General features: G+C 56.8%; 52 protein-coding genes, 7 tRNA genes, 1 other RNA gene and 1 pseudogene (2 of these 61 running past the window's edge). 41 read left to right on the forward strand and 20 right to left on the reverse strand.

The genetic code is table 11. The features are described from left to right. From sucA to SPE70_RS07370, 23 genes are all read left to right on the forward strand, one after another. A protein-coding gene (sucA, locus tag SPE70_RS07260; protein ID WP_008805687.1) for a 2-oxoglutarate dehydrogenase E1 component crosses the window boundary here: on the forward strand, nt 1-2,012 show its 3' portion. Its footprint begins 796 nt before the window's first position; the window shows 2,012 of its 2,808 coding nt (coding positions 797-2,808); its start codon lies off the left edge, out of view; its stop codon occupies nt 2,010-2,012. 14 nt (nt 2,013-2,026) lie between these two features. Continuing rightward, complete coding sequence (gene odhB, locus SPE70_RS07265) at nt 2,027-3,253, forward strand: 2-oxoglutarate dehydrogenase complex dihydrolipoyllysine-residue succinyltransferase (RefSeq protein ID WP_012542428.1); 1,227 nt, start codon at nt 2,027-2,029, stop codon at nt 3,251-3,253. Nucleotides 3,254-3,398: 145 nt separating this feature from the next. After that, nucleotides 3,399-4,565: an ADP-forming succinate--CoA ligase subunit beta gene (sucC, locus tag SPE70_RS07270; protein ID WP_002895039.1), complete on the forward strand. Its 1,167-nt coding sequence runs from the start codon at nt 3,399-3,401 to the stop codon at nt 4,563-4,565. After that, nucleotides 4,565-5,434, forward strand: coding sequence for a succinate--CoA ligase subunit alpha (sucD, locus tag SPE70_RS07275; RefSeq protein ID WP_004885990.1), 870 nt, complete (start codon nt 4,565-4,567; stop codon nt 5,432-5,434). The genes sucC and sucD overlap by 1 nt, the downstream gene beginning before the upstream one ends. A gap of 827 nt (nt 5,435-6,261) precedes the next feature. Next, nucleotides 6,262-7,830, forward strand: coding sequence for a cytochrome ubiquinol oxidase subunit I (gene cydA, locus SPE70_RS07280; protein WP_012542427.1), 1,569 nt, complete (start codon nt 6,262-6,264; stop codon nt 7,828-7,830). A 15-nt stretch (nt 7,831-7,845) separates the two neighbouring features. Further along, nucleotides 7,846-8,985 (forward strand): cytochrome d ubiquinol oxidase subunit II, encoded by a 1,140-nt coding sequence (cydB, locus tag SPE70_RS07285; RefSeq protein WP_008805690.1) that lies wholly within the window; start codon nt 7,846-7,848, stop codon nt 8,983-8,985. 15 nt (nt 8,986-9,000) lie between these two features. Then, nucleotides 9,001-9,114, forward strand: coding sequence for a cytochrome bd-I oxidase subunit CydX (gene cydX, locus SPE70_RS07290; protein ID WP_004100325.1), 114 nt, complete (start codon nt 9,001-9,003; stop codon nt 9,112-9,114). Nucleotides 9,115-9,244: 130 nt separating this feature from the next. Beyond that, the gene (gene ybgE / locus SPE70_RS07295) at nt 9,245-9,529 is read left to right on the forward strand and encodes a cyd operon protein YbgE (protein ID WP_008805691.1); all 285 of its coding nucleotides are present in this window, start codon (nt 9,245-9,247) and stop codon (nt 9,527-9,529) included. Nucleotides 9,530-9,678: 149 nt separating this feature from the next. Then, nucleotides 9,679-10,083, forward strand: a complete 405-nt coding sequence (ybgC, locus tag SPE70_RS07300; protein WP_002895056.1) for a tol-pal system-associated acyl-CoA thioesterase — start codon at nt 9,679-9,681, stop codon at nt 10,081-10,083. After that, nucleotides 10,080-10,772, forward strand: a complete 693-nt coding sequence (gene tolQ, locus SPE70_RS07305) for a Tol-Pal system protein TolQ (protein ID WP_004152221.1) — start codon at nt 10,080-10,082, stop codon at nt 10,770-10,772. Before ybgC ends, tolQ begins: the two co-directional genes overlap by 4 nt. A gap of 3 nt (nt 10,773-10,775) precedes the next feature. Beyond that, nucleotides 10,776-11,204, forward strand: coding sequence for a colicin uptake protein TolR (gene tolR, locus SPE70_RS07310; protein WP_002895061.1), 429 nt, complete (start codon nt 10,776-10,778; stop codon nt 11,202-11,204). A 99-nt stretch (nt 11,205-11,303) separates the two neighbouring features. Beyond that, nucleotides 11,304-12,641 carry a cell envelope integrity protein TolA gene (gene tolA / locus SPE70_RS07315; protein ID WP_023322242.1) on the forward strand — a complete coding sequence of 446 codons (1,338 nt, stop codon included), beginning with the start codon at nt 11,304-11,306 and terminating at the stop codon, nt 12,639-12,641. A gap of 129 nt (nt 12,642-12,770) precedes the next feature. Next, complete coding sequence (gene tolB, locus SPE70_RS07320; RefSeq protein ID WP_324726695.1) at nt 12,771-14,063, forward strand: Tol-Pal system beta propeller repeat protein TolB; 1,293 nt, start codon at nt 12,771-12,773, stop codon at nt 14,061-14,063. Nucleotides 14,064-14,097: 34 nt separating this feature from the next. After that, nucleotides 14,098-14,622 carry a peptidoglycan-associated lipoprotein Pal gene (gene pal / locus SPE70_RS07325; protein WP_002895068.1) on the forward strand — a complete coding sequence of 175 codons (525 nt, stop codon included), beginning with the start codon at nt 14,098-14,100 and terminating at the stop codon, nt 14,620-14,622. Between the two features lie 9 nt (nt 14,623-14,631). After that, nucleotides 14,632-15,432 (forward strand): cell division protein CpoB, encoded by an 801-nt coding sequence (gene cpoB, locus SPE70_RS07330; protein WP_032739343.1) that lies wholly within the window; start codon nt 14,632-14,634, stop codon nt 15,430-15,432. 161 nt (nt 15,433-15,593) lie between these two features. Next, nucleotides 15,594-15,669, forward strand: a tRNA-Lys gene (locus SPE70_RS07335). Between the two features lie 24 nt (nt 15,670-15,693). Beyond that, nucleotides 15,694-15,769, forward strand: a tRNA-Val gene (locus tag SPE70_RS07340). Between the two features lie 2 nt (nt 15,770-15,771). Beyond that, nucleotides 15,772-15,847, forward strand: a tRNA-Lys gene (locus SPE70_RS07345). 153 nt (nt 15,848-16,000) lie between these two features. Next, nucleotides 16,001-16,076 (forward strand) — tRNA-Val (locus tag SPE70_RS07350). Nucleotides 16,077-16,079: 3 nt separating this feature from the next. Further along, nucleotides 16,080-16,155: transfer RNA gene (locus SPE70_RS07355), tRNA-Lys, on the forward strand. Between the two features lie 146 nt (nt 16,156-16,301). Then, nucleotides 16,302-16,377 (forward strand) — tRNA-Lys (locus tag SPE70_RS07360). Between the two features lie 33 nt (nt 16,378-16,410). Next, nucleotides 16,411-16,486, forward strand: a tRNA-Lys gene (locus SPE70_RS07365). A gap of 95 nt (nt 16,487-16,581) precedes the next feature. Next, nucleotides 16,582-16,719: non-coding RNA, RtT sRNA (locus tag SPE70_RS07370), on the forward strand. A 76-nt stretch (nt 16,720-16,795) separates the two neighbouring features. On the opposite strand, the pseudogene SPE70_RS07375 reads toward SPE70_RS07370, so the two are convergent. Then, nucleotides 16,796-16,944 (reverse strand): annotated as a pseudogene (locus tag SPE70_RS07375) (hypothetical protein). A 69-nt stretch (nt 16,945-17,013) separates the two neighbouring features. Here SPE70_RS07375 and nadA point away from each other — a divergent pair. Together nadA and pnuC are read left to right on the forward strand one after the other, a co-directional pair. Next, nucleotides 17,014-18,057: a quinolinate synthase NadA gene (gene nadA / locus SPE70_RS07380; RefSeq protein WP_063106234.1), complete on the forward strand. Its 1,044-nt coding sequence runs from the start codon at nt 17,014-17,016 to the stop codon at nt 18,055-18,057. Between the two features lie 35 nt (nt 18,058-18,092). After that, the gene (gene pnuC / locus SPE70_RS07385) at nt 18,093-18,812 is read left to right on the forward strand and encodes a nicotinamide riboside transporter PnuC (protein ID WP_008805696.1); all 720 of its coding nucleotides are present in this window, start codon (nt 18,093-18,095) and stop codon (nt 18,810-18,812) included. Here pnuC and zitB read toward each other — a convergent pair. Together zitB and SPE70_RS07395 are read right to left on the reverse strand one after the other, a co-directional pair. Next, the gene (gene zitB / locus SPE70_RS07390) at nt 18,809-19,753 is read right to left on the reverse strand and encodes a CDF family zinc transporter ZitB (RefSeq protein WP_012968681.1); all 945 of its coding nucleotides are present in this window, start codon (nt 19,751-19,753) and stop codon (nt 18,809-18,811) included. The genes pnuC and zitB overlap by 4 nt on opposite strands. Before the next feature lie 118 nt (nt 19,754-19,871). Beyond that, entirely contained in the window at nt 19,872-20,249 is a 378-nt protein-coding gene (locus SPE70_RS07395) for a YbgS-like family protein (RefSeq protein WP_012542423.1), read from the reverse strand. A 314-nt stretch (nt 20,250-20,563) separates the two neighbouring features. On the opposite strand from SPE70_RS07395, the gene aroG reads away from it, so the two are divergent. Beyond that, entirely contained in the window at nt 20,564-21,616 is a 1,053-nt protein-coding gene (gene aroG / locus SPE70_RS07400) for a 3-deoxy-7-phosphoheptulonate synthase AroG (protein WP_012542422.1), read from the forward strand. Nucleotides 21,617-21,689: 73 nt separating this feature from the next. Here aroG and gpmA read toward each other — a convergent pair whose 3' ends face one another. From gpmA to modE, 7 genes are all read right to left on the reverse strand, one after another. Further along, nucleotides 21,690-22,442, reverse strand: coding sequence for a 2,3-diphosphoglycerate-dependent phosphoglycerate mutase (gene gpmA / locus SPE70_RS07405; protein WP_002895089.1), 753 nt, complete (start codon nt 22,440-22,442; stop codon nt 21,690-21,692). A gap of 290 nt (nt 22,443-22,732) precedes the next feature. Next, complete coding sequence (gene galM / locus SPE70_RS07410; protein WP_038422274.1) at nt 22,733-23,776, reverse strand: galactose-1-epimerase; 1,044 nt, start codon at nt 23,774-23,776, stop codon at nt 22,733-22,735. Continuing rightward, nucleotides 23,770-24,918 carry a galactokinase gene (gene galK, locus SPE70_RS07415; protein WP_032701039.1) on the reverse strand — a complete coding sequence of 383 codons (1,149 nt, stop codon included), beginning with the start codon at nt 24,916-24,918 and terminating at the stop codon, nt 23,770-23,772. The genes galM and galK overlap by 7 nt, the downstream gene beginning before the upstream one ends. A 2-nt stretch (nt 24,919-24,920) precedes the next feature. Beyond that, a complete protein-coding gene (galT, locus tag SPE70_RS07420) occupies nt 24,921-25,967 on the reverse strand; it encodes a galactose-1-phosphate uridylyltransferase (RefSeq protein ID WP_023339805.1) in 1,047 nt (348 codons plus the stop codon). Nucleotides 25,968-25,976: 9 nt separating this feature from the next. Further along, nucleotides 25,977-26,993 carry a UDP-glucose 4-epimerase GalE gene (gene galE / locus SPE70_RS07425; RefSeq protein ID WP_012542419.1) on the reverse strand — a complete coding sequence of 339 codons (1,017 nt, stop codon included), beginning with the start codon at nt 26,991-26,993 and terminating at the stop codon, nt 25,977-25,979. A gap of 209 nt (nt 26,994-27,202) precedes the next feature. Next, nucleotides 27,203-28,675 carry a molybdate ABC transporter ATP-binding protein ModF gene (modF, locus tag SPE70_RS07430; protein WP_012542418.1) on the reverse strand — a complete coding sequence of 491 codons (1,473 nt, stop codon included), beginning with the start codon at nt 28,673-28,675 and terminating at the stop codon, nt 27,203-27,205. A gap of 67 nt (nt 28,676-28,742) precedes the next feature. Then, nucleotides 28,743-29,531 carry a molybdenum-dependent transcriptional regulator gene (gene modE / locus SPE70_RS07435; protein WP_008805705.1) on the reverse strand — a complete coding sequence of 263 codons (789 nt, stop codon included), beginning with the start codon at nt 29,529-29,531 and terminating at the stop codon, nt 28,743-28,745. Nucleotides 29,532-29,684: 153 nt separating this feature from the next. Here modE and SPE70_RS07440 point away from each other — a divergent pair, with 153 nt between their 5' ends. From SPE70_RS07440 to modC, 4 genes are all read left to right on the forward strand, one after another. After that, a complete protein-coding gene (locus SPE70_RS07440; RefSeq protein ID WP_002895156.1) occupies nt 29,685-29,834 on the forward strand; it encodes an AcrZ family multidrug efflux pump-associated protein in 150 nt (49 codons plus the stop codon). Nucleotides 29,835-29,976: 142 nt separating this feature from the next. Then, nucleotides 29,977-30,750 (forward strand): molybdate ABC transporter substrate-binding protein, encoded by a 774-nt coding sequence (gene modA, locus SPE70_RS07445; protein WP_012542417.1) that lies wholly within the window; start codon nt 29,977-29,979, stop codon nt 30,748-30,750. Continuing rightward, nucleotides 30,750-31,439, forward strand: a complete 690-nt coding sequence (gene modB / locus SPE70_RS07450; protein ID WP_008805707.1) for a molybdate ABC transporter permease subunit — start codon at nt 30,750-30,752, stop codon at nt 31,437-31,439. The genes modA and modB overlap by 1 nt, the downstream gene beginning before the upstream one ends. A gap of 2 nt (nt 31,440-31,441) precedes the next feature. Next, nucleotides 31,442-32,500, forward strand: coding sequence for a molybdenum ABC transporter ATP-binding protein ModC (gene modC, locus SPE70_RS07455; RefSeq protein ID WP_048963722.1), 1,059 nt, complete (start codon nt 31,442-31,444; stop codon nt 32,498-32,500). Here the strand turns inward: modC and SPE70_RS07460 are convergent, their stop codons facing one another. Further along, nucleotides 32,501-33,319, reverse strand: coding sequence for a pyridoxal phosphatase (locus tag SPE70_RS07460; RefSeq protein ID WP_032753892.1), 819 nt, complete (start codon nt 33,317-33,319; stop codon nt 32,501-32,503). A gap of 228 nt (nt 33,320-33,547) precedes the next feature. Here SPE70_RS07460 and pgl point away from each other — a divergent pair, with 228 nt between their 5' ends. Then, nucleotides 33,548-34,543 (forward strand): 6-phosphogluconolactonase, encoded by a 996-nt coding sequence (gene pgl, locus SPE70_RS07465; protein ID WP_012968676.1) that lies wholly within the window; start codon nt 33,548-33,550, stop codon nt 34,541-34,543. Nucleotides 34,544-34,651: 108 nt separating this feature from the next. On the opposite strand, the gene SPE70_RS07470 is transcribed toward pgl, so the two are convergent. The 3 genes from SPE70_RS07470 to ycgZ form a co-directional block, all read right to left on the reverse strand. Further along, nucleotides 34,652-34,918: a biofilm development regulator YmgB/AriR family protein gene (locus SPE70_RS07470; RefSeq protein WP_004886050.1), complete on the reverse strand. Its 267-nt coding sequence runs from the start codon at nt 34,916-34,918 to the stop codon at nt 34,652-34,654. 51 nt (nt 34,919-34,969) lie between these two features. Then, entirely contained in the window at nt 34,970-35,275 is a 306-nt protein-coding gene (locus tag SPE70_RS07475; protein ID WP_044650074.1) for a hypothetical protein, read from the reverse strand. Nucleotides 35,276-35,400: 125 nt separating this feature from the next. Next, the gene (gene ycgZ / locus SPE70_RS07480) at nt 35,401-35,646 is read right to left on the reverse strand and encodes a regulatory protein YcgZ (RefSeq protein ID WP_012542413.1); all 246 of its coding nucleotides are present in this window, start codon (nt 35,644-35,646) and stop codon (nt 35,401-35,403) included. 329 nt (nt 35,647-35,975) lie between these two features. Here ycgZ and SPE70_RS07485 point away from each other — a divergent pair, with 329 nt between their 5' ends. Both SPE70_RS07485 and SPE70_RS07490 read left to right on the forward strand, forming a co-directional pair. Next, nucleotides 35,976-37,187 carry a diguanylate phosphodiesterase gene (locus SPE70_RS07485; RefSeq protein ID WP_012542412.1) on the forward strand — a complete coding sequence of 404 codons (1,212 nt, stop codon included), beginning with the start codon at nt 35,976-35,978 and terminating at the stop codon, nt 37,185-37,187. 154 nt (nt 37,188-37,341) lie between these two features. Further along, complete coding sequence (locus SPE70_RS07490) at nt 37,342-38,076, forward strand: MerR family transcriptional regulator (protein ID WP_008805715.1); 735 nt, start codon at nt 37,342-37,344, stop codon at nt 38,074-38,076. A 37-nt stretch (nt 38,077-38,113) separates the two neighbouring features. Here the strand turns inward: SPE70_RS07490 and SPE70_RS07495 are convergent, their stop codons facing one another. Together SPE70_RS07495 and SPE70_RS07500 are read right to left on the reverse strand one after the other, a co-directional pair. Further along, nucleotides 38,114-38,668 (reverse strand): helix-turn-helix transcriptional regulator, encoded by a 555-nt coding sequence (locus SPE70_RS07495; RefSeq protein WP_008805716.1) that lies wholly within the window; start codon nt 38,666-38,668, stop codon nt 38,114-38,116. Between the two features lie 82 nt (nt 38,669-38,750). Further along, nucleotides 38,751-38,966, reverse strand: coding sequence for a biofilm development regulator YmgB/AriR family protein (locus tag SPE70_RS07500; protein ID WP_012968674.1), 216 nt, complete (start codon nt 38,964-38,966; stop codon nt 38,751-38,753). A gap of 734 nt (nt 38,967-39,700) precedes the next feature. Between SPE70_RS07500 and SPE70_RS07505 the strand changes: the two genes are divergently transcribed. Then, nucleotides 39,701-40,207, forward strand: coding sequence for a hypothetical protein (locus tag SPE70_RS07505; RefSeq protein ID WP_012542408.1), 507 nt, complete (start codon nt 39,701-39,703; stop codon nt 40,205-40,207). A 16-nt stretch (nt 40,208-40,223) separates the two neighbouring features. Here the strand turns inward: SPE70_RS07505 and SPE70_RS07510 are convergent, their stop codons facing one another. From SPE70_RS07510 to SPE70_RS07520, 3 genes are read right to left on the reverse strand one after another with little or no spacing between them, the layout of a single operon-like run. After that, nucleotides 40,224-41,147 (reverse strand): acyltransferase, encoded by a 924-nt coding sequence (locus SPE70_RS07510; RefSeq protein ID WP_162493330.1) that lies wholly within the window; start codon nt 41,145-41,147, stop codon nt 40,224-40,226. Nucleotides 41,148-41,185: 38 nt separating this feature from the next. Beyond that, nucleotides 41,186-44,251, reverse strand: a complete 3,066-nt coding sequence (locus SPE70_RS07515) for an efflux RND transporter permease subunit (RefSeq protein WP_012542407.1) — start codon at nt 44,249-44,251, stop codon at nt 41,186-41,188. Further along, nucleotides 44,252-45,337: an efflux RND transporter periplasmic adaptor subunit gene (locus SPE70_RS07520; protein ID WP_012542406.1), complete on the reverse strand. Its 1,086-nt coding sequence runs from the start codon at nt 45,335-45,337 to the stop codon at nt 44,252-44,254. Between the two features lie 533 nt (nt 45,338-45,870). Between SPE70_RS07520 and SPE70_RS07525 the strand changes: the two genes are divergently transcribed. Then, entirely contained in the window at nt 45,871-46,302 is a 432-nt protein-coding gene (locus tag SPE70_RS07525) for a universal stress protein (protein WP_008805723.1), read from the forward strand. A 51-nt stretch (nt 46,303-46,353) separates the two neighbouring features. Next, complete coding sequence (locus SPE70_RS07530; protein ID WP_008805724.1) at nt 46,354-49,041, forward strand: cation-transporting P-type ATPase; 2,688 nt, start codon at nt 46,354-46,356, stop codon at nt 49,039-49,041. 287 nt (nt 49,042-49,328) lie between these two features. Here SPE70_RS07530 and SPE70_RS07535 read toward each other — a convergent pair whose 3' ends face one another. Further along, complete coding sequence (locus SPE70_RS07535) at nt 49,329-50,612, reverse strand: putative acyl-CoA thioester hydrolase (RefSeq protein ID WP_008805725.1); 1,284 nt, start codon at nt 50,610-50,612, stop codon at nt 49,329-49,331. A gap of 154 nt (nt 50,613-50,766) precedes the next feature. On the opposite strand from SPE70_RS07535, the gene hutI reads away from it, so the two are divergent. The 5 genes from hutI to hutH form a co-directional block, all read left to right on the forward strand. Continuing rightward, nucleotides 50,767-52,086 carry an imidazolonepropionase gene (gene hutI / locus SPE70_RS07540; protein ID WP_168443361.1) on the forward strand — a complete coding sequence of 440 codons (1,320 nt, stop codon included), beginning with the start codon at nt 50,767-50,769 and terminating at the stop codon, nt 52,084-52,086. Continuing rightward, the gene (gene hutG / locus SPE70_RS07545; protein WP_023297244.1) at nt 52,083-53,039 is read left to right on the forward strand and encodes a formimidoylglutamase; all 957 of its coding nucleotides are present in this window, start codon (nt 52,083-52,085) and stop codon (nt 53,037-53,039) included. Before hutI ends, hutG begins: the two co-directional genes overlap by 4 nt. A gap of 61 nt (nt 53,040-53,100) precedes the next feature. After that, nucleotides 53,101-53,826, forward strand: coding sequence for a histidine utilization repressor (locus SPE70_RS07550; RefSeq protein WP_008805728.1), 726 nt, complete (start codon nt 53,101-53,103; stop codon nt 53,824-53,826). A gap of 142 nt (nt 53,827-53,968) precedes the next feature. Then, on the forward strand, nt 53,969-55,657 hold the full coding sequence (gene hutU, locus SPE70_RS07555) for a urocanate hydratase (RefSeq protein WP_008805729.1): 1,689 nt from the start codon (nt 53,969-53,971) through the stop codon (nt 55,655-55,657). Continuing rightward, nucleotides 55,654-56,698, forward strand: partial view of a histidine ammonia-lyase gene (hutH, locus tag SPE70_RS07560; RefSeq protein ID WP_008805730.1) — the 5' portion only. 482 nt of this gene lie beyond the right edge of the window; the window shows 1,045 of its 1,527 coding nt (coding positions 1-1,045); it begins with the start codon at nt 55,654-55,656; its stop codon lies off the right edge, out of view. Before hutU ends, hutH begins: the two co-directional genes overlap by 4 nt.

Here is a 56,698-nt window from a genome sequence, read left to right on the forward strand (position 1 = left end):
TGAACGTGCTGGTCAACGTGCTGGGTAAAAAACCGCAGGACCTGTTCGACGAGTTCGCGGGCAAACATAAAGAACACCTCGGCACCGGCGACGTGAAGTACCACATGGGCTTCTCTTCCGATATGGAAACCGAAGGCGGTCTGGTCCACCTGGCGCTGGCGTTTAACCCGTCGCACCTGGAGATCGTCAGCCCGGTGGTTATCGGTTCCGTACGCGCCCGTCTGGATCGTCTGGACGAGCCAAGCAGCAACAAAGTTCTGCCTATTACCATCCACGGCGACGCCGCCGTTACCGGCCAGGGCGTGGTTCAGGAAACCCTGAACATGTCGAAAGCCCGCGGTTACGAAGTCGGCGGTACCGTGCGTATCGTTATCAACAACCAGGTTGGCTTTACCACCTCCAACCCGCTGGATGCGCGTTCTACGCCATACTGTACCGATATCGGTAAGATGGTTCAGGCGCCGATTTTCCACGTTAACGCGGATGACCCGGAAGCCGTTGCTTTCGTTACCCGTCTGGCGCTGGATTTCCGTAATACCTTCAAACGCGATGTCTTCATCGACCTGGTGTGCTACCGCCGTCACGGCCATAACGAAGCCGACGAGCCGAGCGCAACCCAGCCGCTGATGTACCAGAAAATCAAAAAGCATCCGACCCCGCGCAAAATCTATGCTGACAAGCTGGAGCAGGAGAAAGTTGCGACGCTGGAAGACGCGACTGAGCAGGTTAACCTTTACCGCGATGCGCTGGATGCCGGCGAATGCGTGGTAGAGGAGTGGCGTCCGATGAATATGCACTCCTTTACCTGGTCTCCCTACCTCAACCACGAGTGGGACGAGAGCTATCCGGATAAAGTGGATCCGAAACGTCTGCAAGAGCTGGCTAAACGCATCAGTACGGTGCCGGAAGGTATCGAAATGCAGTCCCGTGTAGCGAAAATCTACGGCGATCGCCAACTGATGGCCGCCGGCGAGAAGCTGTTCGATTGGGGCGGCGCTGAAAACCTGGCTTATGCCACCCTGGTTGACGAAGGCATTCCGGTGCGCCTGTCCGGTGAAGACTCCGGTCGCGGCACCTTCTTCCACCGTCACGCGGTTATCCATAACCAGAGCAACGGTTCTACCTATACCCCGCTGCAGCATGTGCACAACGGCCAGGGCCAGTTCCGCGTCTGGGACTCGGTGCTGTCTGAAGAAGCCGTGCTGGCGTTCGAATACGGTTACGCCACCGCAGAGCCGCGTACGCTGACCATCTGGGAAGCGCAGTTCGGCGACTTCGCCAACGGCGCGCAGGTGGTGATTGATCAGTTCATCTCCTCTGGCGAACAGAAATGGGGCCGGATGTGCGGTCTGGTGATGTTGCTGCCGCACGGCTACGAAGGGCAGGGCCCGGAGCACTCCTCCGCGCGTCTGGAACGCTATCTGCAGCTGTGCGCTGAGCAGAACATGCAGGTTTGCGTACCGTCCACCCCGGCACAGGTTTACCATATGCTGCGTCGTCAGGCGCTGCGCGGTATGCGCCGTCCGCTGGTGGTGATGTCGCCGAAGTCTCTGCTGCGCCACCCGCTGGCGGTCTCCAGCATGGACGAACTGGCGAACGGCACCTTTATGCCGGCCATCGGCGAAATCGACGAACTCGATCCGCAAGCCGTGAAGCGCGTCGTACTGTGCTCTGGTAAGGTTTACTACGACCTGCTGGAACAGCGCCGCAAAAACGAGCAAAAAGATGTCGCCATCGTGCGTATCGAACAGCTCTACCCGTTCCCGCATCAGGCGGTGCAGGAAGCGCTGAAAGCTTACTCGCACGTACATGATTTTGTCTGGTGCCAGGAAGAGCCGCTCAACCAGGGCGCATGGTACTGCAGCCAGCACCACCTTCGTGAAGTAGTTCCATTTGGGGCCTCTCTGCGTTATGCAGGCCGCCCGGCCTCCGCCTCTCCGGCGGTAGGGTACATGTCCGTTCACCAGAAACAGCAACAAGATCTGGTCAATGACGCGCTGAACGTCGATTAATTAAAGGATACACAATGAGTAGCGTAGATATTCTGGTTCCCGACCTGCCTGAGTCCGTAGCTGACGCAACCGTCGCCACCTGGCATAAAAAACCGGGCGACGCGGTCGTCCGTGACGAAGTTCTGGTCGAAATCGAAACTGACAAAGTGGTACTGGAAGTACCGGCATCAGCGGACGGCATTCTGGATGCAGTGCTGGAAGACGAGGGCGCTACCGTCCTGTCTCGCCAGATCCTTGGCCGCCTGCGTGAAGGCAACAGCGCAGGTAAAGAAACCAGCGAAAAAGCGGATGCGAAAGCGTCCACCCCGGCGCAGCGCCAGCAGGCTTCTCTGGAAGAGCAGAACAACGATGCGCTCAGCCCGGCGATCCGTCGTCTGCTGGCGGAGCACAACCTCGACGCCGCTGCCATCAAAGGTACCGGCGTGGGTGGCCGCCTGACTCGTGAAGACGTCGAGAAACATCTGGCGAAAGCCCCGGCGGCGGCTGAAGCCAAAGCGCCAGCGGCTACCGCGGCAGCGACACCAGCGCCGCAGCTGGGTCACCGTTCAGAAAAACGCGTCCCGATGACCCGTCTGCGTAAACGCGTGGCCGAGCGTCTGCTGGAAGCGAAAAATTCCACCGCCATGCTGACGACCTTTAACGAAGTCAACATGAAGCCGATTATGGATCTGCGTAAGCAGTACGGCGATGCCTTCGAAAAACGTCACGGTATCCGTCTGGGCTTCATGTCCTTCTACGTGAAAGCGGTGGTTGAAGCGCTGAAACGCTACCCGGAAGTGAACGCTTCCATCGATGGCGACGACGTGGTTTACCACAACTACTTTGACGTCAGCATGGCAGTGTCCACTCCGCGCGGCCTGGTAACCCCGGTTCTGCGTGACGTTGACCTGCTGGGCATGGCGGACATCGAAAAGAATATCAAAGAGCTGGCGGTGAAAGGCCGTGACGGCAAGCTGACCGTAGATGACCTGACCGGCGGTAACTTCACCATTACCAACGGCGGCGTCTTCGGTTCCCTGATGTCCACGCCGATCATCAACCCACCGCAGAGCGCCATCCTGGGTATGCATGCCATTAAAGACCGTCCGATGGCGGTGAATGGCAAGGTAGAGATCCTGCCGATGATGTACCTGGCGCTCTCCTATGACCACCGTCTGATCGATGGGCGTGAATCGGTTGGCTTCCTGGTGGCGATTAAAGAGCTGCTGGAAGATCCGACTCGTCTGCTGCTGGACGTGTAGTCAGTAAGAGTATGACTTACCGTAGGCCGGATAAGGCATTTTTGCCGCCATCCGGCGTTGATGAGATGCCTGATGGCGACGCTAGTGCGTCTTATCAGGCCTACAGGTTTAAAGATAATTACACCCTGAAGGATGGACTGAACACATGAACTTACATGAATATCAGGCAAAACAACTTTTTGCCCGCTATGGCTTACCGGCGCCGGTGGGTTATGCCTGTACTACTCCGCGTGAAGCAGAAGAAGCCGCTTCAAAAATCGGCGCGGGTCCGTGGGTAGTGAAATGTCAGGTTCACGCTGGTGGCCGCGGTAAAGCGGGCGGTGTGAAAGTAGTTAAGAGCAAAGAAGAGATCCGCGCTTTTGCTGAGCATTGGCTGGGCAAACGCCTGGTGACTTACCAAACCGATGCTAACGGCCAGCCGGTCAACCAGATTCTGGTGGAAGCAGCGACCGATATCGATAAAGAGCTGTATCTGGGCGCGGTCGTTGATCGTAGCTCCCGTCGCGTGGTGTTCATGGCGTCGACTGAAGGCGGCGTGGAAATCGAAAAAGTCGCGGAAGAAACCCCGCACCTGATCCACAAGATTGCCATCGATCCGCTGGCGGGCCCGATGCCTTATCAGGGGCGTGAACTGGCGTTCAAACTGGGTCTGGAAGGTAAGCAGGTTCAGCAGTTCACCAAGATTTTCATGGGTCTGGCGACCATTTTCCTTGAGCGCGATCTGGCGCTGATCGAAATCAACCCGTTGGTTATCACTAAGCAGGGCGACCTGATCTGCCTCGACGGCAAACTGGGCGCTGACGGCAACGCGCTGTTCCGCCAGCCGGATCTGCGCGAAATGCGCGACCAGTCTCAGGAAGATCCGCGCGAAGCGCAGGCGGCGCAGTGGGAACTGAACTACGTTGCGCTCGACGGCAACATCGGTTGCATGGTTAACGGCGCAGGCCTGGCGATGGGCACCATGGACATCGTTAAGCTGCACGGCGGCGAACCGGCTAACTTCCTCGACGTTGGCGGCGGCGCCACCAAAGAGCGCGTGACCGAAGCGTTCAAAATCATCCTTTCTGATGACAATGTTAAAGCAGTGCTGGTTAACATCTTCGGCGGCATCGTGCGTTGCGACCTGATCGCTGACGGCATCATCGGTGCGGTAGCGGAAGTTGGGGTTAACGTTCCGGTCGTGGTTCGTCTGGAAGGTAACAACGCCGAACTGGGCGCGAAAAAACTGGCTGACAGCGGCCTGAATATTATTGCAGCGAAAAGTCTGACGGACGCAGCACAGCAGGTTGTTGCCGCAGTGGAGGGGAAATAATGTCAGTTTTAATTAATAAAGATACCAAGGTTATCTGCCAGGGCTTCACCGGTAGCCAGGGGACCTTCCACTCTGAACAAGCGATCGCTTACGGTACGCAAATGGTTGGCGGCGTGACGCCAGGCAAAGGCGGCACCACCCATCTGGGTCTGCCGGTGTTCAACACCGTGCGCGAAGCCGTTGAAGCGACCGGCGCGACCGCGACCGTTATCTACGTTCCGGCGCCGTTCTGCAAAGACTCCATTCTGGAAGCAATCGACGCGGGCATTAAGCTGATTATCACCATCACCGAAGGTATCCCGACGCTGGATATGCTGACTGTGAAAGTGAAGCTGGACGAAGCGGGCGTGCGCATGATTGGCCCGAACTGCCCAGGCGTTATCACCCCGGGTGAATGCAAAATCGGCATCATGCCGGGTCACATTCACAAGCCGGGTAAAGTGGGCATCGTTTCCCGTTCCGGTACCCTGACCTATGAAGCGGTTAAGCAGACCACCGACTACGGCTTCGGCCAGTCTACCTGCGTCGGTATCGGCGGCGACCCGATCCCGGGCTCCAACTTCATCGATATCCTGAAGCTGTTCCAGGAAGATCCGCAGACCGAAGCGATCGTGATGATCGGTGAGATCGGCGGCAGCGCGGAAGAAGAAGCGGCAGCCTACATCAAAGAGCACGTGACCAAGCCGGTTGTCGGCTACATCGCGGGCGTGACCGCGCCGAAAGGCAAGCGTATGGGCCACGCGGGCGCCATCATCGCTGGCGGTAAAGGTACTGCTGATGAGAAATTCGCCGCCCTGGAAGCCGCTGGTGTGAAAACCGTTCGCAGCCTGGCCGATATCGGCGAAGCGCTGAAAGCTATCATCAAGTAAACCCTCTCTGCTTCTCCGAAGCAGAAATCTGTCCGATTTCGACATGGTTGGCCACCGTCAGGTGGCCTTTTTTATGGGCGTTATCCATCTCGCCAGAACATCCGCTGAACCGGCGGAATGCCTGCTCCGTGAAAAACCTTATCTATCATATTGATTTTATGAATTATTTCATGAATATAATCCCGGCAGCGTGGTTGCTGAAGGAAATATTTCCGCAATTCGCGACAGGCAAGGGTTTTAGATAGTGAAAAAACAGAAGAGAAGGGCATAAGAAAACAGGAAAAATACTGTGAGCAGTCTAGCATTATTAGGATCGGCGCATTTTTTTTCATTTTTCCCCGCGGCGTTAAATAATATTACCTATGATTCTCATATCTCTCTTTTCAGTAACCAAGCAAGCCATACTTTAAACACAATATTAACATTAAGTTCACCAATATTCTTTATTGAGCTACATAATTAACACGTAGAGTAAAAATTGATTTATATCAATGCTTAATGCTTGGAAAAATTCTTCAAAAAACGTTAAATTGTCGCAAGTCAAATTGGCCTAAACAGGCTATCTTCGCTATATATTGATCACCGTCGAAAAATGTAAAACTGGAACAATAAAAACATATTTATTGTAAGGTTATTGCGGCGTAATATATTGGGGAATCAATTGGGTTTTCGTTAACGTATTTGTAACCTTGACGTGGCGTGGCTTCACTTTCAGGTGAAACGCGCTGCGGAAGGGCCAACAAATAACTTTTGTATTGGGGCATGCGTATGAGCCAGAGCTTCTCGGTTCATTTTCGGAGTCTTCATGCGATGAGCAAGGAGTCATGATGTTAGATATAGTCGAACTGTCGCGCTTACAGTTTGCCTTGACCGCGATGTACCACTTCCTTTTTGTGCCGCTAACGCTCGGTATGGCGTTCCTGCTGGCCATCATGGAAACGGTTTACGTCCTTTCCGGCAAACAGATTTATAAAGATATGACCAAATTCTGGGGCAAGTTGTTTGGTATCAACTTCGCGCTGGGTGTGGCGACCGGTCTGACCATGGAGTTCCAGTTCGGGACTAACTGGTCGTATTACTCACACTATGTGGGCGATATCTTCGGTGCGCCGCTGGCCATTGAAGGTCTGATGGCCTTCTTCCTCGAATCCACCTTTGTAGGTCTGTTCTTCTTCGGTTGGGATCGTCTGGGTAAAGTTCAGCACATGGCGGTCACCTGGCTGGTTGCGCTGGGCTCCAACCTCTCCGCGCTGTGGATCCTCGTCGCCAACGGCTGGATGCAGAACCCTATCGCATCGGACTTCAACTTCGAAACCATGCGTATGGAGATGGTCAGCTTCTCTGAACTGGTGCTCAACCCGGTCGCCCAGGTGAAGTTCGTTCACACCGTGGCGTCTGGCTATGTCACCGGCGCGATGTTCATCCTGGCTATCAGCTCCTGGTATATGCTGAAAGGCCGCGACTTTGCCTTTGCTAAGCGCTCCTTTGCCATCGCAGCCAGCTTCGGTATGGCGGCGATCCTCTCCGTTATTGTGCTGGGTGACGAATCCGGTTACGAAATGGGTGACGTGCAGAAAACCAAACTGGCGGCTATCGAAGCTGAGTGGGAAACCCAGCCGGCGCCGGCTGCCTTTACTCTGTTTGGTATTCCCGATCAGAATGCGCAGACCAACCACTTCGCGATCCAGATCCCTTACGCGCTGGGCATCATCGCCACCCGCTCGGTGGATAAGCCGGTTATCGGCCTGAAAGATCTGATGGTTCAGCACGAAGAGCGTATCCGTAACGGGATGAAAGCGTACGCGCTACTGGAGCAGCTGCGCGCCGGTTCGACCGACCAGGCCGTGCGTGACCAGTTCAATAGCGTGAAGAAAGACCTCGGCTATGGCCTGTTGCTGAAGCGCTATACGCCGAACGTCGCTGACGCCACGGAAGAGCAGATCGCCAAAGCGACCAAAGACTCTATTCCAAGCGTCGCCCCGCTGTACTTCGCCTTCCGTATCATGGTGGCGTGCGGCATCCTGATGCTGTTGATTATCGGCGCCTCCTTCTGGAGCGTGATTCGTAACCGCATTGGCGAGAAAAAATGGCTGCTGCGCGCCGCGTTCTTTGGCCTGCCGCTGCCGTGGATTGCCGTGGAGTCAGGCTGGTTTGTTGCCGAGTATGGCCGTCAGCCGTGGGCGATTGGTGAGGTCCTGCCGACCGCGGTGGCCAACTCGTCGCTGACCGCAGGCGATCTGATCTTCTCAATGTTGCTGATCTGCGGTCTGTACACGCTGTTCCTGGTGGCTGAACTGTTCCTGATGTTCAAGTTTGCCCGCAAAGGACCTAGCAGCCTGAAAACCGGCCGCTATCACTTTGAACAGTCCTCTGCGGCTATTCAGTCGGCACGCTAAGACAGGAGTCGTCAAATGATCGATTATGAAGTATTGCGTTTTATCTGGTGGCTGCTGATTGGCATTCTGCTGATTGGCTTCGCTGTCGCCGACGGGTTCGACATGGGGGTGGGCATGCTCACCCGTTTCCTCGGCCGTAACGACACCGAGCGTCGGATTATGATCAACGCCATCGCTCCGCACTGGGACGGTAACCAGGTGTGGCTGATCACCGCCGGCGGCGCGCTGTTCGCGGCCTGGCCGATGGTTTACGCCGCAGCGTTCTCTGGCTTCTATGTGGCGATGATTCTGGTGCTGGCTTCGCTGTTCTTCCGTCCGGTCGGTTTTGACTACCGTTCCAAGATCGAGGACACCCGCTGGCGCAACATGTGGGACTGGGGCATCTTCATCGGTAGCTTCGTACCGCCGCTGGTGATTGGTGTGGCCTTCGGCAACCTGTTGCAGGGCGTGCCGTTCCACGTCGATGAATACCTGCGTCTGTTCTATACCGGAAACTTCTTCCAGCTGCTGAACCCGTTTGGTCTGCTGGCCGGTATCGTCAGCGTGGCGATGATCCTGACTCAGGGTGCCACCTACCTGCAGATGCGTACCGTAGGCGAACTGCACCTGCGTACCCGCACCGTTTCCACGGTGGCGGCGCTGGTGACGCTGGTCTGCTTCGCGCTGGCGGGTGTGTGGGTCTACTACGGCATCGACGGCTATGTGGTGAAATCAGTAATGGATCATAGCGGCCCGTCTAACCCGCTGACTAAAGAAGTCGTGCGTGAGGCCGGTGCATGGATGGTGAACTTTAATAACATGCCAGCGCTGTGGGCCGTTCCTGCCCTGGGCGTGGTGCTGCCGCTGCTGACCGTCGTCTCGACTAAAGCGGATAAAGGCGCGTGGGCATTCCTGTTCTCCTCGCTGACCCTGGCCTGCATCATTCTGACCGCCGGTATTGCGATGTTCCCGTTCATCATGCCGTCCAGCACCATGCTGAACGCCAGCCTGACGATGTGGGACGCGACCTCCAGTCAGCGGACGCTGAACCTGATGACCTACGTGGCGATTGTCTTCGTGCCGATCATTCTGGCCTACACCAGCTGGTGTTACTGGAAGATGTTCGGCCGCATTACGCGCGAAGACATCGAAAAGAACACCCACTCGCTGTACTAAGGTAAGGAGCTATATATGTGGTACTTCGCATGGATTTTGGGAACGCTTCTTGCCTGTGCCTTTGGGGTGATTACCGCGCTGGCGCTTGAGCACGTGGAAGCCACCAAAGCAGGTAAAGAAGAACACTGATGAGTATTATCGTGATGCGATATACGAAATCATTCGGATTGCATCGAGGCGGCAAGTCTGTGAATCCCCAGGAGCTTACACCAGTAAGTGACTGGGGTAAGCAGACGTAGCCAACAAAGAGGCGACGTGAATGATAAAGTATATGTATGCGATAATGGACAAGCGCCCGTTAAGGGCGCTTTCCTTATTGATGGCGCTGCTGCTGGCAGGCTGCATCTTCTGGGATCCGTCGCGCTTTGCGGCGAAGACCAGCGAGCTGGAAATCTGGCATGGTTTCTTGCTGATGTGGGCGGTTTGCAGCGGCGTTATTCACGGCGTGGGCTTCCGTCCGCGTGCCGTTCACTGGCAGGGGATTTTTTGTCCGCTTATCGCTGATATCGTGCTCGCTTTGGGTCTCTTCTTTTTCTTCTTTTGAATAAGAGATCTCTGTTAATGGTATGGGCTTGCATAAGCCCATAAAAATTTACGCCCCGTTTACTTTCCCCCATTCCAAACCACCTTTCCCGCGCGTATAGTAGCGAAGTTTGAAAGCTCTAACCTTTTTTTGCATTACCGGGATGTAAAGTGAATACAACGCTGTTTCGATGGCCGGTTCGGGTCTACTACGAAGATACCGACGCCGGTGGTGTGGTTTACCACGCCAGTTACGTCGCTTTTTATGAAAGAGCACGCACAGAGATGCTGCGCCACCATCACTTTAGTCAACAGGTGCTGTTGGCTGAACGCGTTGCCTTCGTGGTTCGCAAAATGACGCTGGAGTATTTTGCCCCCGCCAGACTCGACGACATGCTCGAAGTCCAGACGGAAATTACCTCGATGCGCGGCACCTCTTTGGTTTTCACGCAGCGAATCGTCAACGCCGAGAATACAGTGTTAAACGAAGCTGAGGTTCTCATTGTGTGCGTTGATCCACTCTTAATGAAGCCACGTGCGCTTCCCAAGTCTATTGTCGCGGAGTTTAAGCAGTGACTGACATGAATATCCTTGATTTGTTCCTGAAGGCGAGCCTTCTGGTTAAACTTATCATGTTGATTTTGATTGGTTTTTCTATCGCTTCCTGGGCTATCATTATTCAGAGAACGCGTATCCTTAACTCGGCCGCGCGTGAAGCTGAAGCGTTCGAGGACAAATTCTGGTCCGGGATCGAGCTGTCCCGTTTGTACCAGGAGAGCCAGGGGCGTCGCGATAACCTGACCGGTTCAGAACAAATCTTCTACAGCGGTTTCAAAGAATTTGCACGCCTGCATCGGGCCAACAGCCATGCGCCGGAAGCGATTGTCGAAGGGGCATCGCGCGCGATGCGTATTTCGATGAACCGCGAGCTGGAAACGCTGGAAACCCATATCCCGTTCCTCGGCACCGTAGGCTCTATCAGCCCGTATATCGGTCTGTTCGGTACTGTCTGGGGGATTATGCATGCCTTTATCGCCCTTGGCGCGGTGAAGCAGGCCACCCTGCAGATGGTGGCGCCAGGTATCGCCGAAGCGCTGATCGCCACCGCGATCGGTCTGTTCGCCGCGATCCCGGCGGTCATGGCGTACAACCGCCTGAACCAGCGCGTGAACAAGCTTGAACTGAACTACGACAACTTTATGGAAGAGTTCACCGCTATTCTGCACCGTCAGGCCTTTACCACCAGCGAAAGCAATAAGGGGTAAGCCATGGCCAGAGCACGTGGACGCGGACGTCGCGAACTGAAGTCCGAGATCAACATCGTTCCGCTGCTGGATGTCCTGCTGGTACTGCTGCTGATCTTTATGGCAACGGCGCCCATCATTACGCAGAGCGTGGAAGTCGATCTGCCGGACGCCACGGAATCGCAAGCGGTGAAAAGCAATGACGATCCGCCGGTGATTGTGGAAGTCTCCGGGGTAGGGCAGTACAGCGTGAAAGTGGGGCAGGAGACGCTGTCCCAGCTGCCGCCGGAGCAGGTGATTGCCGAAGCGAAGCGTCGTCTTGAAGCCAATGAGAAAACGGTATTCCTGATCGGCGGTGCGAAAGACGTCCCTTACGATGAAATTATTAAAGCGCTGAACCTGTTGCATAGTGCAGGGGTTAAATCGGTCGGCTTGATGACCAAACCTATTTAATCGCTTCAGGTATGTGCGTCCGCGTGGCGTCCGATGGTGAGTATCGCTCGCCGTCGGCGTGCATCGCGGGTACAGGCGAACAGTTTTTGGGAACCGATAGTGTCAAAGGCAACCGAACAAAACGACAAGCTTAAACGAGCGATCATCATTTCAGTCGCGCTGCACATCATTCTGATCGCGCTGCTGATCTGGAGTTCGTTTGACGAGCATCTGGATGCCTCTGCCGGCGGCGGCGGGGGATCGTCCATTGATGCCGTCATGGTCGATCCGGGGGCGGTGGTAAATAACTATAACCGTCAGCAACAGCAGCAGGCCAGCGCACGTCGCGCCGCTGAGCAGCGTGAAAAACAGGCGCAGCAGCAGGCGGAAGAGTTACGTGAGAAACAGGCAGCGGAACAGGAACGGCTGAAACAGCTCGAACAGGAACGGCTGCAGGCGCAGGAAGCGGCGAAAGAAGCGAAGGAACAGCAGAAGCAGGCTGAGGAAGCGGCTGCCAAGGCTGCCGCGGCGGCGAAAGCCAAAGCGGATGCGCAGGCTAAAGAAGCGCAGGAAGCGGCTGCCAAAGCGGCTGCCGACGCAAAAGCGAAGGCGGATGCCCAGGCAAAAGCGGCTGAGCTGGCAGCGGCTAAAGCCGCCGCTGACGCGAAGAAACAGGCCGATGCCGCCGCCGCGAAAGCGGCAGCCGATGCGAAGAAACAGGCGGAAGCCGAAGCGGCGAAAGCCGCAGCAGAAGCGCAGAAGAAAGCGGAAGCGGCAGCGGCGAAGAAAGCGCAGCAGGAAGCAGAGAAGAAGGCCCAGCAGGAGGCGGCTAAGCAAGCTGCGGCTGAAAAAGCGGCAGCAGAAAAAGCCGCCGAAAAAGCCGCTGAGAAAGCTGCCGCCCAAAAAGCGGCCGCAGAGAAGGCCGCCGCCGAAAAAGCCGCCGCAGCTGAAAAAGCGGCGGCAGCCAAAGCGGCTGCGGCTGAGAAGGCAGCGGCCGATAAAGCGGCCAAAGCGGCAGCAGCAAAAGCGGCGGCAGCGAAGAAAGCGGCTGCCGCGAAAGAAGCGGACGGCGTTGACGACCTGCTTGGCGATCTGAGTTCGGGTAAGAATGCGCCTAAAACAGGCGGAGGAGCCAAAGGAAACAATGCCTCTGCTGCCGGGAGTGGTAATACTAAAAACAGTGCCTCGGGGGCTGATATCAATAACTATGCTGGGCAGATAAAGTCGGCGATTGAAAGTAAGTTTTATGACGCATCGTCCTATGCAGGCAAAACATGTACCTTGCGTATCAAACTTGCTCCTGACGGCCTGTTGTTAAATATACAGTCCGAAGGTGGTGATCCTGCTCTGTGCCAGGCCGCTCTTGCCGCAGCCCGGCAGGCTAAGTTCCCGAAACCACCTAGCCAGGCAGTATATGAAGTCTTCAAAAATGCGCCACTGGACTTCAAACCTCAGTGACATTTTTCCCCGTGCAAACGGGGAAAAACAATCTATGGTAGTCACAGGGTTTTGGTAGTTTTGTATATTTGAGTTTGTTAACATTCTGCTAAATTATCGTGGGCTTTCCGCCCGGATAAGGGAGATATGATGAAGCAGGCATTACGAGTAGCATTTGGTTTTTTAATGCTGTGGGCGGCGGTGCTGCACGCAGAAGTACGTATCGAGATCACCCAGGGGGTGGACTCGGCACGCCCTATCGGCGTGGTACCGTTCCAGTGGGCCGGCCAGGGCGCTGCGCCTGAAGATGTTGGCGGTATCGTGGCAGCTGACCTGCGCAACAGTGGTAAATTCAACCCGCTGGATCGCTCGCGTCTGCCGCAGCAGCCGACCAGTGCCCAGGAAGTGCAGCCTGCTGCCTGGTCTGCGCTGGGTATCGACGCCGTGGTCGTCGGTCAGGTCACGTCAAACCCGGATGGTTCTTATCAGGTAGCATATCAGCTGGTGGATACCGGCGGTGCGCCGGGTACAACGCTGGCGCAAGGCTCTTTTAAAGTCACTAAACAGTACCTGCGCTACGCAGCGCACGCTGCCAGCGACGTGGTATTTGAGAAGCTGACCGGCATCAAGGGCGCCTTCCGTACCCGTATCGCCTACGTGGTGCAGAAAAACGGCGGCCAGTTCCCTTACGAACTGCGCGTGTCCGACTACGATGGTTACAACCAGTTCCTTGTTCACCGTTCCTCCCAGCCGCTGATGTCCCCGGCCTGGTCTCCGGACGGTTCTAAACTGGCTTACGTGACCTTTGAAAGTGGTCGTTCTGCGCTGGTGGTTCAGACCCTAGCGAACGGCGCTGTGCGTCAGATCGCCTCCTTCCCGCAGCACAACGGCGCGCCGGCGTTCTCTCCGGATGGCTCTAAGTTGGCCTTCGCGCTGTCGAAAACCGGTAGCCTGAACCTGTACGTGATGGATCTGGGCTCCGGTCAGATTCGTCAGGTGACTAACGGTCGCAGCAACAACACCGAACCAAGCTGGTTCCCGGACAGCCAGAACCTGGCCTTCACCTCTGACCAGGCCGGTCGTCCGCAGGTGTATAAAGTCAACATCAATGGCGGCACGCCGCAGCGTATCACCTGGGAAGGTTCACAGAACCAGGACGCCGACGTGAGCGCAGATGGTAAAACCATGGTAATGGTCAGCTCGGCCGGCGGTCAGCAGCACATTGCCAAACAAGATCTGGAAGCGGGTGGTGTACAGGTTCTGTCATCAACGTTTTTAGACGAAACGCCAAGTCTGGCACCTAACGGCACTATGGTAATCTACAGCTCTTCTCAGGGGATGGGATCCGTGCTGAATCTGGTTTCTACAGATGGGCGTTTCAAAGCGCGTCTTCCGGCAACTGATGGACAGGTAAAATCGCCTGCCTGGTCGCCGTATCTGTGATAATAAATAATTGATTATTAAAGGAATCAAAGAAATGCAACTGAACAAAGTGCTGAAAGGGCTGATGATCGCTCTGCCGGTTATGGCAATCGCGGCATGTTCTTCTAACAAGAACGCCAGCAACGACCAGAGCGGTGAAGGCATGCTGGGTGCCGGCACTGGTATGGACGCTAACGGTAACGGCGGCAACATGTCTTCTGAAGAGCAAGCTCGTCTGCAGATGCAGCAGCTGCAACAGAACAACATCGTTTACTTCGATCTGGACAAGTACGATATCCGTTCTGACTTCGCTGCCATGCTGGACGCGCATGCGAACTTCCTGCGCAGCAACCCGTCCTACAAAGTGACTGTAGAAGGTCACGCGGATGAGCGCGGTACGCCGGAATACAACATCGCTCTGGGTGAGCGTCGTGCTAACGCCGTTAAGATGTATCTGCAGGGCAAAGGTGTTTCTGCCGATCAGATCTCCATCGTTTCTTACGGTAAAGAAAAACCAGCAGTACTGGGTCATGACGAAGCGGCATATGCCAAAAACCGTCGCGCCGTACTGGTTTACTAAGAGAATTGCATGAGCAGTAACTTCAGACATCATTTATTGAGTCTGTCGTTACTGGTTGGCATAGCGGCCCCCTGGGCCGCTTTTGCTCAGGCGCCAATCAGTAGTGTCGGCTCAGGCTCGGTCGAAGACCGCGTCACTCAACTCGAGCGTATTTCCAATGCTCACAGCCAGCTTTTAACCCAACTCCAGCAACAACTCTCTGATAACCAGACTGACATTGATTCTCTCCGTGGCCAGATCCAGGAGAACCAATATCAGCTGAATCAGATCGTTGAGCGCCAGAAGCAGATTCTGCTGCAGATAGATAGTCTGAGCAGCGGTGGCGGCGCAGCGGCAGCATCAGGTACGCAGGCTCCATCGTCTTCCGGCGATCAGAGCGCGGCTGCCACCAGCACAGCGCCAGCGGCCTCGTCAGGCGCCCCGGCGATGACCGGCGATGCGAACACCGATTACAATGCGGCCATTGCCCTGGTGAAGGATGCTTCACGCCAGGATGACGCAATGGTGGCGTTTCAGAACTTCGTTAAAAAGTACCCGGATTCAACTTATCAGCCGAACGCCAACTATTGGCTCGGACAGTTGAATTACAATAAGGGGAAAAAAGACGATGCGGCGTTTTACTTCGCCTCGGTGGTGAAGAACTACCCGAAATCGCCAAAAGCGCCTGACGCCATGTTTAAGGTCGGCGTGATCATGCAGGACAAGGGTGATACCGCGAAAGCGAAAGCGGTTTACCAGCAGGTGATCAGTAAATTCCCCGGCACCGACGGTGCGAAACAAGCGCAAAAACGTCTTAATGCTCTTGGTTGATTACGGCATGACCAGAAATCGCGTTATTTCTGGTCTTGTCGCCTGAATCACCAGCAGTTAAGTGATCTTTATCGAAATTTTAGTTGCGCTGAATTCTGAAATCAGTAATATATGCCGCCGTTGCCAAGGGATATCAAACAAGCCCAAAGCGATGCCAGAGTGGGTCGTTAGCTCAGTTGGTAGAGCAGTTGACTTTTAATCAATTGGTCGCAGGTTCGAATCCTGCACGACCCACCACTTAGCAGTATCCAGCGCAGTATCGGGTGATTAGCTCAGCTGGGAGAGCACCTCCCTTACAAGGAGGGGGTCGGCGGTTCGATCCCGTCATCACCCACCACCGGGTCGTTAGCTCAGTTGGTAGAGCAGTTGACTTTTAATCAATTGGTCGCAGGTTCGAATCCTGCACGACCCACCATCTTTAACATCGAACGTCGGTGTTAAACGTGAAGGATAACGTTGCTTCAGCAACGGCGCCCCAGGGCGAGCGAAGCGAGTCATCCTGCACGACCCACCACATTTTAATGATGGGGCCGGTGGACGCAGTATCGGTAGTATCCAGCGCAGTTTCGGGTGATTAGCTCAGCTGGGAGAGCACCTCCCTTACAAGGAGGGGGTCGGCGGTTCGATCCCGTCATCACCCACCACTCGGGTCGTTAGCTCAGTTGGTAGAGCAGTTGACTTTTAATCAATTGGTCGCAGGTTCGAATCCTGCACGACCCACCAATTTCAGCATTTAACTCAAATGTTGAACGTGAAGGATAACGTTGCGTCAGCAATGGCCCGAAGGGCGAGGCGAAGCCGAGTCATCCTGCACGACCCACCAATTTCAATATTGGTGCCGAGTGAAATTATTCAGGTAGTACCAGAGCGGGTCGTTAGCTCAGTTGGTAGAGCAGTTGACTTTTAATCAATTGGTCGCAGGTTCGAATCCTGCACGACCCACCATCCTGAATGATTACAGTAGCAAAATCCCGCAAGGGGTCGTTAGCTCAGTTGGTAGAGCAGTTGACTTTTAATCAATTGGTCGCAGGTTCGAATCCTGCACGACCCACCAATGTAAAAAGGCGCCCTAAAGGCGCCTTTTTGCTATGCGCAGAACTCAATGATTCGACAAAATTGTCGGGAACAATTTTGAACAACGCGGCAGCGTTGGCCCGCAGGGCGAGTCTCAGGATGAGACGAGTTTCTCTGCCGCAGGTTCGGGTCGAACGCAGTGAGACAACGGAGCCGCTTGCGGCGACGGCCCAAAGGGCGAGGCGAAGCCGAGTCATCCTGCACGACCCACCAATGTAAAAAGGCGCCCTAAAGGCGCCTTTTTGCTATCCGCCATACTCCAAAATTCGACTTCAGCATGACTCCACGGTCACGCTGCGCTTACCGTGGCTACACAGGGTACGAACCGGTCGCTCGGGCAGATGCGCACCATCGTCCGCGGCATACGGGCTGATGTACAAAATTCATCACGACTTTTTGCTCGTAATCCGCTATCTTGTTTAGCATATAAAACACCATGACCGTGTTAAGGCGCAGACAGGCCATAGTGACGGTCTTAGAGTTAAGCCAGTAAAACGAGATTGCATGATGAGCGTAATGTTTGATCCTGAAACGGCGATTTATCCTTTCCCAGCGAAACCACAACCGCTGACCGTCGACGAAAAGCAGTTTTATCGCGAAAAAATCAAGCGCCTGTTGCGCGAGCGCGACGCCGTGATGGTGGCGCATTACTACACCGATCCTGAAATTCAACAACTGGCGGAAGAAACCGGCGGCTGTATCGCCGACTCGCTGGAGATGGCGCGTTTTGGCGCCCGTCATTCGGCCTCCACGCTGCTGGTCGCCGGGGTGCGTTTTATGGGGGAAACCGCCAAAATCCTCAGCCCGGAAAAGACCATTCTGATGCCGACCCTGAACGCGGAGTGTTCGCTGGATCTGGGCTGTCCGATTGAGGAATTCAACGCCTTCTGCGATGCCCATCCCGATCGCACCGTGGTGGTTTATGCCAATACGTCCGCCGCGGTGAAGGCCCGCGCTGACTGGGTGGTTACCTCCAGTATCGCCGTGGAACTCATTGATCATCTGGACAGCCTGGGCCAAAAGATCCTCTGGGCACCGGACCGCCACCTTGGCCGCTATGTCCAGCGTCAGACCGGCGCAGACGTGCTGTGCTGGCAGGGGGCATGCATCGTGCACGATGAGTTTAAAACCCAGGCACTGATGCGTATGAAGGCCCTCTATCCTGAAGCTGCTGTACTGGTCCATCCTGAATCGCCGCAGGCGATCGTCGAGATGGCGGATGCCGTGGGATCCACCAGCCAGCTGATTGCGGCGGCGAAAAGCTTGCCCCAGCGCCAGCTGATCGTGGCCACCGATCGCGGTATCTTCTATAAAATGCAGCAGGCGGTACCGGAGAAAATGCTGCTGGAAGCGCCCACTGCCGGCGAAGGGGCGACCTGCCGCAGCTGCGCGCACTGCCCGTGGATGGCGATGAACGGCCTGAAAGCCATTGCCGAGGGACTCGAACAGGGCGGCGCTGAACACGAAATCCACGTCGACGAAGCGCTGCGCACCGGGGCATTGATTCCGCTTAACCGGATGCTGGATTTTGCGGCTACACTACGGGGATAACGTATTGTCGCGTCGCAAGACGCTGAGGGGATGAAATGGATTTTTTTAGCACGCAGAATATCTTAGTACATATACCCATCGGCGCCGGGGGGTATGATCTCTCCTGGATAGAGGCCGTGGGGACCATCGCCGGGCTGCTGTGCATCTGGCTGGCGAGCCTGGAGAAGATCAGTAACTATGCTTTCGGGCTGGTCAACGTCACGCTGTTCGCCATCATCTTCTTTCAGATCCAGCTGTATGCCAGCCTGCTGCTGCAGCTGTTCTTCTTTGCCGCTAACGTTTACGGCTGGTATGCCTGGTCGCGACAAAGCAGCAACCATGAGGCTGAGCTGCAGATCCGCTGGCTGCCGCGCAGCAAAGCGCTGGGCTGGCTGGCGGCCTGCGTGGTGGCGATCGGCTTGCTGACCCTGTTTATCAACCCGTTTTTTGCTTTCCTGACGCGGATCGCGGTCAGCCTGATGCAAGCGCTGGGTCTGCAGGTCTCCATGCCGGTGCTGCAGCCGGATGCCTTCCCGTTCTGGGACTCCTGCATGACGGTGCTGTCGGTGGTGGCGATGATCTTAATGACCCGCAAGTATGTTGAAAACTGGCTGCTGTGGGTGATTGTCAACGTGATAAGCGTGGTGATTTTTGCCCGCCAGGGCGTCTATGCCATGTCGCTGGAATACCTCTTGCTGACGTTCATTGCGCTGAACGGCAGCCGGATGTGGATAAACAGCGCGCGTGAGCGAGGTTCTCACGCGTTTTCTGGCTAATGGTGGTGGTGATGATCGTGCCCGGCGTGCATCGTGTTGAGATGGCACTCCGGGCCGCTGCAGGGCTGGTACTCCATCTGCACCGTGGCATGCTCAATTTCATATTTATGTTCCAGGAAATGCAGGATGCGGTTGAGTAACGCATCATGATCGTGCGGCGGGACCACCTGAACATGGAGCGTCATCACCGGTTTTTCCCCCACCAGCCAGACGTGGACGTGGTGAACATCGCGTACCTCCGGGATAGAGCGGCGAATATCCCGCTGCAGGGCCGCCACATCCAGCGAACGCGGCGCGCCTTCCAGCAGTTCATTCAGACTCTCCTTCAGTAATCGCCAGGCGCTACGTAATACCAGGCAGGAAACCAGCACGGAAAGGATTGGGTCGACAGGCGTCCAGCCGGTGGTGAGGATCACCACGGCCGCCACGATTGCGCCGACCGAGCCCAGCAGGTCGCCCAGCACGTGTAGCGCCGCAGCGCGCACGTTGAGATTCTGCTCTTCACTCCCCCGATGCAGGATCCAGAAGGCCAGCACGTTGGCCAGCAGGCCGGCGACCGCAATCACCATCATCGTCACGCCGGCCACCGGCTGCGGATGCTGGAAGCGCTGAATCGCCTCCCAGACAATCAAAATGGTAATCACCACCAGGGCAATGGCATTGAGAAACGCCGCCAGGGTGGTCAAACGCAACCAGCCAAAGGTATGGCGGGTATTCGGTGGGCGACTGGCGAAGCGAACCGCCAGCAGCGCAAACAGCAGGGCGGCAGAGTCGGTGAGCATATGGCCGGCATCTGCCAGCAGGGCCAGTGAGCCGGAGATTGCGCCGCCGACGGCTTCAACCAGCATAAAACCGGCGGTGACGATAAACGCCCATCGCAGCCGGCGAGCGTTACTGCTGTCCGGAGCCTGGGCAGGGGAGTGCGAATGCGGGTGGGCCATCGTGTCGTCCCTTGATAGTTATCATTATTACGCTATGACATCATAAACAGAGAGCGATAACAAACGAAGAAAAGGCGAGCCTGGCTCGCCTTTTCTTCGTTTGTTCCCAGCGTATCACTTACTGGGTGGTACCGTCGGTTTTGCTGTTGTCGTGGTTCATGCTGCCGCCATTGTCCAGTTTCTTACCGGTGTCCGGACAGCGGCCGTCTTTACACATCGAGTTTTTATGCACTTCATCGCTCGACATATTATCCTGGCTCATCGTCGAGCCGTCAGGATGGAGCATGGTGCCGCCAGAGCCGGAATTGATCTGGTTATTGTCCACATTGTTTGGTGCCACGTTCTCACGGGCATCCGGCGCCACCTGACCGGCATCCGCGGAAGAGTTGGCCTGGCCATTATTGGACTGGGCGCCGGTGTCTGCCGCCAGGGCCGCGCCGCTGGCAAGACCTAAGGTGGCGGTGAGTAAAAGGGTCGTCAGTTTTTTCATATTCATCGGATACTCCTGTTAAACCGGGAAGGGGAAATGCGCTTCCCGCGGTGAGTGTGCCAGGGATCTGACTCGCTATGGTTAAAGACTCCGCAGACGATCGCAGTGTCACTATATAATCCTGAAACGTAAGACTTAATTAGCTTTAACAGTTAATTATTGTAGTGCATGAGCCTGGTTTCGCTACTTTATGGCGTATTTTTGCCTATTTCCAGGATTATTCCATCACTACTGTAAAATCACGTTTACACTTTTTCGGCGAAGAGATAGATTGGAGGGATTGCATTTCATTGAATAAGTATGGCAACGCTGGAAAGAAGATGAATTATCAGAACGACGATTTACGCATTAAAGAGATCAACGAATTATTACCTCCCGTTGCGCTCCTGGAAAAATTCCCTGCTACCGAAAATGCTGCAAATACCGTTGCGCATGCTCGCAAAGCGATCCATCAGATCCTCAAGGGCGACGATGATCGTCTGCTGGTAGTGATTGGGCCCTGTTCGATTCACGATCCGGCAGCGGCGAAAGAGTACGCTTCCCGTCTGCTGCCCCTGCGCGAGGCATTGAAGGGTGAGCTCGAGATCGTCATGCGGGTCTATTTTGAAAAACCGCGCACCACCGTCGGCTGGAAAGGGCTTATCAACGATCCCCATATGGATAACAGCTTCCGCATCAACGACGGGTTGCGCATCGCGCGCAAACTGCTGCTGGACATTAACGACAGCGGCCTGCCGGCGGCGGGGGAATTCCTCGATATGATCACCCCGCAGTATGTCGCCGATCTGATGAGCTGGGGCGCCATTGGGGCGCGTACCACCGAATCCCAGGTTCACCGTGAACTTGCCTCCGGACTCTCCTGCCCGGTGGGCTTTAAGAATGGTACCGATGGCACCATCAAGGTGGCTATCGACGCGATTAACGCCGCTGGCGCACCGCACTGTTTCCTGTCGGTCACTAAGTGGGGCCACTCCGCTATCGTGAATACCAGCGGTAACGGCGACTGCCATATTATTCTGCGCGGCGGCAAAGAGCCGAACTACAGCGCGAAGCACGTGGCGGATGTGAAGATCGGCCTGGCGAAAGCGGGCCTGCCGGCTCAGGTGATGATCGACTTCAGCCATGCCAACTCCAGCAAGCAGTTCAAGAAGCAGATGGAAGTGGGCGCGGACGTATGCCAGCAGATTGCCGGCGGTGAGCGGGCGATCATGGGCGTGATGATTGAAAGCCATCTGGTGGAAGGCAACCAGAGCCTCGAGAGCGGTGAACCGCTGACCTACGGCAAGAGCGTCACCGACGCCTGCATCGGCTGGGAGGATACCGAAACGATCCTGCGTCAGCTGGCGGAAGCGGTGAAAACCCGCCGCGGCTAAGCGAATCTGCGCTGGCGAAGGCAATAAAAAAAGCGTGGAGATTTCCACGCTTTTTTGTTTTTACCGGGAGGAATTACTTCGCTTTACCCTGGTTGGCGACGGCAGCCGCTTTCGCCGCGATCTCTTCCGCATTGCCCAGATAGTAATGTTTGATCGGCTTGAAGTTTTCATCGAACTCATACACCAGCGGTACGCCGGTCGGGATGTTCAGTTCGAGGATCTCGTCTTCGCCCATGTTGTCGAGGTATTTCACCAGCGCGCGCAGGGAGTTACCGTGAGCGGCGATGATCACGCGCTCACCGCTTTTCAGGCGCGGCAGAATGGTTTCGTTCCAGTAAGGCACGACGCGGTCGATGGTCAGCGCCAGGCTTTCAGTGGTCGGCAGTTCGGCGTCGGTCAGTTTTGCATAGCGCGGATCGTGGCCCGGGTAGCGCTCGTCGTCTTTGGTCAGCTCCGGCGGAGTGACAGCGAAGCCGCGACGCCACTGTTTAACCTGCTCGTCACCGTATTTCTCAGCGGTTTCCGCTTTGTTCAGGCCCTGCAGCGCGCCGTAATGACGCTCGTTCAGCTTCCAGGATTTCTCAACCGGCAGCCAGGCCTGATCCAGTTCGTCCAGCACGTTCCACAGGGTGTGGATGGCACGTTTCAGCACGGAGGTATAAGCAAAATCAAAGCTGAAGCCTTCAGCCTTCAGCAGTTTACCTGCCGCTTTCGCTTCGCTAACGCCTTTCTCGGACAGATCAACGTCGTACCAACCGGTGAAGCGGTTTTCGTTGTTCCACTGGCTTTCGCCATGACGAACCAGTACCAGCTTAGTTACAGCCATTCTCTTACTCCTCTCTACACGCCATCCCTCGCGCCGCGAACGGTGCGCTGAATATGTTGGTGTATGTGTTATTGATTGATAACTATTCTCATTATATTGCCGTGATTTGGCTCACGGCAATGCTTATCCCTAACCATAGCGAAAATAGTGGCTCAGTGTAAGGTGCTTGTAAAACACAGGTTATTTTTTTGTCCTTTGGTGACGGAAAATAGAGCAGGTTGCTGAAAAAAGAGGCGGCAGAGAGGAGGGCGGGGACGAAAAACAGCGCCCCCGGCGGAGGGCGCTGGCGATTAACAGGCGATAAACTGATATTCCGTCAGGCTGACGTACTCCTGGCCCGGACGTAACACACAGTCCGGCTGCGGCCATTCCGGATGATTCGGCGAATCCGGCAGGAATTCGCTCTCCAGCGCCAGCCCCTGCCAGTCGGCGTAGGGCTCCGTCGTCTGCGACGGGGTGCCGCCGAGATAGTTGCCGGAGTAAAACTGCAGCGCCGGAGCGGAGGTATAGACCGTCATCTGCAGCTTGCCGTCCTGCGACCAGACCTGCGCCGCAGGCTGGCTGGCGTCGCCTTTGGCATCCAGCAGGAAGGCATGATCGTATCCCTTCACCTTTTGCTGATCGGCGTCGGCGAGGAAGTCGGCGGCGATGGTTTTCGGCTGGCGGAAATCAAAGCTGGTGTTAGCAACATCTTTGAGTTCACCACCCGGGATACCGTCGCTTTCCACCGGCAGATACCTCTGGGCGAGGATCTGCAACTGGTGCTGGCGCACGTCGCCCTGGTCACCGTCGAGGTTGAAATAGACGTGATTGGTCATGTTCACCGGGCAGGGTTGGTCCACGGTGGCGCGATAGGTAATCGCGATGCGGTTATCGTCGGTCAGACGATAGTGCGCGGTGGCCTGCAGAGTGCCGGGGAAGCCTTGATCGCCATCGGGCGAGGTCAGAGCGAACAGCACTTCCTGCTCGTCGGCGCGGACAATGCGCCAGCGGCGCTTATCAAACCCTTCCGGGCCGCCGTGGAGCTGGTGGCCCGCGTCGTTTGACGGCGTGACGTTGACGAGCTGGCCGTCAAGCGGGAAGCGGCTATTGCCGATACGGTTGGCGTAGCGGCCTACCGAGGCGCCAAGAAACGCGGCCTGGTGGGCATAGTCCTCCAGCTTCGCACAGCCCAGCAGCGGATGACGCAGGCTGCCATCAGCCAGCGGCACCTCGGCGCTGAGCAGCGTCGCGCCCCAATCCGCCACGGTAACGGTCATGCCCGCCTTATTGCGCAGGGTCACCTGCTGCCAGGGCTGGCCGTCCGGCGCCAGCGCGGTGGTTTGCGTTACCATTGGCCTGCCCCCTGTGACGGTTTGCAGACATAGAATGTCTCTTTAATACCGGTTTTCGCTTCATACGTTTTAGCAACGGCCTGCTGAACGGTATCGACCAGATCTTCCGGGACCAGCGCTACCACGCAGCCGCCAAAGCCGCCGCCGGTCATGCGTACGCCGCCTTTATCACCGATCGCGGCCTTAACGATCTCCACCAGAGTGTCGATCTGCGGGACGGTGATCTCGAAATCATCGCGCATCGAGGCATGGGATTCGGCCATCAGCTCACCCATCCGCTTCAGGTCGCCTTTTTCGAGGGCGCTGGCGGCTTCCACGGTGCGGGCATTCTCCGTCAGCACATGGCGTACGCGCTTCGCGACGACCGGATCCAGCTCATGGGCGACGGCGTTAAATTGCTCGAGGGTAACATCGCGCAGGGCGGGCTGCTGGAAGAAGCGCGCGCCGGTTTCGCACTGTTCACGACGGGTGTTGTACTCGCTGCCGACGAGGGTGCGCTTAAAGTTGCTGTTGATGATCACCACCGCCACGCCTTTCGGCATCGAGACGGCTTTGGTGCCCAGCGAACGGCAGTCGATCAGCAGCGCGTGGTCTTTTTTGCCCAGCGCCGAAATCAGCTGATCCATGATGCCGCAGTTGCAGCCGACGAACTGGTTTTCCGCCTCCTGGCCGTTGAGGGCGATTTGCGCGCCATCCAGCGGCAGATGATAGAGCTGCTGGAACACGGTGCCGACGGCGACTTCCAGCGAGGCTGAGGAGCTTAACCCCGCACCCTGCGGTACATTGCCGCTGATCACCAGATCCGCGCCGCCAAAGTGGTTGTTCCGCTGCTGCAGATGCTTTACCACGCCGCGGACATAGTTCGACCACTGCTGGGTGTCGTGACTGATAATCGGCGCGTCGAGAGAGAATTCATCGGTCTGATTGTCGTAATCGGCGGCAATCACCCGCACCGTACGATCGTCGCGCGGCGCGCAGCTGATCACCGTCTGGTAGTCGATGGCGCAGGGCAGCACAAAACCGTCGTTGTAATCGGTATGCTCGCCGATCAGGTTGACGCGGCCTGGCGCCTGAATGACATGGCTGGCCGGATAACCGAAGGCGTCAGCAAACAGGGTTTGGGTTTTCTCTTTCAGACTCATCATTACACTCCGGATTCACGAAAATGGACGTCGCTGACGGCGCGCAGTCGTTCGGCAGCTTGCTCGGCGGTCAGATCGCGCTGGGTTTCGGCCAGCATTTCATAGCCAACCATAAACTTGCGGACCGTCGCGGAGCGCAGCAGCGGCGGATAAAAGTGGGCATGAAGCTGCCAGTGGTGATGGTCTTCGTCGTTAAACGGCGCGCCGTGCCAGCCCATGGAGTAGGGGAATGAGCACTGGAACAGGTTGTCGTAACGGCTGGTCAGCTTTTTCAACGCCAGCGCCAGATCGCTGCGCTGGGCGTCGGTGAGATCGGTAATACGCTGCACGTGCGCTTTCGGCAACAGCAGCGTTTCGAATGGCCAGGCGGCCCAGTAGGGCACGACCGCCAGCCAGTGCTCGGTGTCCACCACCGTGCGGCTGCCGTCGGCCAGTTCGCGCTGAACATAGTCCAGCAGCATCGGCTGACCTTGTCCGGCGTAATACTCTTTCTGCAGACGGTCTTCCCGTTCCGCTTCATTGGGCAGGAAGCTATTGGCCCACACCTGACCATGCGGGTGAGGGTTGGAGCAGCCCATCGCTGCCCCTTTGTTTTCAAAGACCTGGACCCACGGGTAGCTTTTCCCGAGGTCCGCGGTCTGTTCCTGCCACGCTTTAACCACGCCTTCCAGCGCTTCAGGGCTCAGTTCCGGCAGCGTTTTGCTGTGGTCTGGCGAGAAGCAGATCACCCGACTGGTGCCGCGCGCGCTCTGACAGCGCATCAGCGGATCGTCACTCTCCGGTGCGTCCGGAGTGTCGGTCATCAGGGCCGCAAAGTCGTTGGTAAACACGTAGGTACCGGTGTAATTCGGGTTGGTGTCGCCGGTGACACGGGTATTACCTGGGCACAGGAAACAGTCCGGATCGTGGGCTGGCAAGGTCTGTTTTGCCGGCGTTTCCTGCGCCCCCTGCCAGGGGCGCTTGGCGCGATGCGGAGAAACCAGAATCCACTGCCCGGTTAACGGGTTATAACGACGATGTGGATGGTCAACGGGGTTAAATACGCTCATGAAGGTTCCTTAGTCTGGATAACCCTGCGGATGGCGGGACTGCCAGTGCCAGGTGTCCTGCGCCATTTCGTCCAGGTTGCGCGTCACGCGCCAGTTCAGCTCGCGGTCGGCCTTGGCGGCATCCGCCCAGTAGGCCGGGAGGTCGCCATCGCGGCGCGGCGCGAAATGGTAGTTAATGGGTTTGCCGCAGGCCTTGCTGAAAGCATTGACCACGTCGAGCACGCTGCTGCCGACGCCGGCGCCAAGGTTGTAGATATGGACCCCGGCTTTGTCAGCCAGTTTTTCCATGGCCGCGACGTGGCCATCGGCGAGATCCATCACGTGGATATAATCGCGCACACCGGTGCCATCCTCGGTCGGGTAGTCGTTACCAAAGACGGCCAGCGAGTCGCGACGACCAACGGCGACCTGGGCGATGTACGGCATCAGGTTGTTTGGGATCCCCTGCGGGTCTTCCCCCATGTCGCCCGACGGGTGGGCGCCGACCGGGTTGAAGTAGCGCAGCAGGGCAATGCTCCACTCCGGCTGGGCTTTCTGCAGGTCGGTCAGGATCTGCTCCACCATCAGCTTGCTTTTGCCGTAAGGGCTTTGCGGGGTGCCGGTCGGGAAGCTTTCGACATATGGGATTTTCGGCTGGTCGCCGTAGACGGTAGCTGAGGAGCTAAAGATGAAGTTCTTCACGCCCGCGGCGCGCATGGCAGAAACTAATTTCAGTGTGCCGGTGACGTTATTATCGTAATATTCCAGCGGCTTGGCGACGGACTCCCCGACGGCTTTCAGCCCGGCGAAGTGGATCACCGCCTCAATGGCGTGATCGTGGAGGATCTCCGTCATCAGCGCTTCGTTACGAATATCGCCTTCAATAAAGGTGGCTTCTTTGCCGCCGAGACGCTCAATCACCGGCAGTACGCTGCGCTTGCTGTTGCAGAGATTGTCGAGGATCACCACCTCATGTCCCTGCTGCAGCAGTTGAACGCAGGTATGACTTCCAATGTAACCGCTACCACCTGTAACCAGAACTTTCATGATTCGCTCCATTCGGCTTATCGTGTATGAGGAAGATAGCATATCAAAGAAGTGAAAAGTGTGACACAGGGCAAGTTAGTGGAATCGTTTACACTTGATGGTGAAACGACATAAATTCAAATTTTTTATTTTTAATACAGATGGTTAGGTGATTTTTCCGCTATTTTTCTGAAAAATACCAGGGATCTTTCGACCCCCGGCAGGGGGCATCAGGCCACAGGACCGAGCTGATAAGTGTAACCGTCTCCACTGGGAACGAACGCCAGGCGATGGGTAATACAGTCCGGGGCATCTTCCGCATGGTGCGAGACAAACAGCAGCTGTGTGGCCCCTTCGCCAATCAACACGTCGACAAAGCGACGCACCAGCTGGCGATTGAGGGGATCCAGCCCCTGCAGCGGTTCATCGAGGATCAGCAGGGTCGGATGCTTCACCAGCGCGCGAACGATAAGCGCCAGCCGCTGCTGGCCCCACGACAGGCTATGAAACGGCGCGTCGGCAGTGCGTTTATCAATGCCGAGAATATCCAGCCACTGTTGCACCAGCTTGTGTTGCTTGTCCGAGACCGCCTGATAAATGCCGATAGAGTCAAAATAGCCCGACAGGATGACGTTGCGGACGTTGGTGCTGACCCGGTAGTCCAGATGCAGGCTGCTGCTGACGTAGCCGATATGCTTTTTAATATCCCAGATGGTCTCACCGCTGCCGCGACGGCGGCCAAAGAGCGTCAGATCGTTGCTGTAACCCTGCGGATGATCGCCGGTGATAAGGCTCAGCAGCGTGGATTTACCGGCGCCGTTGGGGCCGACGATCTGCCAGTGTTCGCCCGGGTTCACGGTCCATGAGAGGTGATTGATGACCGGGCGATCGTTGTAGGAGACCACACCGTCATTGAGCACGATACGCGGCGCCGAGTCTGCCAGCGCATGACGGGCTGGTGGAACATCCGGCTCCGGCAGGGTGATGCCGTCCAGTTTTTCACTGTGCGCCAGCTGGGCGACCAGCGCCTGCTGCAGCAGGGAAGACTTCTCGCCGGTCTCGCTGAGGGTGCAGTCAGCCAGCACGCCGGCGAATTGTACAAACTCCGGGATCTCATCGAAGCGGTTGAGGACCAGCACCAGGGTGATGCCGGCGCGATGCAGGTCGGCCAGCAGGGCAGCCAGCTGCTGGCGGGAGTTGACGTCGAGGCCGTCGAAAGGTTCGTCGAGGATCAGCAGTTGCGGATCGGTCATCAGGGCCTGACACAGCAGGGTCTTACGCGTTTCCCCGGTCGACAGGTACTTAAACCGGCGGTCCAGCAGGGCGCTGATGCCAAACTGTTCGGCCAGGCGCGCGCAGCGGGCAGGATCTTTTACCTCATCCTGGATAATCTCTGCGGTGGTGCGGCCGGTGTCTTCTTCGCCGGGGCTGAGCAGGTCGGTGTTATTGCGCTGCCACTCGTCGCTGACCAGCTTCTGCAACTGCTCGAAGGAGAGGCGGGTTACGCGGGAGAAGTGGCTTTCGTGCTGGCCGCTGAGCAGGGTCAGGTCGCCAGCCAGAGCCCGCGCGAGGGCGGATTTGCCGCTGCCGTTGCTACCGACAAACGCCCAGCTTTGACCCGCTCTCAGGTTCAGCTGGTCTATTTTTAAGGTTTTTGTATCGCTCAGGCGAAACGTGCCTTGCGAAATTTGCAATGATGACATGATGTATCCCATTTTTTGCAGCGATGTGCATCAGGGATACGACTTCGGGCGCGTAATGTCAATGGGGTCAGCATAACGTCGCGAGAATGATGCGATCGGCATTGAAGTAAGCGATCGCCTCCGTCCCTTCCGCCAGGCCAGACGTCTGCGCCTGTGGCAGAGTGGCGCACAGGGTCTGACCGTCGGCCAGCGTCATCAGTACTTCGCACTGCCCGGACCCGCATTCGATATGGCTGATACGACCCGACAACTGGTTATCGGCCTGGCGGGCCACGGCGGGGTCGAGGGTGATGCCGACCCAGGGCGCCTTCAGCAGGACCAGCACCTCCTGGCCCTCATCGAGCCCCAGTTTCTCAGCGCTTTGTGCGGTGATGGCGACGGTCAGGCGCGTCTGCCCGTCGGCCAGCAGTACCTCGACGTGCTGCTGCACCTGCTGGCGATCGCGGCCGGTAATGGTGCCGAACCACTGGTTGCGGGCGCTGGTCTGCAGGGAAAAGCGTGAGATGGCCGCCAGCAGGCTGTCCAGCGGCAGGGCATCGTCATCGCTGAGCACATCAAACGCTTTCTGCTGGATCTGCGCCAGCAGATCGTACAGTTGGATCAGCCGCTGCCCATAGCGGGTCAGCACCGCGCCGCCGCCGCCTTTACCGCCGGTGGCACGATCCACCAGCGGTTGTTCGCTGAGCTGGTTCATCTCGTTGATAGCATCCCACGCGCTTTTATAGCTGATACCCGCGTGCTTGGCCCCCTGGCTTATCGAACCGGTCTGGTCAATCTGTTTGAGCAGGGCGATCCGCCGCGGATCGGCAAACAGGCGCTGCTGTAGCTTAAGGGTAAGAAGAATTTCGGCCTGCATAATCGTTTCCTGACAAAAAAGGGTATTGTGACCGATAGTCACCCGCTTGCAAAACCTCTGTGCGCGGTTTTGTCATTACCCACCGCACAAATGGGGCGTGTTTTTTCGGCTGAAACCGTTACAATCAGCAAATCATACTATCTGGAGTGAACCATGTTAGAGCTTTTGAAAAGTCTGGTTTTTGCGGTCATCATGGTACCGGTGGTGATGGCGGTCATCCTGGGACTGATTTACGGTCTTGGCGAAGTGTTCAACCTCTTCTCCGGCGTAGGCCACAAAGATCGCAGCCAGCAAAATCATTGATTTCCCGGCGCCCGGTTTAACCGGGCGCTGTGCTATTTCCCTCCTGTATCATTTCCCTTCGTTTTATTGTCCTGTGTCACTATAAAAATGCTCTGCATATCGTTATATTGTCGAATACATAACGCATTGACAGGAGATTCAGATGGCAGGTTCTTGGTTACGCGGGGTTATCGGGGTATCACTCACGCTGTGCGTCGCGGGTCAGGCGCTGGCGGCAGAGGGGAAAGTGACCGTTTTCGCCGCCGCATCGTTAACCAACGCGATGCAGGATATTGCCCAGGCGTATAAGAAAGAGAAAAACGTCGATGTCGTGTCGTCGTTTGCCTCGTCGTCGACGCTGGCGCGGCAAATTGAAGCGGGCGCACCAGCCGATCTGTTTATCTCCGCCGATCAGAAATGGATGGATTACGCCGCAGACAAAAAGGCCATCGACCCGGCAACCCGAGCCACCCTGCTTGGCAACAGCCTGGTGGTGGTCGCGCCGAAAGCCAGCGCGCAGGGGGCGATTACCATTGATGAGAAAACCGACTGGACCAGCCTGCTGAAAGGAGGCCGTCTGGCGGTGGGCGATCCGCAGCACGTTCCGGCAGGCATCTACGCCAAAGAGGCGCTGCAGAAACTCGGCGCCTGGGAGACGTTGTCGCCGAAACTTGCCCCGGCGGAAGACGTGCGCGGCGCGCTGGCCCTGGTGGAGCGCAACGAAGCGCCGCTGGGGATTGTCTATGGCTCCGATGCCGTGGCCAGCAAAGGGGTTAAAGTGGTCGGCACCTTCCCGGAGGCCTCGCATCAGAAAGTCGAGTACCCGCTGGCGATTGTCGATGGTCACCGCAATGCGGCCGTGAGCGCTTTCTATGACTACCTGAAAGGGCCGGAAGCGTCCGCGATTTTTAAACGTTACGGATTTACCACCCGCTGATGTTTCTGAGCGAACCCGAATGGCAGGCGGTGCTGCTGAGCCTGAAAGTCTCCTCCCTGGCGGTGGCCTTGAGCCTGCCCTTTGGCATCTTTTTTTCCTGGCTGCTGGTTCGGCGCACCTTTCCCGGCAAGGCGCTGCTCGACAGTATTCTCCATTTACCGCTGGTGCTGCCGCCGGTGGTGGTGGGGTATCTGCTGCTGGTGGCCATGGGGCGGCGTGGGTTTATTGGCAGCTGGCTGTATGACTGGTTCGGCATCAGCTTTGCCTTCAGCTGGCGCGGGGCGGTGCTGGCGGCGGCGGTGATGTCTTTTCCGCTGATGGTGCGCGCCATTCGCCTGGCGCTGGAAGGGGTGGATGTCAAACTGGAGCAAGCGGCGAGAACCCTCGGGGCCAGCCGCTGGCGAGTGTTTATGACTATTACGCTACCGCTGACTCTGCCGGGGATTATTGTCGGCACGGTGCTGGCCTTCGCCCGCTCGTTAGGGGAGTTTGGCGCGACCATCACGTTCGTCTCCAATATTCCCGGCGAAACGCGCACCCTGCCTTCGGCGATGTACACCTTGATCCAGACCCCGGGCGGGGAGGGGGCGGCGGCTCGCCTCTGCCTCATCGCCATCGGACTGGCGCTGGTTTCGCTGCTGATTTCGGAATGGCTGGCCCGCGTGAGCCGCCAGCGCATGGGAGGATAATGATGCTGGAGCTGGACTTTACCCAGACCCTCGGCAGTCACTGCCTGCAGATCCGTGAAACCCTGCCCGCCAGCGGGATCACCGCCATCTTTGGCGTCTCCGGCGCTGGCAAAACCTCGTTGATTAACGCCATTAGCGGCCTGACCCGGCCGCAGACGGGGCGCATCGTGCTCAACGGCAGGGTGCTGAACGACACCGCCCAGCGTATCTGTCTGGCGCCGGAACAGCGCCGTATCGGCTATGTGTTTCAGGACGCGCGCCTGTTTCCCCACTATAAAGTGCGCGGTAATCTGCGCTACGGGATGGCGAAATGCATGGTCAGCCAGTTCGATAAGCTGGTGGAATTGCTGGGGATCGCGCCCTTGCTGGATCGCCTGCCGGGCCGGTTATCCGGCGGCGAAAAGCAGCGAGTGGCCATCGGCCGCGCCCTGCTGACCGCACCGGAGCTACTGCTGCTGGATGAGCCGCTGGCCTCGCTGGATATTCCGCGCAAACGCGAACTGTTGCCCTACCTGCAGCGGCTGGCGCAGGAGATCCATATTCCGATGCTCTACGTCAGCCACTCGCTGGATGAGATCCAGCATCTGGCCGATCGCGTGCTGGTGCTGGAGGCCGGTAAGGTGAAGGCTTTTGGTCCGCTGGAGGAGGTCTGGAGCAGCAGCGTGATGCACCCCTGGCTGCCGGCGGAACAGCAGAGTACGATCCTCAGCGCCACCGTCGCCGCGCAGCATCCGCAGTACGCGATGACGGCTCTGACGCTGGGTGACCAGCTGCTGTGGGTCAACCGGCTCGAACGTCCCGCAGGCGACACCGCACGGATCCGCATTCAGGCGTCGGACGTTTCGCTGACACTGGCCCAGCCGTCCGGGACCAGCATCCGCAATATCTTGCGCGCCGAGGTGGCTCAGTGTCTGGAGGTCAACGGACAGATTGAAGTGCAGCTCAGAGTGAGTGGCCGTCTGCTATGGGCCAGGATTAGCCCATGGGCGCGGGACGACCTGGCGATAGCGCCAGGTCAGCAGGTGTTTGCTCAGATCAAAAGCGTGTCGATCGCCGCCTGATTACAGCAGCTGGCGGTAGATAAACTCGGCGATGCTGGTGGACTCATTGTCGCCGATGACCACCCTGGCGCGAGCTTTCACCTCGTCCACCGCATTGCCCATCGCCACCCCAGTGCCCGCCGCTTCCAGCATGCTAAGATCGTTGTAGTTATCGCCGAAGGCCACCACATCCTGCATCGACAGCCCCTGGCTGGCCACCCATTGCGCCAGGCGTTTGCCTTTGCTGTTGCCGGCGCGCGCGATATCCACCTGATCGTGCCACGACCATTCGCACTCCAGGCCCAGCGTCTCGCCGACCTCGCGGGCAAAGCGCTGCAGGCGGGGAATGTCTTCATCGGTGAGGGCAAATTTCCATACCGCGTTGACCTCGCGGACCGCCTGCGCCAGCGAATCGACCTGGCGGAAGACCGGGCGCTGATCCTCCGGCAGCGCCTGCGCCCAGTTGCGGGTGCGGATCACATGCCCGGTGGGCTGTTCATAAAGCATCGCATCATCCACATACGCCAGGCCATGGATCTGCTGTTCGGCGAGCATGGCCGTCAGGCTTACCGCTTGCGCTACCGGCATAGGATCGGCTGTCAAAACCTCTTTTGCGTGATAATCATACAAATAAGTGCCATTACAACAAATTGCAGGTGTATCGAGAGCCAGTGCCTGATAAAAAGGATGGATAGCGACGTGATGACGTCCGGTAACGACGATAACCTGGTAGCCCGCCTCTCTGGCGCGGGCCAGTGCCTCCAGCGAAGCAGGCAGGATGGTTTTTTTGCTGGTGAGCAGGGTGCCGTCTAAATCCAGGGCAATCACGCGTGTTGTCATGTGTTATTTCCGGTTGATGTTGAAAAGTGACCTGGCCATGATGGTACACCGCCGTGGCGTCAGGACCAATTTTTCCACATCTGCCGTGAATACCTGTATGCCCTTTGTGCCGCCGTCCGTCGGAAATTCAGCGGACTTTGCGAGTATCATGGGCGGATGTCTTATAATTTTCAGGGTGCTGTTATCCTGAAAATGAAAATTCCACGTGCAGTGAGGGAAGGAGTAGTCATGAAACAAACCGTTTATACCGCCAGCCCGGAAAGCCAACAAATCCACGTCTGGAGTCTTGAAGCGGACGGCAAACTGACGCTGGTGCAGGTGGTTGATGCCCCGGGACAGGTACAGCCGATGGTGGTCAGTCCCAACAAGGAGTATCTGTACGTTGGCGTTCGTCCGGAGTTTCGCGTGTTAGCGTATCGCATCACGCCGGATAACGGAGCGTTGACCTTTGCGGGAGAAGCGGCGCTGCCGGGCAGCCCGACCCACATTTCTACCGATCATCATGGCCGCTTTGTCTTCAGCGCCTCCTACAATCAGGGTTGCGTCAGCGTGACGCCGCTGCAGGACGGCCTGCCGGGCGAAACCGTCACCGTGGTGGAAGGCCTGGAAGGGTGTCACTCGGCCAATATCTCCCCGGACAACCGCACCCTGTGGGTGCCGGCGCTGAAGCAGGATCGCATCTGCCTGTTTACCCTTAGCGAGGATGGTTTCCTCTCCGCTCAGGAACCGGCGGAAGTGACCACCGTCGAGGGCGCCGGTCCGCGCCACATGGTGTTCCATCCGAACCAGCAGTATGGTTATTGCGTCAATGAACTGAACAGCTCCGTTGACGTCTGGGAGCTGAAAGACCCGAATGGCAATATCGAATGTGTACAAACCCTGGATATGATGCCGCCTGATTTCACCGGCGTGCGCTGGGCGGCGGATATTCACATCACCCCTGACGGTCGTCATCTGTACGCCTGCGATCGTACCGCCAGCATCATCACGGTGTTCAGCGTCTCGGAAGATGGCAGCGTGCTGGCAGTGGAAGGCTATCAGCCGACGGAAACTCAGCCACGCGGCTTTAACCTCGATCACAGCGGTAAGTATCTGATTGCCGCAGGGCAGAAATCGCACCATATCGCAGTGTATGAAATTGAGGGTGAGCAGGGGCTGCTGCATGAGAAAGGCCGCTATGCGGTTGGGCAGGGGCCGATGTGGGTGGTGGTCAACGCCCACTGAAGGGTCAGACGGTAAAAGAAAAACCTCGCGTCAGCGAGGTTTTTTTGATCAGAGCGGACAGGCTCTGTAGGGAAGCTGTTGCCCTGGCGGGCCTGAAGCGTGACGGCTTTAGATATCGTCCATGGTGTAGCCGACGACAATCTCCAGCGTTTTACGGATCACGTCGGCGGTCACCACATCATCGGTGCTTTCCAGCGCCTGAATCAGCCATAAAATAATGGCCTTATTGTTCAGGTGACCCTCGGACTGGAGAATACTGTTGATGGCGAGCGACATGACGGCGGACTCATCAACCAGCTTATCACCGGCGTTACGGAAATAGTCGGAGAGCGCGGTGTCCTGCAGTCCTGCGTAAATATCGGGTTGCTGATGCATAGTCTGTCTCATCACATTCTCACTCTGTTTTATTCACCATGGTTGGGACAATCAGTGGATTTTTTTAGCTTCCGGCGCCATGCTGCTCTGCGCCAGCGTTCCTCTGCTTTCCCAACGGCCATTGATTTTCTTAACCTGCAAAGGCGCGAGCTTCCGCTGGAGGGCGAGCTTCGCGCAAATTTCTTCAATAACGGCAGCGATGATTTTCCTTCGCTGGCGATCTGACTCTGTGGCCTGCATCAACCGAAGCCGAACCAGCAGGGTCGGGGTGGTAATCGGGCGATTCGTTTTCAGAAGCGCGAGCACCGCCTCGCCGATGATCTCATCGGTTATTTCCTCAGTATCACTGCTATTCATAACCGTCTCTCTGCATGCCACACTCTTCCTGAATCTGGTAACGGGCATTCAGGTCAGCAGCAGGTTTATGGAAGCGATCGCCCCTCATCTGCTACTGCGGTTGCAACAGGCGACGATCGATGACGTTATTCCTGACCGGCAAACAACAAACCAATTAAGGTTTGATAGTGGCTCTCTTCCTCAGGCGCACGGGCGCTGTCAAGGCGGCTCAACAGTTTGGTGCACAGGGCCTTGCGGTTGAGATGGCGCCCTTCGTTGAGAATATCCATCACGATCTGACCCAGCGTTTCCTGCTGGGAAGGTAACGATGCTTTGTTGAAATACTGGGCAATTGCGTTCGCTGTATCTGGAATGTAACCATTCTGCTGCATATGTGCTCCTTTCATTTCATTCATCTGTTAACTGCAAATAAACTTATACAATAATTAATAAGTTGTACATAGAAAGTTGCGTAATATTGCAGCGATCGTTGATATCATGATGATTTTTAATGTAATATTTGTTTTTGTTTGCGGAGATCCTGGCTTGTAAAGGTAGGGGGTAGCGTTGCATGTTGTACAAGAAAAGAAAAAAAAGAAAAACCTTGCACAAAGAGTGGATTTTTAGTGTATCTTTTTTGTTAAGATAAAACGTAGTTTTGCAAGACGATTAGCCTGATAACTGCTACTGTGAATGCTTATCCCTCCCATCTGGAATCACTATGCTTACCACCATCATTTATCGCAGCCATATTTGCGACAATGTCTCATTCAAATCGATCGAGGCCATGGTTGCCAGGGCAAACGAGAGAAATGGGCAGGCGGATGTCACCGGTATATTACTGTTTAACGGGACGCATTTTTTTCAACTTATTGAAGGACCGGAAGAAAAGGTAAGGGATATTTATCAAACAATTGTCCTCGATCCTCGTCATTATAATCTGGTGGAGTTGTTTTGCGATTATGCACCGTCCCGTCGATTTGGTAAGGTCGGTATGGAACTGTTTGATTTACGGGAACATGATCGTGAGGAAGTACTACAGACAGTGATGGACCGGGGCACGACAAAATATCAGCTCACCTATGACGACCGGGCGCTGCAATTTTTCCGTACTTTTGTCGAATCCACGGAAAAAGCGAACTATTTTGAGATCCCTTCGGCGGACAGTTGGGTTTTTATTCCCGATAAGGACACTTTTTATCCGGACACCCCCATTATCGATAATACGGAAAGCTGGTCTTTTGCCTTTCAGCCGATCGTCGATCCTTTCGCCTGCGAAATTATCTCGTGGGAAGCGCTGCTGCGTACACCGGACGGCCAGTCTCCTGGCGCCTATTTTGCCGGGCTGGCAGGGGATGATATTTATCTCGCCGACCTGCACAGTAAGCGCGTCGCGCTGTCTCTGGCGGGTAAATTAGGTTTACGTAATAAGGCGTTAAGCATTAATTTGCTGCCGATGACGCTGGTCAAAGCGCCGAATGCGGTGGCTTTCCTGCTCGACGAAATTAGTCGCAATGACCTGATCCCGGAGCAGATTATTGTCGAGTTCACTGAGCGGGAAGTGATTTCGCGGATGGCCGATTTTACCGATGCGGTGCGCAAACTGAAGGGCGCGGGGATTAATCTTGCCATCGATCACTTCGGCGCCGGGTTTGCCGGGCTGTCGCTGCTGGCGCAATACCAACCCGACAGAATTAAAATCGACCATGAGCTGATCCGCAATATCCACCAGGACGGGCCGCGCCAGTCGATTGTACAGGCGATTATCAAATGCTGTACTTCTCTGGAGATTGCGGTCTCAGCCGTCGGCGTTGAGCGTGCTGAAGAGTGGATGTGGCTTGAATCAGCCGGGATTTCGCAGTTTCAGGGCAATTTATTCGCGGGTGCCCGCCTGGGGGGCCTGCCCGCCGTTGCCTGGCCGGAGAAGAAATAATCCACCGCGAAATCAGCTTACTATTTTTTCATCTTTTTCCCCGCGCGCTGTGAGCCACAACCTGATATCTTTATCTGTACAAGAAAATAGAGTTGTACAGGATGCCTGAATTCGTTAGTTTAGGTAAAAAGTATCAGGTTGATGTGAGGCTGCTATGGCGTTTTACAGTATCGGTGAAGTCGCCGAACGTTGCGGAATCAATCCGGTTACATTGCGCGCCTGGCAGCGGCGTTACGGTCTACTGAAACCGCAGCGCAGCGAAGGCGGGCATCGACAGTTTGATGAAGAAGATATCCTGCGCATAGAAGAGATCAAGCGCTGGATAGAGCGCGGTGTATCCGTAGGGAAAGTCAAAGCGCTGCTGGAGGATAATCTGCCGGCGGCGCGCGACGAATCCGCGCATCTTCAGGAAGAGATGATGTCCATTCTGCGTTATATGCAGCCCGCCAGAATCCGCGCCAAATTAATGGCGCTGAGCCATCAACACCCCGTTGATACCCTCATCGATAGCCTGTTAGTGCCGGTACGACAGCGTCTCAAGCTCGATCAGAATACCTCGTTGGTGATTAGCAGCCTGCTGGACGGCTTGCTCATTGACTGCGTGGCGCTGTTTCTCGCCGAAGCGCGTAAAAAAAATGGTAAAGAGACGCTGCTGGTGGGCTGGAGCAATGAAGACCGGACGCGTCTGTGGCTGGAGGCATGGCGTCTTTCGCAGCGCGGTTGGCATGTCAATGTTCTCGCTGAACCGCTGGAGTCGCCGCGGCCCGAGCTCTTCCCCGGGCAGCATATCTTTGTCTGGACCGGACGCGCCGCCACGCCACTGCAGGAGGAACTGCTCAGCCACTGGCAGGAGCAGGGCTTCAGCATTCATTTTCACGGTACGCAATAGCCCCGTCTGGGGGACAGGCCGGGGCTATTGCACCTGACTACAGGTGAATCTGACTCCAGGATTTAAAGGTTTCACTACGACTGATATTAAAAAAATCGGTCCTACCGCTACAGCCGAGCTTTTTAATCAGATTCAGCCGGATCTGATAAATGGTTTTGATGTGCAGATTTAGCGAACGACCAATGCTGGCAACCGCTTCGCCATTGCTGATAAGCTGAATAACTTTCTTTTCCCGTTCGGTAAACTGCACCGAGGCGCCCGGCGCCGGGTGCGTTTTGTAATAGCGGGTGGGCTGATGCAGGAAGATTTTTAATTCTTCCGGCGTCGAATTTGCCGGTAAGCGCAACATAGGCAGTTCACTGAGAAAATTAAGATCGTTTCCCTCAGTTAACAGAATAAATAACGTATCCCGCCGATTATAGTTATGCTCAAGCACCGCGAAATAATTGTCGCTGGTAAAAAAAACATGTTTTTTACGAAAATAAGATGCCGGCAAGGTATTCAGGATCAGCGACATCCCGTAGAGAAGAAAACGATTATCAAACCACAGATCGTAATGCTCAGAACGATAGCAAGTATTATGGTGTGACATTTTTTGAGCCCCAGTTAGCAGATGAAAACCCAGGCGTGCCGGCACAGCAGGGCTGTCCCTGCTGTCGGCGCGGTGGGATCACTTAATGATGATGTTTTTTGCTGTACAGCATATCCAACGCCTGCAGATAGAGGTCGGAAAGTATTTCATTACTTTCCGTTTGCAGGCGGTGCTGGATTTCCGTAATCATCCGCTCATTATTGATCGTGCTGTGCTGCTTCATGAGCGTGTTTTCAATATTCTTCATCAGGGCTGAATTGAAGACAAATTCTGCTGGAATGGTATTTTTAATATGCATAGCTCGAACTCTCCCACGTATAAAGCAAACTGACCATAAAAGTCGCAGCGTACCGGTGGTACGCGAAAAGTCACTAACAGGAAATGCAAAACCAGGAACCACCGCCAGACTCGCCACGCAACCGTTTAGCGTTCCCGCTTTGTTGCGCAACAAGCAGTTAACACTCAAAAACTATAGTCGGTGATCTCAGGATGTACAACTTTTTTCATAACGATATGTACAGCGAGACGGTTTATTTTTTCGTTTTAATTTTATTTGTTGATTTTAAAGGTATTTTTGATTTTATTAACTTGTACAAAAAAGCGGTTCTGTGCAGGATGCGGATACAGGGCAATCAGACAGGGGATAATGACGCAGACCCGATCGGAATACGGGCTCTGTCGGTTTACGTCACTTGAGCAGAAAGAGCGCCGACGCAGGAAGGGGTACACAGCAACTCTGTCGTCGACAGGTGGCTAACTTCCGCGTCGGACCCTCAGCATAGCGGAAAACAGGTGAGGTTTTGTCTGTTTTTTGCACAATATAGTAAAGAGAGAAATATCAACCACTCCGCTATCGCCATGGTCGGTTTGTTGGCGGATTAGGCGTGTGCTACGCTTTTCTGGAACTCCATTTTCATTTCGGCACGGTTATCTTCCCCCATTTTCCTGTCGGGTGTCGCACCAGCATAACGACCGGTAAATACGGCAAAAGCATTCTGTTCATGGACAGGCATAGAGGACTGAGGAGGGATGATGCGTGGTAAAAGCGTGATGCTCCTGGCCGGGTTAGCCGCTTTCGCGCAGGCGAAAGAAATTAATCTCTATTCGGTAAATACTGGTTCCTATGTTTACCATCTGACCAATAACCACGGACAATATACTGAGAATTTTGAAAACCACTTTTTCTCGGTAGAGCGGAAATTCTCGGAAGATTCGAAATATAGTCTGCTGATTGGCACGATGAACAATAGTTTCGACGATCGTTGCCTGGCGCTGGGGGTGAGAAGAGACTGGTACCACAACGGCAGTGGATGGACCTTTAAAGGGGTCTACGGCTACACCGGCGAATTCTTCTTCGACGCCTTTGAGCATTGCGGCGATCATGGCTCCTACAAAGATTTTAAGGACGCCACCGGGATCGGCTTTTCCCCCTATATCTACCATGCCATTCAGTACAACTTTACCGACTATTTCGCCCTTGAGAGCGGCATCATTATTCCCAGCGTGTTTGTGATTAGCATCCAGTGGAGTTTCCGCTAAGTTGCCGCGTCGTTTGTCACAGGGTTATCACCTTCTTGAGCAGCGTGCTGGAGAGCACAGCGAGAGAAATGAGCACCGACAGGATAAACGTTAGCGCAATCACGCCCAGCTTGGTGGCTAACGAGTGAATAGGGATCAGCATCACCAGCAGGTGGAAAACGGAGTAGTGCAGAATATAGACCCCGGTCATCGCTTTGCTAACCGTCGCCAGCACCGCCTCCTTCAGTTCGCGGTTCTTTTTAAACTGCACGGCGTTAGCGGCGATCACCAGCAGGACGATCAGAATATAAATTTGCGATCCCGTCAGAATGAACGCATTGCGATCGGCTTTAAACAGCGCGAAGAAAAAATGGCGTTCATAAAACCAGGTAAATAAATAGACAAAGGGCAGGGCGATAATGGAGGCTTTAATCACCCGCGGGTCGCGTATCCACTCCGTGACTCGCGGATCGTTAAACAACTGCCCGGTTAAATAAAAAAGTAGCCATGTCCACAGACGATACTGCGGCGGCAGGCTGAAGAGATGTTTGTCCGGGTAGAGCACCGAGAGCAGGTCGTAACCATAAGCGCAGCACAGCAGCGTCAGAACCACGGTGAAAAACAGGCCCCGCCGCTGGCTGAGCCAGGCGATAAAGGGATGGAAGGTATAGATCACGATCAGGGCGAAAATAAACCAGGGCTGGATCAGGTAGCCGCGCTGATAAGGCTCCCAGACATAATAGACCGTTACCCAGAACAGAAAGACGATGACCACGCTTTTAATTTTGCCGATTTGCCAGTTGGCATCGTGACGCGTCTGTGCATCAAGATAACCAGCCACCACAAAAAACAACGGCGTCGCGATGGTCGAGATAAAGGTCAGCAGCCCGAGGATCCAGTGATAGTCATAATCATAGTGATCCCAGGTGTTATAGATAGTGAAAAAGGTCACCGCTGTCATACAGCCTAATGTCTTGATAATGCTGAGACCGGTACTGTTCATCGTTGAGGCGTCATATCCTTATGGTGGAAGCAAGCGTAAATTACCGGCAGAACCAGTAGCGTCAGTACGGTGGCAAAGGCGAGGCCGAACATGATCACCACCGCCATACTCTGGAAAAAGACATCGCGCAGCAGCGGGGCAAGGCCAAGCACAGTAGTAAAGGCGGTCAGCAGGATCGGCCGCAGACGAGAGGTTGCCGCATCAATGATTGCTTGTCTTTGATCTTTCTCCTGTTTTTGTTGCTCTATCTCTTCCACCAGCACAATGCCGTTGCGGATCAGCATACCGCTGAGGCTAAGCAGGCCGATTAAGGCCATAAAGCCGAAAGGGATGCCGGTCAGCAAAAAACCGGGCGTGACGCCGATCAGCGCCAGCGGGACGGTCAGCCAGATGGCAACAGCGTTTTTCAGCGAACTGAACATCAGCACCGTAATGATAAACATCACCAGATAGCCAAGCGGTAGGGTCGTGAACAGCCCTTGCTGCGCTTCACTGGAGTTTTCCGCATCGCCGCCCCATTCGATGCGGTAGCCATGCGGCAGCGTCAGCGCGTCAATGCGCGGTTTCACTCTGGCAAGGATATCGCCCGACGTTTGGCCGCTTTGCGGGCTGGGGTCGGTCTGAACGGTAAGCACGCGGGTGCGATCGCGACGGAGAATCAATGGATCTTCCCACTCCAGCGAGAAGCCATGGATGACGTTACTCAACGGAATATACTGCTGCCGGCTCTGGCTCCAGACCAGCACGTTATTCAGGTGATTGGCATCCTGTCGCTCTGCTTCCGGCGGACGGACGATAACCGGCAGCAGGTCGGCGCCCTCGCGATATAACCCGGCGCGACTGCCGGAGAAATTCATCTCCAGCGCGCTATCAATATCCTGTTTATCCACCCCCAGCTCACGTCCCAACGCCAGAGAGTATTGCGGGCGGATCACCTTGCTGCGGTTCTGCCAGTCGTTACGTACGCTGTCGGTCGCCGGATCCGCGGCGAGAATGTCGCCCACCTGACTGGCCAGCGCGCGCAGAGTATCCGGATCAGGGCCCTTAATGCGCACTTCAATCGCGCTATCGCCGGACGGGCCGAACATAATGCGTTTGGTGCTGGCGTTCACCTGCGGGTAGTTTCTGGCAATCCAGGCCTCGACGTGGCGGGTGACGGGGGCGATACTGCGCTGGTCGTCCATCCGCACCATAATCTGCGCGTAGTTGCTGTACTGGCGCTGCCCGCTGTAGGTGAGAATAAATCGCATACTGCCCTGGCCAATGGTGGAGACGGTGGTAGCCACCCCCGGCTGGCTGGCGATCGACCGCTCAATATCGCGGGTCATCTGCTCGGTGGCGTTAATATCGGTACCGTAGGGCAACCACAGGTCGACAAAGAAAATGGGCGTATTCGATGACGGAAAGAAATTCTGCCGGACGAAGGTGAAGCCCCAGATCGCTCCGGCTAACAGCGCGCCCATCAGCACCAGCGTCAGGGTCTTTTGCTGCAGCAGTATTCGCAGCGTCTGCTGATAGCCGCGATAAAAGCGACCGCGGTAGGGATCGGCTTTTTCCTTCGGCGCCTCGGCCGACGGGGCGTTTTTAAACAACCACCACTTGATGAGTACCGGCGTGATGGTCAGGGCGGAAAACCAGCTGAGCATCAGGGAGATCAGCAGCACCTGGAACAGGGATTTGCAATACTCCCCGGTGGAGTCTTGTGAGAGGCCAATTGGCGCGAAGGCGAGGATGGCGATGACCGTGGCGCCGAGCAGCGGCAGGGCGGAGCGGCGGATCACATAGTTAATTGCGCCCAGCAGCGGAGAGCCTTGCTGGCGGGCGATCAGCACCCCTTCGACAATGACAATGGCATTGTCCACCAGCATACTCAGGGCGATGATCAGCGCCCCGAGCGAGATCCGTTGTAACTCGATCCCCCAGATATACATAATAAGCAGGGTGCCGAGAACGTTGAGCGCCAGCGACAAAGCAATAATGATCCCGCTGCGCACCCCCATGAACACCAGCAGCACGCCGACGACGATTGCCAGGGCCATCAGGAAGTTGGTAATAAAGCCATTGACCGAGTGGGCGACCTCTGCCGCCTGATCGTAAAAAATGGCGATGTCGATACCCGCTGGTTTATCGGCGGCCATTTGCTGAAGTCGGGCTTCGAGGGCATGCCCCACGTCAATGACATTGACCCCGGGGATAAAGGAGACCCCCATGGTCACTGCCTGGCGGCCGTTGGCATGATAGATACTGGAGGGAGAGTCGGTCAGCCCGCGCGACAACGTGGCAATATCCCGCAGTCGGGTGGTGGCGCTGGCGCCATGAGGGCTGACCAGAAGATCCCCCAGTTCATCGATATTCTGAAACTCCCCGGTGGGGTGAAGGCGGATCGATTCGCTGCCGGCGCGGATCTCCCCGGCGCTGGATACCACGTTGAGCCGGGTCAGGATAGCGGCAAGCTGGTTAAGCGTAATACCGCGCGCCGCCATTTTCGCCAGCGAGATATCAACATTGATCTGCTGTGGAATCGCGCCGCCAATGGCGACTTTGCCGACGCCCGGCACCAGCACCAGCTCACGGCGCAACTGCTCGGCATAGCGCACCAGCTCAGGATTGGTAAAACTGTCGCCCGAAATGGCGAAGAAAAAGCCAAACACATCGCCAAAGTCATCATTGACGAAGGAGGGGACTACCCCCGGGGGAAAAAGCCGGCTGGCGTCACCGACGCGGCGACGCAGCTCATCCCAGATTTGCGGCAGTTCGCTGGAATGGTACTGCGAAGCAATATTCACTGTAATTTGCGATAAGCCATTCGAGGAGATGGAGCTGACGTTATCCAGCGAGGGAAGCTGCTGAATCGCGTTTTCCAGCGGCAGGGTCACCTCCTCCTCCACCTGCTGAGCGGACGCGCCAGGGTAGTGGGTGACGATCACCGCCGTTTTGATGGTGAAGGCGGGATCTTCCAGGCGGCCAATATTGAGCAGGGCGAACAGGCCACCCACCCCCAACAGCAAAATGGCTAACCAGACGCGGGTCGGGTTGTTAATAAACTGACGGGAAATGTCCATTTATAATCCTCGTTCACGCGTCCAGATCCGCACCGGCTGCCGGTCGTGGAGTTCGCTTACCCCCGCTGCAACCACCTGTTCGCCCGCACGGAGCCCTTCGGTGATCATCACTCCCTGCGAGGTCACTTCCCCGACCGTGACTCTGCGCTCCTCAAGATACAGATGGGCGTTTTCGCCTTTTACCACCCAGACGACCGGTTCATTCTTCGGTCGGTTATCGGGGTTAAACACTGCTTCCACGGGCACTACGAGGGTTTCCCGTCCGGCGCTGGCCGGCAAATTGCCGAGATTGACCGTCACGGTGCCGCTAACCCCGCCGACGGTGGGAAAATCATCTGGTCGCGGCATGGTTAAAATGATCTGCCAGGTGAGGGTGCTGTTGTCGCTGCTGCCGGTATGCTCTTTGTATTCCGCGGTAAACTCGCGGCCCGGCAGAGTATTGATCCTGACGACGGGGCGGTAGGCGGTATTGCGGATATCGAGCGAGGTGAACAGATTTTCCGGAATGCTGAAGACCACATCGAGCAGGTCGGTACGCGTCAGGGTAATCACCGGCTGGCCAGCGGCGACCACCTGATGATTACGGATATGCACGCCGGCGGCAATCCCGCCGAAGGGGGCGGTGAGACTCATTTGCGCCAGCTCTTCACGGGCAATTTTCAAGGCCGCGTTGGCGGCATCGCGATTGGCGCGCTGCACGTCCATCTCCGCCTGGGAAATCGCCTGACGTCCTGCCAGGGTCTGGAAACGATCAAACTGACGCTGGGCGAGGGTTGCCGCCGTTTGTCGCTCATTGACCCGCTGCTGGGCTTCGCGGGCATTCAGACGCGCCAGCGTTTGTCCCTGAGTTAGGGTTGCACCCTGGCGAATATCCAGTGACTCCACCTGACCACCCCGTTTAAACGACAGTTCGGTGGAGTCGCCAGACTCGATGCGGGCTGGAAACGTCCGCTGCTGGGTGTTACCCACGGCGGTGACTTGCGCCACCTTGACCATCCGGGGAGCGGCTTCGACGGACGGCGCTTTCTGATCGCAAGCGGTTGTTAATAAAATAACAACCGGGATGAGAGAAAAATAACGGTTCACAGTATTCCCCTCAGACTCATGATTTATTTTACGTTTTTATTAGGCGGCGCACGCTTATTCTGCGAGGGCGGCGACAACCAGATAGGTGAATAGTCCTACCAGTGTACAGGCGACAATGGCCAGCGCGACAAACAATCCCAGACGTAACAGGCTATAACCAAACATGATTTTCTCCCTTAACTCCCACCCGAACCGCGAATGTCATTTCGCCCGGCACAATGTGTGACCGTCGGACATTCGGTGCGGCACTCCTGCTTGTAATCAGCATAGTCGGAGAAAACATGAAGTGTTAAAAAAGAGAATACCGCGTCGCTGTTGGCGTCAAGGGGTTAAGGGCAGGAGATCTGCGGGCTTTCGCGGGCTTTTATAATATTTTTCAGTCTATTAATGGCTCATTTTCTAATGTTAATTTTCCTGTGCTACGTTTAATAACATCGATTCCGCTTGCCGCTTCTGTTGTTGAGATTTGCTTCCTCCCCAAGTATGGGGCTATTCATCACTACGCATTGTATTGGTAATAAAAGGATTATCTCATGTATAAAAATATCGTTGTTCCCGTTGACGTGTTTGATGCAGGCCTGGCCGACAAAGCCCTCTCTCATGCGAAGTTTCTCGCCCAGCACTCTGCCGGGCAAATTCATCTTGTGCATGTTATTCCGGCATTTTCACCGGTATTAACGCGTGGATTTATCTCTGATGCGCGAAAGATGGAAGAGCATTTGATTTCTACCGCTAAGGAAAAACTCAGCGATCTGGTAAAGAAAAATTCTCTGGCGGAAGAGACCAGCCATCTTTATGTGCGCAGTGGCAATATTCGCGATCAAGTGATTGACCTGGCCGATGAGCTGAAAGCGGACGTGGTGATTGTCGGTTCGCGCAATCCGGGGATCCAGACCCACCTTCTGGGCTCTGAAGCGGCAAACATCGTGCGCTACGCCCATGTACCGGTTTTCGTTGTGCGCTGATGACGGCGGGATGTCGTCCTGACTTCCGCTTCAGAAATCGAGGGAGAGAGTATGAATACAGATAAACCGGGGGCGCCCTTCTATCAGCGTTCCGTCGAGGAGACGCTCGCCAGCGTGCAAAGTACGCCGGAGGGCATTAGCGGGACAGAAGCGGCCACACGCCTGCAGCAGTATGGCGAAAACGCCCTGCCGCAGAAGCCGGGTAAGCCAGCCTGGCTGCGTTTTATCGTGCATTTTAACGATGTACTAATCTACGTGCTGCTGGCGGCGGCGCTGCTGAAGGCGGTGATGGGCCATTGGATCGACATGGCGGTGATCCTCGCGGTGGCGGTCGTCAATGCGCTGATTGGCTTCATCCAGGAAAGTAATGCGGAGAAATCGCTGCAGAGTATCCGCAATATGCTGTCCAGCGAAGCGGTAGTGATCCGCCAGGGTAACCATGAAACCATCCCCACCACCTCGCTGGTACCCGGCGATATCGTGGTGATCCGCGCCGGCGACCGTATCCCCGCTGATTTACGGGTGATTGAGGCGCACAACCTGCGGGTGGAAGAGGCCATCCTCACCGGGGAGTCAACGGTGGTGGAAAAAACCACCGAGCCGCTGAGCGGCGATTTACCGCTCGGCGATCGCAGCAACCTGTTGTTTTCCGGTACCACCGTCAGCTCAGGGGCGGGCAAAGGGATCGTGGTGGCGACCGGCGGCGATACCGAGCTGGGTCACATCAACCAGATGATGGCGGGCATTGAAAAACACCGTACGCCGCTGCTGGTGCAAATGGACAAGCTGGGCAAAGCCATCTTTATCCTCATTCTGGTGATGATGGCGGCGCTGTTCGTCTTTAGCCTGCTGTTCCGCGATATGCCGGTCTCCGAACTGATGCTGTCGCTGATTAGCCTCGCGGTGGCGTCAGTCCCGGAAGGCTTGCCGGCGATTATCTCGATTATTCTGTCGCTCGGTGTGCAGGCGATGGCGCGCCAGAAAGCGATTATCCGCAAGCTGCCGACGGTGGAAACCCTCGGCGCGATGACGGTTATCTGTTCGGATAAAACCGGGACCCTCACCATGAACGAAATGACGGTGAAGGCGGTGATCACCGCGGACAGCGTCTATCGGGTGGAAGGGGATAGCTATGAGCCGGTCGGTAAGATCCACGCCATTGATGACCCGACGCCGGTCGCGGTCGCGCCTGGCACGCTGTTCGAACGCTATCTGCGTACCATCGATCTGTGTAACGACAGTCAGCTTATTAAAGATGAGAGCGGGTTGTGGAAAATCACCGGTGGCCCGACCGAGGGGGCGCTGAAGGTACTGGCGGCGAAGGTTACTCTGCCGCCGCTGACCAGCGAGCTGCGCAGTAAAATTCCTTTTGATTCGCAATATAAATACATGTCGACCCTCTACCGGCTGGGTGAAGAGGAGGTGGTGCTGGTCACTGGCGCGCCGGATGTCCTGTTCCGCTTGTGTCAATATCAACAGAGCGACAGCGGATTGCAGCCGCTGGATCTACCGTACTGGGAAGGCAAAATTGAAGAGTACGCCCGGGAAGGGCTACGGATGGTGGCCGCGGCCTGGAAGCCGGCTTCCGCAGGCCAGACGGAACTAACCCATCAGGATCTGCAGCAGGGGGTGATTTTGTTAGGGGTTGCCGGGATGATGGATCCGCCGCGTCCGGAGGCCATCACGGCGATTGCCGACTGCCTGCAGGCCGGGATCCGCGTGAAGATGATCACCGGCGACCACCCGCAAACGGCGATGAGTATCGGCAAGATGCTGGGGATTGGCAATGCGGGGAATGCCATTACCGGGCGCGAACTGGAGGTGATGGACGACGCGCAGCTGAGCGTGGCCGCGCAGCAGTATGATATCTTTGCCCGAACCAGCCCGGAAGATAAGTTCCGCCTGGTGCAGGCCCTGCAGAGCAAGAAAGAGATTGTCGGGATGACCGGCGACGGGGTGAACGATGCTCCGGCGCTGAAGCAGGCTGACGTCGGCGTGGCGATGGGGATCAAGGGGACCGAGGTGACCAAGGAAGCCGCCGATATGGTGCTGACCGATGATAACTTCGCCACCATCGCCAGCGCGGTCCGCGAGGGGCGTCGGGTGTATGACAACCTGAAGAAAACCATTCTCTTCGTCATGCCGACCAACCTTGCGCAGGGGTTACTGATCGTGATCGCGCTGCTGGCGGGCAACGTACTGCCGCTGACGCCGGTGCTGATCCTGTGGATGAACATGGCCACTTCCGCTACGCTGTCGTTTGGTCTGGCGTTTGAAGCCGGTGAGAAAAATATTATGCGGCGGCCGCCGCGTGATCCGAAAATTCACGTCATGGACGGCTTTGCCATCTGGCGCGTGGCGTTTGTGGGGTCGATGATTGCGGTCAGCGCATTTATTCTCGAAGCCTGGCTGCAGCCGCGCGGCTATTCGCCGGAGTTTATCCGTACCGTGCTGTTGCAGACCCTGGTCACCGCCCAATGGTTCTATATGCTGAACTGCCGCGTGTCGGATGGTTTCTCGTTGACGAAAAGTCTGCTGGCTAACAAAGGGATCTGGATTGTCAGCGGCGTGCTGCTGGTGCTGCAGCTGCTGATTATCTATGCGCCGTTTATGCAGATGCTGTTCGGTACCACCGGGCTGCCGTTCCGCTACTGGGTGATCACCTTCATCATCGGCTTCGCGATGTTCCTGATCGTTGAACTGGAAAAACCGCTGACCCGCAAATGGCGAACCGCCTGACGGCGTGACGTGCAGTACGCAAAAGAGAACACGCAAAAGAGAAGAGGGGGCATCGCCCCCTCTCTGGCTGACGACAAACCTGTTTCGTCATTGTGCTCGCATTTCTGCCGGGTGGCGGCATTCGCCTTACCCGGCCTACGAAAGACTTCAATATCAAACTGTTATGCAGTTAGCAGTAGGCCCGCGCAAGCGCAGCGCCGCCGGGCAATCCCTGAAGATTGCACGTTGTCAGCAGTCTGAGAGAGGGCATCGCCCTCTCTTTTATTATGGTTCACGCTTGTTGCGCGTTACTGTTTCGGCTCGGCGACCACAGTGCTTCCCACGCCGCGGTTGTTATATTCCCACATGCGATTGACGCTATTGTCGTTGAGGTTGCGCTGCAGATTGCCTTTGGCATCTACTGCGCCAACGTTACCGCTAAAGGCACGGTTTGAACCGACCGCTGCCGCCCACGGCTGGGCGATGTTAAAGCCTTCATTGATGACGCTGTCGCGGATCACGACCTGGCCATTGCTGTTGCCGTCAACGTCCAGCGCGCGGCCCAGCTGCGCGACGTTATCGCCGGACGCGGTAAAGCGGCTGTTGGTCGCCAGGAAGCCGTAGGTCACGCTCTTCAGGGTAGCCGGCGCGAAAACATAGGCTTCTTTCTGGGTACGCGAGTTCACCACGCGGAAATCGGTGTTATCAAATACCACCGCGCCGCGACCGGACACGATATCCACATCGCCTTCAATGTAGCTGTTGGTCACCAGGGTGCGGGTCTGGCGGTTATCCTGCAGACGGTTCTGCACGCCGCTGTTGGTCACAAAGAAGGTGTTCTGACGGCCAAGAATATTGACCTTGTTGATCTGCACCTGATCGCCATCGGTGCGCAGGGCGACGGCCTGGTGAGTACCGGCGTCGACGCTGTCGCCAAGGTTGTTGGCGATGGTCAGGTTCTGCAGCTGCAGGCCGTTATTCTGCGACCAGAAGACCGCAGAGCACATCACGCCGACGGTGGCCGCGGATTTATTCTGGCAGCTATCGAACATATACCATGCCGGTTTGCCTGGCATATATTTACCGCCCGGATTGACCAGACGGCGCCAGGTGTTGCGATCCATTTCAGAATCAATGGCTTCGCTGATTTTCACGTCAATCGGTTTATCGCCGGTACCATACAGGGTCAGGGCGCCAGGCGCCGCCGGTACGTAAACCGTTCCCGGGTACTCGCCAGGCATGATGGCAATAAACAGACGGCGATTTGAATGACGGGCAATCGCCGCATCGACCGCCGCCTGGACGGTGGTATGGGTCACGCCCTGGGTTCCCGCCGGGCCAACGATAAAGTCAGGCTGCGCCGGCAGGCTGATGGCAGATGGCGTCCAGGCCGCGGCATTGGGAGTCAGCGACTGGAAATAGGCCGCCGGGGTAAAGTTTTTCGCTTCATCGGCGTTCAGAATGGGACGCGCGGTGGTGCCCGGTGCAGTCTGCGTAGAGGGCTGTTGATCGGCAGGCGTCGAGCTACAGGCGGACAGCGTCACGCCGAAGGCCAGCGCCAGCGCCAGACGGGAAACGGAATATGTGTTCATGTTGCTCCGGGCAAAATTAAGCGTAGTGAAATACCCCGGCTGAGACGCCAGGGTATAAGTCCTTTAAAACCTGCTGTTTTATACTAACTTGAACGAAACGGGAAGACATGGGCGGAAAAACTTACCGTCTTTACGCAACGTGCAGTCCTGCTGGATGGTCTTTAGTCACAAAAAAATAACATTTCCCCGCGCTATTGTTGACTTTATCGGCGTTATGAAAATAAATGTCTATACAACCCATGACAAGTTAAGCGCTATGACTCAAGCCACCTCTGAACGCGTTATCTGGCGAAACGCGCGTCTCGCCACCCTGAACCCTGATTACTCTCAACCCTACGGTCTGCTGGAGCGCCATGCGCTGCTGGTGCGCAATGGCCGCATTGAGGCAATTGTCGCCGACGCTGACGCCCCCGGCGGGCGCAGTATCGATCTCGAAGGCCGGCTGGTTACGCCGGGTTTAATCGACTGCCATACCCACCTGATCTTTGGCGGCAGCCGGGCGCAGGAGTGGGAGCAGCGGCTGAACGGCGTCTCCTATCAAACCATCAGCGCTAACGGCGGTGGGATTAATTCCACCGTGCGCGCCACGCGCGACAGCAGCGAAGCAGAACTACTGGCGCTGGCGCAGCCGCGTCTGGAACGCCTGCTGCGTGAAGGGGTGACCACCCTGGAGATTAAATCAGGCTACGGTCTCGATCTGCAAAACGAACGCAAAATGCTGCGGGTCGCCCGCCAGCTGGCCGACGACAATGGCGTGGAACTGTCGGCGACGTTGCTCTCCGCCCACGCCACGCCGCCGGAATATCATGGCGACGCCGATGGCTATATCTCGCTGGTCTGCGAGACCATACTGCCGACGCTGTGGCAGGAGGGACTGTTTGAAAGCGTTGACGTCTTCTGTGAAAACGTTGGCTTCAGCCCGCAGCAAACCGAGCGCGTCTTTCAGGCGGCGCAGGCGCTGGGCATTCCGGTAAAAGGCCACGTTGAGCAGCTCTCGTCGCTGGGCGGTGCGCAGCTGGTGAGCCGCTATCACGGACTGTCCGCCGACCATATCGAGTATCTGACGGAAGAGGGCGTGGCGGCGATGCGCGAAAGCGGCACCGTGGCAGCTCTGCTCCCCGGCGCGTTCTACTTCCTTAATGAAACCCGCAAACCGCCGGTGGAACTGCTGCGCAAATACCAGGTGCCGATGGCGGTGGCGACCGATTTCAACCCCGGCACCAGCCCCTTCGCCAGCCTGCATCTGGCGATGAACATGGCCTGCGTCAAGTTTGGTTTAACGCCGGAAGAGGCCTGGGCCGGGGTAACGCGCCATGCCGCGCGGGCGCTGGGGAGGCAGAACAGCCACGGTCAGCTGGCGGCGGGCTTTGTGGCTAACTTTGCCATCTGGGATGCCGAGCATCCGGTCGAGATGGTGTATGAGCCGGGGCGCGCGCCGCTCTGGGGACGCGTGGTACGAGGAGAACGGCAATGATGCTGTGGCAAGCTACGCCCGCCAGTCTCTGGCAGGGACGCGATGATAGCGCGGAAGCGCCTAATGCGCTGCGCCTGTTCCAGACTATCGCCCGCGCGGAACGCTTCGCGCCGCAGGAGATGCCCGGTGATATCGCGCTGCTCGGCTTCGCCTGTGACGAAGGCGTCCGGCGTAACAAAGGGCGTACCGGCGCCGGGCATGGTCCGGAAGCGCTGCGCCGGGCGCTGGCCAATATGGCCAGCCATCAGGGCCACGACCGCTGCGTGGATATGGGCACGATTAGCGTCGATGGCGAACAGTTAGAAGCCGCGCATCAGGCGCTGCGCGAGGCGGTGGCCGCCTGCCAGCGTGCCGGTAAACGTACGCTGGTCCTGGGCGGCGGCCACGAGACGGCCTTCGGCCACGGCGCTGGGGTACTGGATGCCTTCCCGGGCGAAAAAGTGGGCATTATTAATCTCGATGCGCATCTGGATTTACGCTTTGCCGAATGCGCCAGCTCCGGGACGCCGTTCCGCCAGCTGGCGCTGGAGTGTGACGCCCAGCAGCGCGGTTTTCACTATACCTGCATCGGCGTCAGCCGGGCGGCGAACACCCAGGCGCTATGGGATGAAGCAGCGCGCCGCCAGGTGGCTGTCGTTGAGGATCTGGCGGTGCTGGCGGCCTTCGACACTCACGTGTTGCCGGAGCTGGAGCGCAATATCGCGCAGTATGATCGTCTGTATCTGACCATCGATCTCGACGTGCTGCCGGCGCGCGAAATGCCGGCGGTTTCCGCGCCGGCGGCGCTGGGCGTGCCGCTGGCAATCCTGCTGCGCATCGTTGAGCCGTTGTGCCGCAGCGGAAAGCTGCAGGCGGTGGATTTGGTCGAGTTTAATCCGCAATTTGACATCGATGGACAGGGCGCCCGCGCGGCGGCCCGTCTGGCATGGCAAATCGCCCATTGGTGGCGCTAGCGATCCGCGCTATTATTTTCGCTTCGCCGCTCCGCTTATTATGCATAAGGAAAGCCAGGCCATGTTTGCACAACAACCTCGTTCCGCGCCCGCGCCTTTCTATGAAAAGGTGAAGCAGGCGATTAGCGAAAAAATCTACCGCGGCGAGTGGCGTCCGCACGACCGAATTCCCTCGGAGGCTGAACTGGTTGCCCAGTTCGGCTTCAGCCGGATGACCATCAACCGCGCGCTGCGCGAGCTGACGGATGAAGGCCTGCTGGTCAGGCTGCAGGGGGTCGGGACCTTCGTCGCCGAGCCGAAAGGGCAGTCGGCGCTGTTTGAAGTGCGCAGCATTGCCGATGAAATTGTCTCTCGTCGCCATCAGCACCGCTGTGAAGTGCTGCTGCTGGAGGAGACCGAAGCCGATCTCATTCAGGCGGAGGCGCTCACCGTCGCCGAAGGCACGCGTATCTTTCATTCACGGATGGTGCATTTCGAAAACGAGGTTCCGGTACAAATCGAAGATCGCTGCGTGAATGCTGCGGTGGTGCCGGATTACTTGTTACAGGATTACACCACTACCACGCCGCATGATTATCTGTCGCTGATCGCGCCATTAACCGAAGGCGAACATATTGTCGAGGCGGTGCAGGCGACGTCAGAGGAGTGCGCGTTGCTGCGCATTCTGCCGCACGATCCCTGCCTGCTCATTCGCCGTCGCACCTGGTCGAAGACGCATATCGTCTCACACGCTCGCCTGCTGTTCCCCGGCGCGCGCTACCGTCTGCAGGGCCATTTCAGCTCGTAATTTTCCCTGGCGTCAGCAAAACGTGATTGCTGACGCAATATAACAAAATTGTATCATTTCTGTTAAATCCTGGCTTGCGCAGAGTTGTATAGACAAGTATATGTATCTACGTACACAACGTTAATTGTCAGGAGAAACCCCGATGTCGCAAAGCAAATATCGCCAGCTGGACGTCCGTGCACCGAGAGGCACGACGCTGACCGCCAGGAGCTGGTTGACCGAAGCGCCGCTGCGTATGTTAATGAACAACCTCGATCCCGATGTCGCTGAAAACCCGCATGAGCTGGTGGTCTATGGCGGTATTGGTCGCGCTGCGCGCAACTGGGAATGCTATGACGCTATCGTGAAGGCGCTGAAAAACCTGGAAAGCGACGAGACTCTGCTGGTGCAGTCCGGCAAACCGGTCGGCGTCTTTAAAACGCATGAAAACTCGCCGCGCGTGCTGATCGCTAACTCCAACCTGGTTCCGCACTGGGCCACCTGGGAACACTTCAACGAACTGGATGCCAAAGGGCTGGCGATGTACGGCCAGATGACCGCCGGCAGCTGGATCTACATCGGTAGCCAGGGCATCGTGCAGGGCACCTACGAAACCTTCGTCGAAGCCGGTCGCCAGCACTATCAGGGCAGCCTGAAAGGCCGTTGGGTATTAACCGCCGGTCTGGGCGGCATGGGTGGCGCGCAGCCGCTGGCCGCGACGCTGGCAGGCGCCTGCTCGCTGAACATCGAATGTCAGCAGAGCCGCATCGATTTCCGTCTGCGTACCCGCTACGTGGATGAACAGGCCACTTCTCTGGATGACGCCCTGGCGCGCATCAAAAAATACACCGCCGAAGGCCGCGCCATCTCCATCGCGCTGTGCGGCAACGCTGCGGATATCGTGCCAGAGCTGGTGAAACGCGGCGTGCGCCCGGATATGGTTACCGATCAGACCAGCGCCCACGATCCGCTGCATGGCTATCTGCCGAAAGGCTGGAGCTGGGAGGAGTATCAGCAGAAAGCCGAATCCGATCCGCAGGGCACCATTCTGGCGGCGAAACGCTCAATGGCCGACCACGTGCAGGCGATGCTGGCCTTCCACGAGATGGGGGTGCCGACCTTCGACTACGGCAACAACATTCGCCAGATGGCGCAGGAAGTGGGCGTCAGCAACGCCTTCGATTTCCCGGGTTTCGTGCCGGCGTATATCCGCCCGCTGTTCTGCCGGGGTATCGGCCCGTTCCGTTGGGTAGCGCTGTCCGGCGATCCGCAGGATATCTACAAAACCGACGCGAAAGTGAAAGAGATCATTAAAGATGATAAGCATCTGCACCACTGGCTGGATATGGCGCGCGAGCGCATCAGCTTCCAGGGACTGCCGGCGCGTATCTGCTGGGTAGGTCTGGAGTGGCGTCAGAAGCTCGGTCTGGCGTTTAACGAAATGGTGCGCAGCGGCGAAGTCTCCGCGCCGATCGTGATTGGCCGCGATCACCTTGATTCCGGCTCCGTCGCCAGCCCGAACCGCGAAACCGAAGCCATGCGCGACGGCTCAGATGCGGTATCCGACTGGCCGCTGCTGAACGCCTTGCTTAATACCGCCAGCGGCGCGACCTGGGTGTCGCTGCACCACGGCGGCGGAGTAGGTATGGGCTTCTCGCAGCACTCCGGGATGGTTATCGTCTGTGACGGTACCGATGAAGCGGCGGCGCGTATCGCTCGCGTCCTGCGCAACGACCCGGCGACCGGCGTGATGCGTCATGCCGATGCGGGTTACGATATTGCTATTGAATGCGCAGCAGAACAGGGTCTGAATCTTCCGATGGTGGCAGCAACGCAGGGGAACGCTAAATGAAATCGTTAACGCTCATTCCGGGGAAACTGAGCCTGTCGCAGCTCCGCGAGGTTTACAGCCACCCGCTGAACATTACCCTCGACAGCAGCGCGTTTGCCGCCATTGATGAGAGCGTGGCCTGCGTCAACGCCATCCTTGCCGAAGGGCGTACCGCCTACGGTATCAACACCGGTTTTGGCCTGCTGGCGCAAACCCGTATCTCGACGGACGATCTGGAGAACCTGCAGCGTTCGCTGGTGCTGTCCCATGCGGCGGGCGTAGGTGAGCCGCTGGACGACGACCTGGCGCGCCTGATTATGGTGCTGAAGATTAACAGCCTGTCTCGCGGTTTCTCCGGGATCCGCCTGAGCGTGATCCAGGCGCTGATTGGCCTGGTCAATGCCGGCGTGACGCCGTGGATCCCGGCGAAAGGTTCCGTCGGCGCCTCCGGTGACCTCGCGCCGCTGGCGCATATGTCGCTGACCCTGCTGGGTGAAGGCAAAGCGCGGGTTCGCGGTGGCGAATGGCTGCCAGCGACCGACGCGCTGCGTCAGGCGGGGCTGGAGCCGATAACCCTGGCGGCGAAAGAGGGCCTGGCGCTACTCAACGGCACCCAGGCCTCAACCGCTTTTGCCCTGCGCGGTCTGTTCGAAGCCGAAGATCTGTTCGCCTCCGCGGTCGTCTGCGGGGCGTTAACCACTGAAGCGGCGCTGGGTTCGCGTCGTCCGTTCGACGCGCGTATTCACGAGGTGCGCGGCCAGCGCGGGCAGATTGATGCGGCGGCACTGTATCGTCACCTGTTGACCGATGACAGCGCGATCTCGCGGTCGCATCATAATTGCACCAAGGTTCAGGATCCGTACTCACTGCGCTGCCAGCCGCAAGTGATGGGCGCCTGCCTGACGCAGATCCGCCAGGCGGCGGAAGTACTGTTAGCCGAAGCGAATGCGGTCTCCGATAACCCGCTGGTCTTTGCCGCCGAAAATGACGTCATCTCCGGCGGTAACTTCCACGCCGAACCGGTGGCGATGGCGGCGGATAATATCGCGCTGGCGATCGCCG

Source organism: Klebsiella sp. ZJOU C1, assembly GCF_035620215.1.
Classification (GTDB): domain Bacteria; phylum Pseudomonadota; class Gammaproteobacteria; order Enterobacterales; family Enterobacteriaceae; genus Klebsiella; species Klebsiella variicola.

What these genes read in the sequence shown, in the direction of transcription:
- odhB (WP_012542428.1), top strand. Translation starts at nt 2,027, where the DNA reads ATGAGTAGCGTAGATATTCTGGTTCCCGACCTGCCTGAGTCCGTAGCT.
- sucC (WP_002895039.1), top strand. Translation starts at nt 3,399, where the DNA reads ATGAACTTACATGAATATCAGGCAAAACAACTTTTTGCCCGCTATGGC.
- sucD (WP_004885990.1), top strand. Translation starts at nt 4,565, where the DNA reads ATGTCAGTTTTAATTAATAAAGATACCAAGGTTATCTGCCAGGGCTTC.
- cydA (WP_012542427.1), top strand. Translation starts at nt 6,262, where the DNA reads ATGTTAGATATAGTCGAACTGTCGCGCTTACAGTTTGCCTTGACCGCG.
- cydB (WP_008805690.1), top strand. Translation starts at nt 7,846, where the DNA reads ATGATCGATTATGAAGTATTGCGTTTTATCTGGTGGCTGCTGATTGGC.
- cydX (WP_004100325.1), top strand. Translation starts at nt 9,001, where the DNA reads ATGTGGTACTTCGCATGGATTTTGGGAACGCTTCTTGCCTGTGCCTTT.
- ybgE (WP_008805691.1), top strand. Translation starts at nt 9,245, where the DNA reads ATGATAAAGTATATGTATGCGATAATGGACAAGCGCCCGTTAAGGGCG.
- tolR (WP_002895061.1), top strand. Translation starts at nt 10,776, where the DNA reads ATGGCCAGAGCACGTGGACGCGGACGTCGCGAACTGAAGTCCGAGATC.
- tolB (WP_324726695.1), top strand. Translation starts at nt 12,771, where the DNA reads ATGAAGCAGGCATTACGAGTAGCATTTGGTTTTTTAATGCTGTGGGCG.
- pal (WP_002895068.1), top strand. Translation starts at nt 14,098, where the DNA reads ATGCAACTGAACAAAGTGCTGAAAGGGCTGATGATCGCTCTGCCGGTT.
- cpoB (WP_032739343.1), top strand. Translation starts at nt 14,632, where the DNA reads ATGAGCAGTAACTTCAGACATCATTTATTGAGTCTGTCGTTACTGGTT.
- nadA (WP_063106234.1), top strand. Translation starts at nt 17,014, where the DNA reads ATGAGCGTAATGTTTGATCCTGAAACGGCGATTTATCCTTTCCCAGCG.
- pnuC (WP_008805696.1), top strand. Translation starts at nt 18,093, where the DNA reads ATGGATTTTTTTAGCACGCAGAATATCTTAGTACATATACCCATCGGC.
- zitB (WP_012968681.1), bottom strand. Translation starts at nt 19,753, where the DNA reads ATGGCCCACCCGCATTCGCACTCCCCTGCCCAGGCTCCGGACAGCAGT.
- SPE70_RS07395 (WP_012542423.1), bottom strand. Translation starts at nt 20,249, where the DNA reads ATGAATATGAAAAAACTGACGACCCTTTTACTCACCGCCACCTTAGGT.
- aroG (WP_012542422.1), top strand. Translation starts at nt 20,564, where the DNA reads ATGAATTATCAGAACGACGATTTACGCATTAAAGAGATCAACGAATTA.
- gpmA (WP_002895089.1), bottom strand. Translation starts at nt 22,442, where the DNA reads ATGGCTGTAACTAAGCTGGTACTGGTTCGTCATGGCGAAAGCCAGTGG.
- galM (WP_038422274.1), bottom strand. Translation starts at nt 23,776, where the DNA reads ATGGTAACGCAAACCACCGCGCTGGCGCCGGACGGCCAGCCCTGGCAG.
- galK (WP_032701039.1), bottom strand. Translation starts at nt 24,918, where the DNA reads ATGAGTCTGAAAGAGAAAACCCAAACCCTGTTTGCTGACGCCTTCGGT.
- galT (WP_023339805.1), bottom strand. Translation starts at nt 25,967, where the DNA reads ATGAGCGTATTTAACCCCGTTGACCATCCACATCGTCGTTATAACCCG.
- galE (WP_012542419.1), bottom strand. Translation starts at nt 26,993, where the DNA reads ATGAAAGTTCTGGTTACAGGTGGTAGCGGTTACATTGGAAGTCATACC.
- modF (WP_012542418.1), bottom strand. Translation starts at nt 28,675, where the DNA reads ATGTCATCATTGCAAATTTCGCAAGGCACGTTTCGCCTGAGCGATACA.
- modE (WP_008805705.1), bottom strand. Translation starts at nt 29,531, where the DNA reads ATGCAGGCCGAAATTCTTCTTACCCTTAAGCTACAGCAGCGCCTGTTT.
- SPE70_RS07440 (WP_002895156.1), top strand. Translation starts at nt 29,685, where the DNA reads ATGTTAGAGCTTTTGAAAAGTCTGGTTTTTGCGGTCATCATGGTACCG.
- modA (WP_012542417.1), top strand. Translation starts at nt 29,977, where the DNA reads ATGGCAGGTTCTTGGTTACGCGGGGTTATCGGGGTATCACTCACGCTG.
- modB (WP_008805707.1), top strand. Translation starts at nt 30,750, where the DNA reads ATGTTTCTGAGCGAACCCGAATGGCAGGCGGTGCTGCTGAGCCTGAAA.
- modC (WP_048963722.1), top strand. Translation starts at nt 31,442, where the DNA reads ATGCTGGAGCTGGACTTTACCCAGACCCTCGGCAGTCACTGCCTGCAG.
- SPE70_RS07460 (WP_032753892.1), bottom strand. Translation starts at nt 33,319, where the DNA reads ATGACAACACGCGTGATTGCCCTGGATTTAGACGGCACCCTGCTCACC.
- pgl (WP_012968676.1), top strand. Translation starts at nt 33,548, where the DNA reads ATGAAACAAACCGTTTATACCGCCAGCCCGGAAAGCCAACAAATCCAC.
- SPE70_RS07470 (WP_004886050.1), bottom strand. Translation starts at nt 34,918, where the DNA reads ATGCATCAGCAACCCGATATTTACGCAGGACTGCAGGACACCGCGCTC.
- SPE70_RS07475 (WP_044650074.1), bottom strand. Translation starts at nt 35,275, where the DNA reads ATGAATAGCAGTGATACTGAGGAAATAACCGATGAGATCATCGGCGAG.
- ycgZ (WP_012542413.1), bottom strand. Translation starts at nt 35,646, where the DNA reads ATGCAGCAGAATGGTTACATTCCAGATACAGCGAACGCAATTGCCCAG.
- SPE70_RS07485 (WP_012542412.1), top strand. Translation starts at nt 35,976, where the DNA reads ATGCTTACCACCATCATTTATCGCAGCCATATTTGCGACAATGTCTCA.
- SPE70_RS07490 (WP_008805715.1), top strand. Translation starts at nt 37,342, where the DNA reads ATGGCGTTTTACAGTATCGGTGAAGTCGCCGAACGTTGCGGAATCAAT.
- SPE70_RS07495 (WP_008805716.1), bottom strand. Translation starts at nt 38,668, where the DNA reads ATGTCACACCATAATACTTGCTATCGTTCTGAGCATTACGATCTGTGG.
- SPE70_RS07500 (WP_012968674.1), bottom strand. Translation starts at nt 38,966, where the DNA reads ATGCATATTAAAAATACCATTCCAGCAGAATTTGTCTTCAATTCAGCC.
- SPE70_RS07505 (WP_012542408.1), top strand. Translation starts at nt 39,701, where the DNA reads ATGCGTGGTAAAAGCGTGATGCTCCTGGCCGGGTTAGCCGCTTTCGCG.
- SPE70_RS07510 (WP_162493330.1), bottom strand. Translation starts at nt 41,147, where the DNA reads ATGACAGCGGTGACCTTTTTCACTATCTATAACACCTGGGATCACTAT.
- SPE70_RS07515 (WP_012542407.1), bottom strand. Translation starts at nt 44,251, where the DNA reads ATGGACATTTCCCGTCAGTTTATTAACAACCCGACCCGCGTCTGGTTA.
- SPE70_RS07525 (WP_008805723.1), top strand. Translation starts at nt 45,871, where the DNA reads ATGTATAAAAATATCGTTGTTCCCGTTGACGTGTTTGATGCAGGCCTG.
- SPE70_RS07530 (WP_008805724.1), top strand. Translation starts at nt 46,354, where the DNA reads ATGAATACAGATAAACCGGGGGCGCCCTTCTATCAGCGTTCCGTCGAG.
- SPE70_RS07535 (WP_008805725.1), bottom strand. Translation starts at nt 50,612, where the DNA reads ATGAACACATATTCCGTTTCCCGTCTGGCGCTGGCGCTGGCCTTCGGC.
- hutI (WP_168443361.1), top strand. Translation starts at nt 50,767, where the DNA reads ATGGTCTTTAGTCACAAAAAAATAACATTTCCCCGCGCTATTGTTGAC.
- hutG (WP_023297244.1), top strand. Translation starts at nt 52,083, where the DNA reads ATGATGCTGTGGCAAGCTACGCCCGCCAGTCTCTGGCAGGGACGCGAT.
- SPE70_RS07550 (WP_008805728.1), top strand. Translation starts at nt 53,101, where the DNA reads ATGTTTGCACAACAACCTCGTTCCGCGCCCGCGCCTTTCTATGAAAAG.
- hutU (WP_008805729.1), top strand. Translation starts at nt 53,969, where the DNA reads ATGTCGCAAAGCAAATATCGCCAGCTGGACGTCCGTGCACCGAGAGGC.